General features: G+C 73.5%; 57 protein-coding genes and 1 pseudogene (1 of these 58 running past the window's edge). 30 read left to right on the forward strand and 28 right to left on the reverse strand.

Translation table 11 applies throughout. From position 1 onward, the window contains the following. Positions 1-1318 (forward strand): glycoside hydrolase family 6 protein (locus F8274_RS04725; protein ID WP_151461043.1); only part of this gene is annotated, 1318 nt, incomplete at its 5' end. Between the two features lie 99 nt (positions 1319-1417). Here F8274_RS04725 and F8274_RS04730 read toward each other — a convergent pair. The 5 genes from F8274_RS04730 to F8274_RS04750 all read right to left on the reverse strand — a co-directional run bounded on the left by F8274_RS04730 (position 1418) and on the right by F8274_RS04750 (position 5586). Next, positions 1418-1801 (reverse strand): hypothetical protein, encoded by a 384-nt coding sequence (locus tag F8274_RS04730; protein ID WP_151461044.1) that lies wholly within the window; start codon positions 1799-1801, stop codon positions 1418-1420. 97 nt (positions 1802-1898) lie between these two features. Continuing rightward, a complete protein-coding gene (locus F8274_RS04735) occupies positions 1899-2219 on the reverse strand; it encodes a hypothetical protein (RefSeq protein ID WP_151461045.1) in 321 nt (106 codons plus the stop codon). A 16-nt stretch (positions 2220-2235) separates the two neighbouring features. Then, positions 2236-3891 carry a sodium:solute symporter family protein gene (locus tag F8274_RS04740; RefSeq protein ID WP_151461046.1) on the reverse strand — a complete coding sequence of 552 codons (1656 nt, stop codon included), beginning with the start codon at positions 3889-3891 and terminating at the stop codon, positions 2236-2238. Positions 3892-4022: 131 nt separating this feature from the next. Then, positions 4023-4979, reverse strand: a complete 957-nt coding sequence (locus F8274_RS04745; protein ID WP_151461047.1) for a hypothetical protein — start codon at positions 4977-4979, stop codon at positions 4023-4025. 13 nt (positions 4980-4992) lie between these two features. Next, the gene (locus F8274_RS04750) at positions 4993-5586 is read right to left on the reverse strand and encodes a hypothetical protein (RefSeq protein WP_151461048.1); all 594 of its coding nucleotides are present in this window, start codon (positions 5584-5586) and stop codon (positions 4993-4995) included. A 460-nt stretch (positions 5587-6046) separates the two neighbouring features. Here F8274_RS04750 and F8274_RS04755 point away from each other — a divergent pair, with 460 nt between their 5' ends. The 7 genes from F8274_RS04755 (at position 6047) to F8274_RS04785 (ending at position 14623) form a co-directional block, all read left to right on the forward strand. Further along, positions 6047-8467: a nitrate- and nitrite sensing domain-containing protein gene (locus tag F8274_RS04755; protein WP_151461049.1), complete on the forward strand. Its 2421-nt coding sequence runs from the start codon at positions 6047-6049 to the stop codon at positions 8465-8467. Then, positions 8467-8883: a roadblock/LC7 domain-containing protein gene (locus F8274_RS04760; protein ID WP_151461050.1), complete on the forward strand. Its 417-nt coding sequence runs from the start codon at positions 8467-8469 to the stop codon at positions 8881-8883. The genes F8274_RS04755 and F8274_RS04760 overlap by 1 nt, the downstream gene beginning before the upstream one ends. Next, a complete protein-coding gene (locus tag F8274_RS04765) occupies positions 8873-9259 on the forward strand; it encodes a DUF742 domain-containing protein (RefSeq protein ID WP_151461051.1) in 387 nt (128 codons plus the stop codon). Before F8274_RS04760 ends, F8274_RS04765 begins: the two co-directional genes overlap by 11 nt. Further along, a complete protein-coding gene (locus F8274_RS04770; protein ID WP_107078959.1) occupies positions 9240-9842 on the forward strand; it encodes an ATP/GTP-binding protein in 603 nt (200 codons plus the stop codon). Before F8274_RS04765 ends, F8274_RS04770 begins: the two co-directional genes overlap by 20 nt. 116 nt (positions 9843-9958) lie before the next feature. Beyond that, the gene (locus F8274_RS04775) at positions 9959-10993 is read left to right on the forward strand and encodes a lactonase family protein (RefSeq protein ID WP_192579708.1); all 1035 of its coding nucleotides are present in this window, start codon (positions 9959-9961) and stop codon (positions 10991-10993) included. 177 nt (positions 10994-11170) lie between these two features. Next, complete coding sequence (locus F8274_RS04780) at positions 11171-12925, forward strand: substrate-binding domain-containing protein (protein ID WP_151461053.1); 1755 nt, start codon at positions 11171-11173, stop codon at positions 12923-12925. Positions 12926-13138: 213 nt separating this feature from the next. Continuing rightward, entirely contained in the window at positions 13139-14623 is a 1485-nt protein-coding gene (locus F8274_RS04785; RefSeq protein ID WP_151461054.1) for a sugar transferase, read from the forward strand. 22 nt (positions 14624-14645) lie between these two features. On the opposite strand, the gene F8274_RS04790 is transcribed toward F8274_RS04785, so the two are convergent. After that, positions 14646-15776 (reverse strand): PP2C family protein-serine/threonine phosphatase, encoded by a 1131-nt coding sequence (locus tag F8274_RS04790; RefSeq protein WP_151461055.1) that lies wholly within the window; start codon positions 15774-15776, stop codon positions 14646-14648. A gap of 95 nt (positions 15777-15871) precedes the next feature. Between F8274_RS04790 and F8274_RS04795 the strand changes: the two genes are divergently transcribed. Continuing rightward, positions 15872-16396, forward strand: a complete 525-nt coding sequence (locus tag F8274_RS04795) for a MarR family winged helix-turn-helix transcriptional regulator (protein ID WP_151461056.1) — start codon at positions 15872-15874, stop codon at positions 16394-16396. Here the strand turns inward: F8274_RS04795 and F8274_RS04800 are convergent. Continuing rightward, the gene (locus F8274_RS04800; protein ID WP_225853612.1) at positions 16361-18010 is read right to left on the reverse strand and encodes a PP2C family protein-serine/threonine phosphatase; all 1650 of its coding nucleotides are present in this window, start codon (positions 18008-18010) and stop codon (positions 16361-16363) included. The genes F8274_RS04795 and F8274_RS04800 overlap by 36 nt on opposite strands. 131 nt (positions 18011-18141) lie before the next feature. Next, positions 18142-19401 carry an ROK family protein gene (locus F8274_RS04805; RefSeq protein ID WP_151461057.1) on the reverse strand — a complete coding sequence of 420 codons (1260 nt, stop codon included), beginning with the start codon at positions 19399-19401 and terminating at the stop codon, positions 18142-18144. A 52-nt stretch (positions 19402-19453) separates the two neighbouring features. On the opposite strand from F8274_RS04805, the gene xylA reads away from it, so the two are divergent. The 3 genes from xylA (at position 19454) to F8274_RS04820 (ending at position 23644) form a co-directional block, all read left to right on the forward strand. Further along, the gene (gene xylA, locus F8274_RS04810) at positions 19454-20641 is read left to right on the forward strand and encodes a xylose isomerase (protein ID WP_151461058.1); all 1188 of its coding nucleotides are present in this window, start codon (positions 19454-19456) and stop codon (positions 20639-20641) included. An 11-nt stretch (positions 20642-20652) separates the two neighbouring features. Beyond that, the gene (gene xylB / locus F8274_RS04815; RefSeq protein WP_151461059.1) at positions 20653-22131 is read left to right on the forward strand and encodes a xylulokinase; all 1479 of its coding nucleotides are present in this window, start codon (positions 20653-20655) and stop codon (positions 22129-22131) included. A gap of 97 nt (positions 22132-22228) precedes the next feature. After that, positions 22229-23644 (forward strand): MFS transporter, encoded by a 1416-nt coding sequence (locus F8274_RS04820; RefSeq protein ID WP_151461060.1) that lies wholly within the window; start codon positions 22229-22231, stop codon positions 23642-23644. A gap of 85 nt (positions 23645-23729) precedes the next feature. Here F8274_RS04820 and F8274_RS04825 read toward each other — a convergent pair whose 3' ends face one another. From F8274_RS04825 to F8274_RS04845, 5 genes are all read right to left on the reverse strand, one after another. Then, a complete protein-coding gene (locus F8274_RS04825) occupies positions 23730-25373 on the reverse strand; it encodes a glycoside hydrolase family 13 protein (RefSeq protein ID WP_151461061.1) in 1644 nt (547 codons plus the stop codon). A gap of 36 nt (positions 25374-25409) precedes the next feature. Then, a complete protein-coding gene (locus F8274_RS04830; protein ID WP_151461062.1) occupies positions 25410-26480 on the reverse strand; it encodes a LacI family DNA-binding transcriptional regulator in 1071 nt (356 codons plus the stop codon). A gap of 63 nt (positions 26481-26543) precedes the next feature. Beyond that, the gene (locus F8274_RS04835; protein ID WP_151461063.1) at positions 26544-27503 is read right to left on the reverse strand and encodes a carbohydrate ABC transporter permease; all 960 of its coding nucleotides are present in this window, start codon (positions 27501-27503) and stop codon (positions 26544-26546) included. 1 nt (position 27504) lies between these two features. Continuing rightward, positions 27505-28551, reverse strand: a complete 1047-nt coding sequence (locus F8274_RS04840; protein WP_151461064.1) for a carbohydrate ABC transporter permease — start codon at positions 28549-28551, stop codon at positions 27505-27507. A 71-nt stretch (positions 28552-28622) separates the two neighbouring features. After that, positions 28623-29963, reverse strand: a complete 1341-nt coding sequence (locus tag F8274_RS04845) for an ABC transporter substrate-binding protein (protein WP_151461065.1) — start codon at positions 29961-29963, stop codon at positions 28623-28625. A 262-nt stretch (positions 29964-30225) separates the two neighbouring features. Here F8274_RS04845 and F8274_RS04850 point away from each other — a divergent pair, with 262 nt between their 5' ends. Next, positions 30226-30999: a M23 family metallopeptidase gene (locus tag F8274_RS04850; RefSeq protein WP_151461066.1), complete on the forward strand. Its 774-nt coding sequence runs from the start codon at positions 30226-30228 to the stop codon at positions 30997-30999. 36 nt (positions 31000-31035) lie between these two features. Here F8274_RS04850 and F8274_RS04855 read toward each other — a convergent pair whose 3' ends face one another. From F8274_RS04855 to F8274_RS04870, 5 genes and pseudogenes are all read right to left on the reverse strand, one after another. After that, on the reverse strand, positions 31036-31530 hold the full coding sequence (locus tag F8274_RS04855; protein ID WP_151461067.1) for a TspO/MBR family protein: 495 nt from the start codon (positions 31528-31530) through the stop codon (positions 31036-31038). A gap of 146 nt (positions 31531-31676) precedes the next feature. Next, positions 31677-31823 (reverse strand): GPGG-motif small membrane protein, encoded by a 147-nt coding sequence (locus tag F8274_RS31155; RefSeq protein WP_189197857.1) that lies wholly within the window; start codon positions 31821-31823, stop codon positions 31677-31679. Further along, positions 31814-32591: pseudogene (locus F8274_RS04860) on the reverse strand (metallophosphoesterase). Before F8274_RS04860 ends, F8274_RS31155 begins: the two are co-directional and overlap by 10 nt. 10 nt (positions 32592-32601) lie before the next feature. Continuing rightward, positions 32602-32811 (reverse strand): hypothetical protein, encoded by a 210-nt coding sequence (locus tag F8274_RS04865; protein WP_225853614.1) that lies wholly within the window; start codon positions 32809-32811, stop codon positions 32602-32604. A gap of 56 nt (positions 32812-32867) precedes the next feature. Beyond that, positions 32868-33449 carry a nucleotidyltransferase gene (locus F8274_RS04870; protein ID WP_091269725.1) on the reverse strand — a complete coding sequence of 194 codons (582 nt, stop codon included), beginning with the start codon at positions 33447-33449 and terminating at the stop codon, positions 32868-32870. 152 nt (positions 33450-33601) lie between these two features. Between F8274_RS04870 and F8274_RS04875 the strand changes: the two genes are divergently transcribed. Then, the gene (locus F8274_RS04875) at positions 33602-34333 is read left to right on the forward strand and encodes a dTMP kinase (protein WP_151461070.1); all 732 of its coding nucleotides are present in this window, start codon (positions 33602-33604) and stop codon (positions 34331-34333) included. Here the strand turns inward: F8274_RS04875 and F8274_RS04880 are convergent. Next, a complete protein-coding gene (locus tag F8274_RS04880; RefSeq protein WP_151461071.1) occupies positions 34318-35004 on the reverse strand; it encodes an SDR family NAD(P)-dependent oxidoreductase in 687 nt (228 codons plus the stop codon). The two genes, F8274_RS04875 and F8274_RS04880, sit on opposite strands and share 16 nt — an antisense overlap. Before the next feature lie 301 nt (positions 35005-35305). Between F8274_RS04880 and F8274_RS04885 the strand changes: the two genes are divergently transcribed. The 3 genes from F8274_RS04885 (at position 35306) to F8274_RS04900 (ending at position 38614) form a co-directional block, all read left to right on the forward strand. After that, positions 35306-36220: a MurR/RpiR family transcriptional regulator gene (locus F8274_RS04885; RefSeq protein ID WP_151461072.1), complete on the forward strand. Its 915-nt coding sequence runs from the start codon at positions 35306-35308 to the stop codon at positions 36218-36220. Continuing rightward, positions 36217-37164, forward strand: a complete 948-nt coding sequence (locus F8274_RS04890; RefSeq protein ID WP_151461073.1) for an N-acetylmuramic acid 6-phosphate etherase — start codon at positions 36217-36219, stop codon at positions 37162-37164. The genes F8274_RS04885 and F8274_RS04890 overlap by 4 nt, the downstream gene beginning before the upstream one ends. Positions 37165-37624: 460 nt before the next feature. Further along, positions 37625-38614: an RNA polymerase sigma factor RpoD/SigA gene (locus F8274_RS04900; RefSeq protein ID WP_192579712.1), complete on the forward strand. Its 990-nt coding sequence runs from the start codon at positions 37625-37627 to the stop codon at positions 38612-38614. 69 nt (positions 38615-38683) lie between these two features. Here the strand turns inward: F8274_RS04900 and F8274_RS04905 are convergent, their stop codons facing one another. Next, on the reverse strand, positions 38684-39652 hold the full coding sequence (locus tag F8274_RS04905; protein ID WP_151461076.1) for a C40 family peptidase: 969 nt from the start codon (positions 39650-39652) through the stop codon (positions 38684-38686). 494 nt (positions 39653-40146) lie between these two features. On the opposite strand from F8274_RS04905, the gene F8274_RS04910 reads away from it, so the two are divergent. Beyond that, entirely contained in the window at positions 40147-40662 is a 516-nt protein-coding gene (locus F8274_RS04910; RefSeq protein ID WP_151461077.1) for a DUF6232 family protein, read from the forward strand. Positions 40663-40671: 9 nt separating this feature from the next. Here F8274_RS04910 and F8274_RS04915 read toward each other — a convergent pair whose 3' ends face one another. Continuing rightward, positions 40672-41001: a DUF3817 domain-containing protein gene (locus tag F8274_RS04915; protein ID WP_151461078.1), complete on the reverse strand. Its 330-nt coding sequence runs from the start codon at positions 40999-41001 to the stop codon at positions 40672-40674. A 25-nt stretch (positions 41002-41026) separates the two neighbouring features. Next, positions 41027-41446, reverse strand: a complete 420-nt coding sequence (locus F8274_RS04920) for a hypothetical protein (RefSeq protein ID WP_151461079.1) — start codon at positions 41444-41446, stop codon at positions 41027-41029. A 122-nt stretch (positions 41447-41568) separates the two neighbouring features. On the opposite strand from F8274_RS04920, the gene F8274_RS04925 reads away from it, so the two are divergent. Genes F8274_RS04925 through F8274_RS04935 form a run of 3 tightly spaced genes read left to right on the forward strand, consistent with a single transcriptional unit; the run spans position 41569 to position 42762 of the window. Next, positions 41569-41868 (forward strand): DUF6158 family protein, encoded by a 300-nt coding sequence (locus F8274_RS04925; protein WP_151461080.1) that lies wholly within the window; start codon positions 41569-41571, stop codon positions 41866-41868. Further along, the gene (locus F8274_RS04930) at positions 41868-42191 is read left to right on the forward strand and encodes a hypothetical protein (protein WP_151461081.1); all 324 of its coding nucleotides are present in this window, start codon (positions 41868-41870) and stop codon (positions 42189-42191) included. Before F8274_RS04925 ends, F8274_RS04930 begins: the two co-directional genes overlap by 1 nt. 31 nt (positions 42192-42222) lie before the next feature. After that, a complete protein-coding gene (locus F8274_RS04935) occupies positions 42223-42762 on the forward strand; it encodes a DUF1360 domain-containing protein (RefSeq protein ID WP_151461082.1) in 540 nt (179 codons plus the stop codon). Between the two features lie 59 nt (positions 42763-42821). Here F8274_RS04935 and F8274_RS04940 read toward each other — a convergent pair whose 3' ends face one another. Genes F8274_RS04940 through F8274_RS04950 form a run of 3 tightly spaced genes read right to left on the reverse strand, consistent with a single transcriptional unit; the run spans position 42822 to position 44432 of the window. Continuing rightward, entirely contained in the window at positions 42822-43031 is a 210-nt protein-coding gene (locus tag F8274_RS04940; protein WP_151461083.1) for a hypothetical protein, read from the reverse strand. Positions 43032-43073: 42 nt separating this feature from the next. Further along, on the reverse strand, positions 43074-43307 hold the full coding sequence (locus tag F8274_RS04945; protein ID WP_370518195.1) for a hypothetical protein: 234 nt from the start codon (positions 43305-43307) through the stop codon (positions 43074-43076). Between the two features lie 39 nt (positions 43308-43346). Continuing rightward, positions 43347-44432 (reverse strand): 3-deoxy-7-phosphoheptulonate synthase, encoded by a 1086-nt coding sequence (locus F8274_RS04950; protein ID WP_151461085.1) that lies wholly within the window; start codon positions 44430-44432, stop codon positions 43347-43349. A gap of 265 nt (positions 44433-44697) precedes the next feature. Between F8274_RS04950 and F8274_RS04955 the strand changes: the two genes are divergently transcribed. Beyond that, positions 44698-44916: a hypothetical protein gene (locus F8274_RS04955; protein WP_151461086.1), complete on the forward strand. Its 219-nt coding sequence runs from the start codon at positions 44698-44700 to the stop codon at positions 44914-44916. Here F8274_RS04955 and F8274_RS04960 read toward each other — a convergent pair. Continuing rightward, positions 44888-45604, reverse strand: coding sequence for a phosphodiesterase (locus tag F8274_RS04960; protein ID WP_151461087.1), 717 nt, complete (start codon positions 45602-45604; stop codon positions 44888-44890). The two genes, F8274_RS04955 and F8274_RS04960, sit on opposite strands and share 29 nt — an antisense overlap. An 81-nt stretch (positions 45605-45685) precedes the next feature. On the opposite strand from F8274_RS04960, the gene F8274_RS04965 reads away from it, so the two are divergent. From F8274_RS04965 to F8274_RS04995, 7 genes are all read left to right on the forward strand, one after another. Continuing rightward, positions 45686-46978 (forward strand): pitrilysin family protein, encoded by a 1293-nt coding sequence (locus F8274_RS04965; protein WP_151461088.1) that lies wholly within the window; start codon positions 45686-45688, stop codon positions 46976-46978. Then, positions 46975-48321, forward strand: a complete 1347-nt coding sequence (locus F8274_RS04970) for a pitrilysin family protein (protein WP_151461089.1) — start codon at positions 46975-46977, stop codon at positions 48319-48321. Before F8274_RS04965 ends, F8274_RS04970 begins: the two co-directional genes overlap by 4 nt. Before the next feature lie 279 nt (positions 48322-48600). Then, positions 48601-49626, forward strand: coding sequence for an aspartate-semialdehyde dehydrogenase (locus F8274_RS04975; protein WP_151461090.1), 1026 nt, complete (start codon positions 48601-48603; stop codon positions 49624-49626). 3 nt (positions 49627-49629) lie between these two features. Further along, positions 49630-50070: a PPOX class F420-dependent oxidoreductase gene (locus F8274_RS04980; protein WP_151461091.1), complete on the forward strand. Its 441-nt coding sequence runs from the start codon at positions 49630-49632 to the stop codon at positions 50068-50070. 74 nt (positions 50071-50144) lie between these two features. Next, positions 50145-50561: a CBS domain-containing protein gene (locus tag F8274_RS04985; RefSeq protein ID WP_151461092.1), complete on the forward strand. Its 417-nt coding sequence runs from the start codon at positions 50145-50147 to the stop codon at positions 50559-50561. 165 nt (positions 50562-50726) lie between these two features. Next, positions 50727-51095, forward strand: coding sequence for an SCP2 sterol-binding domain-containing protein (locus F8274_RS04990; RefSeq protein WP_151461093.1), 369 nt, complete (start codon positions 50727-50729; stop codon positions 51093-51095). Then, on the forward strand, positions 51095-53158 hold the full coding sequence (locus F8274_RS04995) for a glycogen debranching N-terminal domain-containing protein (protein ID WP_151461094.1): 2064 nt from the start codon (positions 51095-51097) through the stop codon (positions 53156-53158). Before F8274_RS04990 ends, F8274_RS04995 begins: the two co-directional genes overlap by 1 nt. Positions 53159-53212: 54 nt before the next feature. Here F8274_RS04995 and F8274_RS05000 read toward each other — a convergent pair whose 3' ends face one another. Together F8274_RS05000 and F8274_RS05005 are read right to left on the reverse strand one after the other, a co-directional pair. Beyond that, positions 53213-53605, reverse strand: a complete 393-nt coding sequence (locus F8274_RS05000; protein ID WP_151461095.1) for a VOC family protein — start codon at positions 53603-53605, stop codon at positions 53213-53215. A gap of 19 nt (positions 53606-53624) precedes the next feature. Continuing rightward, entirely contained in the window at positions 53625-54272 is a 648-nt protein-coding gene (locus F8274_RS05005; protein WP_151461096.1) for an alpha/beta hydrolase, read from the reverse strand. Between the two features lie 111 nt (positions 54273-54383). Here F8274_RS05005 and F8274_RS05010 point away from each other — a divergent pair, with 111 nt between their 5' ends. Next, positions 54384-54986 carry the 5' portion of a 1-acyl-sn-glycerol-3-phosphate acyltransferase gene (locus F8274_RS05010; protein WP_151461097.1) on the forward strand. Its footprint extends 144 nt past the window's final position, so the window shows 603 of its 747 coding nt (coding positions 1-603); the start codon lies at positions 54384-54386; the stop codon falls past the right edge of the window.

Here is a 54986-nt window from a genome sequence, read left to right on the forward strand (position 1 = left end):
GCCGACGAGCCCCACCCCCACGCCGACCAGCCCGAGCCCGTCGCCGACCACGCCGGGCCAGAAGGTCGACAACCCGTACGCCGGGGTGAAGGGGTACGTGAACCCCGAGTGGAAGGCCAAGGCGGACGCCGAGGCGGGCGGCAGCCGGGTCTCGAACAACCCGACCGCGGTCTGGCTGGACCGGATCGCCGCCATCGAGGGCACCGACGGCAGCAGCTCGAACGGCTCGATGGGCGTCCGCGACCACCTGGACGCGGCTCTCACCCAGGGTGCCGGCTACATCCAGTTCGTCATCTACAACCTGCCCGGCCGCGACTGCGCCGCGCTGGCCTCCAACGGTGAGCTGGGCCCGGACGAGCTGCCCCGCTACAAGGCGGAGTACATCGACCCGATCGCGGCGATCCAGAGCGACCCGAAGTACAAGAACCTCCGGATCATCAACATCATCGAGATCGACTCGCTGCCCAACCTGGTGACCAACACCTCGGGCAACGCGGGCGGCACCGCGATGTGCGACACGGTCAAGGCCAACGGCGCCTACGTCAACGGGGTCGGCTACGCCCTGGCCAAGCTGGGCGCGCTCGGCAACGTCTACAACTACATCGACGCCGCCCACCACGGATGGATCGGCTGGGACAGCAACTTCGGCCCGACCGCCGACATGCTGAAGAGCGCGGCCGTCGCCTCCGGCAGCACCGTGCGCAACGTGCACGGCTTCATCGTCAACACGGCGAACTACTCGGCGCTCAAGGAGCCGTACGTCAAGATCACCGACACGGTGAACGGCACCAGCGTCCGGCAGGCCAAGTGGATCGACTGGAACCAGTACGTCGACGAGCTCTCCTTCGCCCAGGCCTTCCGGCAGAAGCTGGTCTCGGTCGGGTTCGAGAGCAACATCGGCATGCTGATCGACACCTCCCGCAACGGGTGGGGCGGCACCGCCCGGCCCACCGGCCCGGGCGCGACCACCAGCGTGGACACCTACGTCAACGGTGGCCGCGTCGACCGCCGGATCCACGCCGGCAACTGGTGCAACCAGGCCGGGGCCGGTCTCGGCGAGCGTCCCCGGGCGAACCCCGAGCCGGGCATCGACGCGTACGTCTGGGTCAAGCCGCCGGGTGAGTCGGACGGCTCCAGCACCCTCATCCCGAACGACGAGGGCAAGGGCTTCGACCGGATGTGCGACCCGACCTACACCGGCAACGCCCGCAACGGCAACAACCCGAGCGGGGCCCTGCCCAACGCGCCGATCTCCGGCGCCTGGTTCTCCGCCCAGTTCCAGGAGCTCATGAAGAACGCCTACCCGGCGCTCTCCTGATCCGGCGGCCGGCCCACCCGCGGCGGCGGGAGTGAGGCACCGCCCCGCGGGTTCCCCGGGCCCCTGGTCGACCCCACGTCGGCCAGGGGCCCCCGGGCGTCAGGGGACCGTTCTCTCGATCGCCGCCCGGCCCAGCTCCTCAAGGTCGCGGCGGGCCTGCTCCAGGTTCTCCGGTGTCGGGTCCTGACCCCGGGCCATCACGAGGTCCTCGGGATCCCACGGCTGCTCGGCGCCGGTCCGGATGTTGTCCCCGCCCGCGCCGGTGCCGGTGCCGGTCGCCCCGGTCCCGGCCGCGTACGGGTCGCCGAGGATGTCCGGCGAACCGGTGTCGGGCACCGCGCCGTCGGGCTCGGTGAAGACGGGATTGTCCGGGTCGGTGCCACCGGTGCGCAGCTGCGGCACCGTGCTGTCGTCGTCCACCGCGGCGGCCACCTCGGGGGTCTCCTCCAGCGGCCGCTCGCCACCGCGGTCACGATCCGTCATGCTGCTGCCCTCCTGTCCCGTTCCGTGATCCCCACGGCGTACCCCGTGGGGGACCGGCCATGCCGACGGCCCCGGGACGGGCGTCCCGGGGCCGCGGTCAGCGCTCGTCGGCGGCGCGTGGCTCCGGCGGCTCGGTGGGGCGCAGCCACTGCCAGAGCAGCATGAGCAGCCCGAAGGCGAGCATCACCAGACCGGCCCACAGGTTGATCCGGACGCCCTGCGCCTTGTCGATCTCGGCGGACGAGTCGAAGAGGCCCATCAGACCCACGATCAGCCCGTACGCGACGAACAGCCCGCCGATCACCCGGCGGATGTCGAACAGCCGCGCCGCCGCCGATCGGGCCTCCTCGGCCTCGGTCTCCTCGACCAGCGGGTCGTGGGCCTCGCCCCGGGGGTGGCGTTCGGGGTTGTCTGCCATGGCGTGCCTCCGTTTCTCAGAAGACCGGGATGTAGAAGAGGGCGGCGAGGACCACGGCGATCACGCCGAGCAGCACCGGGGACCGGTACCAGGCGGCGTCCCCGGCCAGCGAGTCGTCCTTCAGCGTGGCGTCGCTCAGGCCGTAGACCAGCCCGGTCAGCTCGTCGTTCCGCTTCGGCCGGGTCAGCGGGGTGAGGATCGCCGCCACGACGGCGACCGTCACGAAGGCGAGGCCCGCGCCCCAGAAGCTCTCCTCCAGGTCGGAGTTGAAGTGCACGACGTCGGCCAGGTGCAGCAGGTAGGTCCCGATCGCCACCACGGTGCCCGCCAGCAGCGACCAGAAGCCGGCGAGCGGGCTCATCCGCTTCCAGAACATGCCGATGATGAAGGTGCCGAAGAGCGGGGCGTTGAACACCGAGAACAGAGCCTGGATGTAGTTCATGATGTTGCTGAACCCGGCGGCGATGAACGCCGTGCCGATGCCGACCACCACCGCCACCACGGTCGCGATCCGGCCCACCCGCACGTAGTACTCGTCCGGGCGGTCCCGCTTGAAGTACGCCTGCCAGATGTCGTACGTGAACACCGTGTTGAACCCGCTGACGTTGGCGGCCATGCCGGCCATGAACGAGGCCACCAGGCCGGTGACCGCGATGCCGAGCACCCCGTTGGGCAGCAGGTCGCGCATGAGCAGCGGGATCGCGTTGTTGTAGACCAGGTCGCCCTCCTCGGCGCCGAGTCCCTTCACGGTGACCAGCGCGATCAGGCCGGGGATCACGGTGACCAGCGGGATGAGCAGCTTCGGGTACGCGCCGATGATCGGGGTCCGGCGGGCGGCGCTCATGTTCCGGGCGGACAGCGCGCGCTGCACCTCGGCGAAGTTGGTGGTCCAGTAGCCGAAGGAGAGCACGAAGCCGAGGCCGAAGACGATGCCCAGCCAGTGCGCGCCGAGCGGGTTGTCCGTGCTGCCGGTGTTCTGCCAGGCGTGCAGCCCGGCCTCGCCGAGCTTGGAGTCGCGCACCGCGTCCATCAGGCCGTTCACGCCGCCGACCTTCACGAGGCCGATGACGGTGATCGGCACGAGGCCGGCGATGATCACGAAGAACTGGAGCACCTCGTTGTAGATCGCGCCGGACAGGCCGCCGATGGTGATGTAGGCCAGCACGATCGCCGCTCCGACGACGATCGCCACCCAGAGCGGCCAGCCGAGCAGCGCCTGCATGATGAGCGCGAGCGCGTAGAGGTTCACGCCGGCGATGAGCACCTGGGCGACCGCGAAGCTGATCGCGTTCAGCAGGTGGGTCGGCCGGTTGAAGCGCAGCCGCAGGTATTCGGGGACGCTGCGGACCTTCGAGCCGTAGTAGAAGGGCATCATCACGATGCCGAGGAAGACCATCGCCGGCACGGCGCCGATCCAGTAGTAGTGGACGGTCATGGCGCCGTACTGGGCGCCGTTGGCCGCCATGCCGATGATCTCCAGAGCGCCGAGGTTCGCCGAGACGAAGGCGAGGCCGGTGACCCAGGCGGGCAGTGACCGCCCGGAGAGGAAGAAGTCGACACTGGTGCGGATGGCCCGACGCGCGGCGAAACCGATGCCGAGGACCGTGATGAAGTAGAGCGCCAGGATCAGGTAGTCCAGGGCGTTCATGTCCAACCGAAGACCGCTACCCATCCCGTGCTCCCTCCGTGGCGACGCTGCGCCCGCAGGTACCCAGTTTGCGAAATTTCATGCCCGGAGGGCGGTCTGGCACACAGGGCGAAGCCCCGGCCGTCCACCGGCCGGGGCTCCGAGGCGACGTGTCGTCAGCGGCCGAGGACCCGGTCCAGGAAGTCCCGGTAGCCGCGCACGGCCACCCTGAGCTGCTCGGTGTCGGTCGAGCCGAACTCCTGCCAGCTGCCCAGCTTGGTCTTCTGCTCCCGCAGCGCGGCGGAGAGCGCCTCGATGGCCTCCTCGACGAGCGACTGCGCCTCACCGACGGCGGCCCGCGGGTCGTCCACGAAGCGGAGCTGCACGTCCCGCCAGCGGTCCCGGAAGTCCTGGGCGGTCTCGGCGGCGAAGAGGGTTGCCGCGTCCGCCGGCACGGCGCCCGGTGTGGGCCGGGCCGCGCCGGCCAGGGCGGCGCCGGCCGCGCCCGCGCCGGCCGCGGTGGTGCTCGTGTCCGGATCGACCATCGCCGGCTCGGCGCTGCCGTACCCGGCACCGGCCGCCGGCGCGTCGTCGCGCGTCACGCCGGAGTCGGCGGCCTCCCAGCGGTCCGGGTCGTGCAGCCGGTCGCCCGCCGTCGGGTCGGCCCGCTCGTCGTCGAACGCGTCGGTCCGGCCCGGAGCGCCGTCGCCCGGCACGGCGGTGTCCTCGTTGCGCGGGTCCCGCTCGTCCTCGGGCCGGCCGCTGGCCATCGCCGAGGCGGCCACCGCGTCGCCCACGGAGGTCGCCCCGAAGGCGGTCGGCAGCGGCGCCGGGTCGTGGTACACCGGCCGGTCGTCGGCGTCGGCGGCCTCCGCGTCGCGAAGGTCCCCGGCGTCGTACGCCCGGGTCTCGTCGAGTTCCGCGTCCCGGCGGTCGGCGCCCTCGCCGGCGACCGCCGGGTCGTCGAAGGTGCCCCGGTCGTCGAGCGCGTCCTCGGGCACCTCGGCCCGGGCGGCCCGATCGGCCTCGGTCCCGTCCCCGGCGGTCCGGTCCCCGGGGGGCGGGACCGGCACCGGCGCGGACCGGACGGCCTCGGGGTGGTCCTGCGTGGCCTGCTGCTCTTCCTGACGCATGGCGGCGGCCTCCTCAGCGGCTCGTGGCGTCGTGCTCGTGGTCGGGGTGGCGCTGCGCCGGCGGCTGGTGCCCCACCGGGTCCTCACCGAGCAGGTCGGCGAAGAGGGCCCGGTAGTGCACGAGCGCCTGGCGGAGTTCCTCGGTGCCGGCCTCGCCGCGTTCGTTGCGCAGCCGGATGTCGTGGGCGTCCCGGTAGTGGGTCAGGGTGCGGGCGTGCTCGACGGAGAGGTGGGCGATCTGTTCGGTGAAGTCCCCGGTGGGGTACCCGCGCTCCGCGATCAGCCGGGTGACCAGTTCGTCGGCGTCACCGACGGTTTCGGCGGGGGAGTCGACGAAACGCACCTGGAGCTCCTCCCAGGCGGCGGCGTACCGGGCGCGGGACTCCGCGCTGAGCGGGGTCAGCTCCAGCTCGGCGTGGCGGCGTTCCCGCTCCCGCAGCTCCCGCTCGGCGGCGCCGCGGCTGTCCTGCTCGGCGACGGCCCGGTCGTACTCGGGGCCGAACCGCTGCCGGAGGGCCCGGCGGCGGCTGGCGACCACGGCGACCGCGGCCAGCGCCGCGAGCACCAGAACGACGATGACTATGACGACTACCTGCGTGGGCGACATGGCTCCTCCTTCGCCCGCTGGTATTCCCTCCGGTCCGTGATCGCCAATCCCGATCGGCGGTACTTTCCTGCGCGATCGTGCCCCCGCAGCCTCCCACGGGACGGCCGGGCACACACCCGTTTCGCGCGGCGAAGAGTGGACCCGTTCCAGAGACGGCACCCGGGTGAGGGACCGGGCGGGCCCGGCGTCCGCACGACCGATGAGCGACCTGGCCCAACGAGCCGGTCCTCCGTACGCCCCCTTTGGACGAACCTCCCGCCGGTCCCTTCCGGCGGTGCGTTCCCGTCCAACGGTGTCCACTGCGAACATTCCGGACCGTAGTGAGGGGCGAGACGGCCGGTAGTGCATCCGGCTGGGATTACGTATCCTGCCCAAGGCGCCCGGGCCGGGGCCCGGCGTCGCGGCCCTTCCGGCCGGTGCCGGCGCCACCCCTGCGACACCTTCCCCCGGGCGAGGTTGGATGAACACCCGAGACTGGCCGATCCGCGCCAAGCTGACCGCGCTGGTCATCGGTCCGGTGACCGGGCTGCTGGCACTGTGGATATTCGCCACCACGCTGACCTTCGGGCCGGCCCTCGACCTGCTCGCCGCGCGTACCCTCCTGTATGACCTGGGCCGGCCCGGTGAGAGCGTGGTCACCGAGCTGCAACGGGAACGCCGGCTCTCGGTCGTCCAGCTCGCCGGCGACACCGCCCTGCCGGCCCTGGCCGAGCAGCGCGCCCGCACCGACCGGTCGATCGCCGAGCTGCGTCGCCACGTCGACGGGGAGAAGCTCCGCGACGCCGCGGACGACCTGCTCGACGCCCGGCTCGACCAGCTGGTCTCCGCGCTCGACGCGCTGCCCGCCGGGCGGGGCTTCATCGACGGCCGGAAGGTGGACCAGGCCGGCGCCGTCGGGCTCTACAGCGGGATGATCGGCTCCGCCTTCCAGACCTTCGCGGCCATGGCCACGCTCCCCGACGCCCAGCTCAACCGGCAGGCGCTGGCGCTCACCGGGCTGGGCCGGTCGCGGGAGCTGCTCGGCCAGGCCGACGCCCTGCTGGCCGGCGCGGTCACCGCCGGCCGGTACGCCGAGGGTGAGCACGAGCAGCTGGTCCGCACCATCGAGAACCAGCGCTTCCTGGCCGAGAACGCGGTGGCCGACCTGCCGCCCGCCGAACGGACCGGCTACCAGCGGCTCACCGAGGGGGAGGCGTTCGTCCGGCTGCGCGCCCTCCAGGACACCCTGGTCCGCGCGCGCGACCTGCCCGCCGGGTTCGACATCCGGGCCTGGGAGACCAGCCACACCGCGGTCGCGCAGGGCCTGCGGGACTTCGAGCTGCGCGGCGCGGACACCCTCACCGAGCGGTCCGTGCCGATGGCGGTCCAGATCCTGGTCCGGCTCGCCGCCGCCGGGCTGCTCGGCCTGGTCGCCATCGTGGTCTGCGTGCTGGTGGCGCTGCGGGTCGGCCGGTCCCTGGACCGCCGGCTCACCGGGGTACGCACCGCCGCGCTGGAGATGGCCGAGCACCGCCTGCCCGACGTGGTGGCCCGGCTGCGCCGCGGCGAGGAGGTCGACGTCGCCCGCGAGGCGCCCGAGCTGGACCACGGCGGCGACGAGATCGGCCAGGTGGGGCGCGCCTTCAACGAGGTGCGCCGCACGGCCGTGCAGGCCGCCGTCGACGAGGTCACCCTGCGCCGCGGTCTCAACGAGGTCTTCCTGAACATCGCCCGGCGTAGTCAGGGTCTGGTGCACCGGCAGTTGGCGCTGCTGGACCGGCTGGAGCGGCGCACCGAGGACCCGGACGAGCTGGCCGGGCTGTTCCAGGTCGACCACCTGGCCACCCGGCTCCGGCGGCACGCCGAGGATCTGGTGATCCTGGCCGGCGCGGCCCCCGGCCGGGGCTGGCGCAACCCGGTCGCCGCGGTCGACGTGGTGCGCGGCGCGATCTCCGAGGTCGAGTCGTACGACCGGGTCGACGTGGGCGAGGTCCAGCCGGCCGGGGTGCTCGGCCGTGCCGTCGGCGACCTGATCCACCTGCTCGCCGAGCTGATCGAGAACGCCACCGTCTTCTCCCCACCCGGCACCCGGGTGGACATCAGCGGTCGCACGGTGCCCGGCGGCTACACCGTGGAGATCACCGACCGGGGGCTGGGCATGTCGCCGACGGCGCTGGCCGACGCCAACCGCAAGCTGTCCCACGCCCCGGAGTTCGACCCGACCGACAGCGCCCGGCTCGGCCACTTCGTGGTCGCCCGGCTGGCCGCCCGGCACGGCGTCCGGATCGAGCTGCGGCGGGCCGCACCCGGCGGGATCACGGCCGCCGTGTTCGTCCCGTCGGACCTGGTCACCGCCGAGCCGGCGATCGGCCCGACCGGCCCGGACGCCGACCGGCCCGGGCGGGACGACCGGCGGATGGCCAAGGTGACCCGGCTGGCCACGGTCCCCCGGACGCGGGCCGCCCGGCCCGGCCGGGACCGCCCCGAGTCGGCGGTCGTGCCGCTGCCCGCCGGCCGTCCCTCCGCCGTCGAGACGCCGGCGGACGGCGACGGCCTGCCGCGCCGGGTCCGCCGGCGCGGGCCGGCGGCCCGCCCCCGGCCGGTCGTCGCGGACAACCCGGCGCACCGTCCGCCCGAGGAGGCCCGGCGAGCCATGTCCGCGCTCCAGGCGGGCACCGCCCGCGGCCGCCGTGACGGCTCCCGCGCCGCCGACCCCAGCGCCGCGCGCCGCGGGCCCACCTCGACCGCGGCGGCCGGCGGGCCGGCCGCCGATCCCACCGCCGCCCCGGACCGGGCCGGCGCTCCGTCCACCGACGCGGCCCGCACCCGGGCCGCCGAGCCCTCCCCGCCCGAACCGGCGGCGGCTCCGGACCAACGAACCGCGACTGAGAGGGACGCCTAGTGGTGCACACGACGCGGCAGAACGCCGATCTCGACTGGTTGCTCGACGACCTGGTGGAGCGGGTGCCGGGCGCCCGCCAGGCGGTGGTGCTGTCGGCGGACGGCCTCCTGCTCGGCGCGTCCGCCGAGCTGGACCGCACCGACGCGGAACACCTCTGCGCCCTGGCCTCCGGTTTCTCCAGCCTCGCCAAGGGGGCCACCCGCCACGTGGGTGGCGGCGCGGTCCGGCAGACCGTGGTGGAGATGGAGTCGGCGTACCTGTTCGTCACGGCCGCCGGGCAGGGCGCCTGCCTGGCGGTGGTGAGCGACGCCGACGCCGACATCGGCCTGGTGGCGTACGAGATGGCCATGCTGGTCATCCGGGTCGGCGAGAACCTCAGTGCACCGGCCCGCACGGCGGCGACCGATGTGGGCTGAGTCGCCGGGCCCCCGGCACGAGTGGCTGGATGCCGCCGCCGGTCCCGTGGTCCGCCCGTACACCGTGACCGGCGGCCGGGTGCGTCCGCCGGTCGATGGCTTCGACCTGGTGGCGTTCGTGCTGACCACGCCCGGGGCCGACCCGGCCGGCGTGCCCGGCCTCCAGCCGGAGCACCGGCGCCTCGTCGAACTGACCCGCCGGCCGGTGGCCGTGGCCGACCTCGCCGCCGACCTGGATCTCGCCGTCGGCGTGGTCCGGGTGCTGCTCGGCGACCTCCTCGCCCGGGGGCTGGTCACGGTGCGCCGGCCGGCCGCCGCCCACCTGCCCGACGACAACATCCTCAAGGCGGTGGTCAGTGGACTCCGTGCGCTTTGACCGGGAGCCGGCCGCGCCGCGGGTGCCGCTGGCTCTGAAGATCCTCATCGCCGGTGGCTTCGGCGCGGGCAAGACCACGCTGGTGAGCGCGCTGAGCGAGGTCCGGCCGTTGCAGACCGAGGAGGTGCTGACCGGCGCCGGCATCGGCACCGACGACGTCTCCGGGGTGGAGCAGAAGTCGACCACCACGGTGGCCATGGATTTCGGCCGCATCACCATCAACGACGACCTCCAGGTCTACCTGTTCGGCACCCCGGGGCAGGACCGGTTCTGGTTCCTCTGGGACGAGCTGGCGTTCGGAGCGCTCGGCGCCGTGGTGCTCGCCGACACCCGGCGGCTGGCCGACTGCTTCCCCTCGATCGACTACTTCGAGCAGCGGGGCATCCCGTTCGTGGTGGGCGTGAACTGCTTCGACGGCTCCCGCCGGTTCAGCCTGGAGGCGGTCCGCGACGCCCTGGACCTGGACCCGGACGTGCCGCTGGTGCTCTGCGACGCCCGGGACCGGCAGTCCGGCAAGCTGGTGCTGATCTCGCTGGTCGAGCACGTCGCGCGGCAGCGCGGCGAGCCGGTGCCGGTGGGCTGACCCCGTTCCGCCCGCCGGCGGGCCGGAAATCCGGCGCCGGGAATGACGCCTAACCGGCCGGCTCACCGGGAAGCCTCTGGTTGGATCGACGGTGCGACGGCGGAAGGGTGGGAGCGGTGACCGGGCAGGACGCGATCGTCCACATCGGGGGCTACACGGCGGAGGCGGGCGGGCAGGCCGAGGGCATCGTGGCCGCCCGGCGCGACCCGGCGACGGGGGCGCTGACCCTCCTCGGCACGGTGGCGGTCACGCCGTCGCCGTCGTTCCTCGTCCGGCACCCGGCGTTGCCGGTGCTCTACGCGGTCAACGAGCTGGCCGAGGGGCAGGTCAGCGCCTTCCGGGCCGGTCCGGGGGGCGACCTCGACCCGCTGGGCGTACGGGCGACCGGCGGGGCGGAGCCCTGTCATCTCGCGGTGGCGCCGGACGGCCGGCACCTGTTCGCGGCGAACTACGGCGGCGGGAGCGTCGCGGTGTTCCCCCTCGACGCCGACGGGACGCCGGGGGAGCGCAGCGACCTGATCCGGCACGAGGGGCACGGCGCCGACCCGGAGCGGCAGGAGCAGGCGCACTGCCACATGGTCTCGCCCGACCCGGCCGGCGGTCCGCTGCTCGCCGTCGACCTGGGCACCGACTCGGTCTACCGGTACGACCTCGACGTCTCCTCGGGGCGGCTGGTCCCCCGCGCCCCCCGGCTGCGGACGCCGGCCGGCACCGGGCCCCGGCACCTGGCCCGGCACCCGGACGGGCGGCGTTGCTGGCTGGTCGGCGAGCTGGACGGGACCGTCACCGCGTACGACGTGACCCCGGACGGGCTGCACCAGCGGGCCCGGGTGGACGCCAGTGACCGGGCCGGGCACGTGCAGCCCTCCGAGGTCGCCCTCGGGCCGGACGGCCGCTTCCTCTACGTGGGCAACCGGGGGGTGGGCACGGTCGCGGTGTTCGCGCTGGCCGGGGAGGCGCCCGAGCTGGTGGCCGAGGTGGACACCGGTGGCGAGTGGCCGCGGCACTTCGCCCTGGCCGGTGAACACCTCTACGTGGCCGACGAGCGGGCCGGCATGATCAGGATCTTCCGGGTGGACCCGGGCACCGGGGTGCCGGAGCCGGTGGGCGAGCCGGTGCCGGTGCCGAGTCCCACCTGTGTCCGTCCGTGACGGGGTGGTCACCGGAACACCGTCCGCAGTGGACTTTGATCACCTGGAATGACTGACCACTCACTCAACGTAGCGATTTGGCGATCAACTGTTTCTCCTGCGTAACTTTCGTCCGAACGGTTGTGGCACTAACCCCACGAGATACGCAAGATGGTCACCGTGTCTGGCCGCCATCGCATGCGTTCGAACCTCCGTGGGGCAGGTGCCGTTGCCGCGGCGACCGCGCTCGTCGTCGTCGTAGCCGGCTCCTGGTTCGGCTATCAGCAGCTGGCGGGCCCGAACTGCTCGGGACGGATCGAGCTGTCCGTCGCGGCGGCCCCGGAGATCGCCCCCGCCGTCCGGGGGGCGGCCGAACAGTGGGTGTCCGACGGCGCGGCGGTCGGCGAGACCTGCATCGCCGTGAACGTCTCCTCCTCCGAGCCGGTCGACGTGGCCGCCGCGGTGGCGAGCAAGCACGGCGCCACCCTGGCCGGGGTCGGGCAGGCCAGCGGCACCGTGGCCACGCCGGACGTCTGGGTGCCGGACTCCTCCACCTGGCTGCTGCGGCTCAAGAGCGGCGGCGCCACCGCCTTCGCGCCGGGCAACGGGGCCTCGATCGCCCGCAGCCCGGTGGTGGTCGCGCTGCCGGAGCCGGTGGCCTCCCGGATCGGCTGGCCGGACAAGAAGCTGCACTGGACCGACCTGCTGGCCCAGGTCACCAGCAGCAAGCCGTTGCGCGCCGGGATCGTCGAGCCGACCCAGGACGCCGCCGGCCTGTCCGGGCTGCTCTCGCTGACCGCCGCCGCCAGCGCCACCGGCGCCGCCGGTTCACCGAAGGCGCAGGAGGCGATGGTCGGTGCCCTGCGGGCGCTGGCCACCAACCGCTCCTCGTTGCGGCAGGACCTCCTGGCCCGCTTCCCGCGCTCGTCCGATCCGACGGCCATCGCCAACGCGCTCGGCGCGGCGGCGCTGTCGGAAGAGGACGTGATCGCGTACAACAACACCAAGCCGCCGATCCCGCTGGCCGCGCTCTACCTGGAGCCGGCGCCGATGCCGCTGGACTACCCGTTCGCGGTGCTGCCCGGCATCGAGCCGACCAAGGCGTCGGCCGCCCGGGTGCTCTTCGAGGTGCTGCGGACGTCGGGCTTCAAGAACCGGCTGGCCGGGCAGGCGCTGCGGGCGCCGGACGGCAACTGGGGCGACGGGTTCAAGGCGCCCCAGGGCGCGCCGAGCCCGGCCAACGGCGGCGCGAGCGCCGTCCCGCCGTCCGGTCAGGGCGGCGCGGCCGACCTGGACCCGGTCGCCATCCAGAAGGCGACCACCACCTGGTCGGTGGCCACCCAGTCCGGCCGCATGCTCTGTGTCATCGACGTCTCCGGTTCGATGAAGAAGGCGGTGGCCACCGCCAACGGCGCCAGCCGGGAGCAGGTCACCGTCGCCGCCGCGAGCCAGGGCCTCGGGCTCTTCGACGACTCCTGGTCGATCGGCCTGTGGACCTTCTCCACAAACCTGAACGGTTCGCAGGACTACCGGGACCTGCTCGAGATCAAGCCGCTGTCGAGCAACCGGGGCCCGCTTCAGCAGCGCCTGGCCGGGATCCGACCCTCGGACGGCGACACCGGCCTCTACGACACCATGCTGGCGGCCTACAAGAAGGTCCAGCAGGACTGGGAGCCCGGCAAGGTCAACTCGATCGTGCTGTTCACCGACGGCAAGAACGACGACGACAACGGCATCTCCCAGAAGGCGCTGCTGGGCCAGCTCAAGCAGCTGCGGGACGAGGAGCAGCCGGTCCAGGTGATCATCATCGGCATCGGCAACGAGGTCAGCCTCGCCGAGCTGAAGTCGATCACCGACGTGACCGGTGGCGGCGCCTTCGTCACCACCGACCCGAGCAAGATCGGCGAGATCTTCCTGCAGGCGATCGCGCTGCGGCCGCCGGCGCCGCGCTGACCCGACACTCAGCGAACGCGTTCCGCCGTACCGGCGAAGTCCGGTACGGCGGAACGCTTCCCGGCTCCAGCGGCCGGGAGAAACTGACGGCAATGTGTCCGAAGCAATCGGTAACCATAATTGTCGAGGCATGATGACCGGGTGCTCCGAACCGCGGGATCCCCACCGGGACCGCGCGGCGCGGGGTCGTCCTGAGCGAAGTGGGGAGGGCCGGTGACCTCGGCGACGCTGTTGACTCCCGCCAGCACGTCGTCGAGACCCGGTGGCGACCGCCCCGGACCGACGACGCGCGCCGCGGAGCGGGCCTACATCCGGGTCCTGGCGGTGGTGGACACCGCCGTGCTGACCGTGGCGATCCTGATCGGCTACGTGGCCCGGTTCGGCGACGAGGAGCCGAGCGGCTCCGAGATCCCCTACGTCGTGGTCGCGCCCGCCCTGCTGCTGGTCTGGCTGGTCTCGCTCAAGGTGATGCGCTGCTACGACGACCAGGTGCTCGGCTACGGCGCCGACGAGTACCGGCGGGTCAGCGCGGCGAGCCTGCGGCTGGCCGGTGGCATCGCCATCGCCGGTTACATCGCCGACGTCGGTGTCTCCCGGGGCTTCCTGGCCGTCTCCTTCGCGGTTGGCACGCTCGGCCTGGAGGTGGCCCGGTTCGCCGCCCGAAAGCGGCTGCACCGCGCCCGTGACCGGGGCGCCGGCTGGTCCCGCAAGGTGCTGGTGGTCGGCGACACCGCGCACGTGCTGGAGCTGGTGCACACCCTGCGCCGCGAGCCGTACGCCGGCTACCAGGTGGTCGGCGCCTGCATCCCGGACGCGTTGCTCGCCCCGGTGCCGCAGCGCCTCGGCGACGTGCCGGTGGTGGGCTCGTTCCGGGGCATCCCCGAGGCGGCCACCGCGATCGGCGCGGACACCGTGGCGGTCACCGCCTCGGGTGAGCTGACGGCGACCCGGCTGCGCCGGCTGGGCTGGCAGCTGGAGGGCACCGGCGTCGACCTCGTGGTGGCCCCGGCGCTGACCGACGTCGCCGGTCCGCGCATCCACACCCGGCCCGTCGCCGGCCTGCCGCTGATCCACGTGGAGGCGCCCGAGTTCCGGGGTGCCCGCAAGCTGGTCAAGGGGCTGGTCGACCGCTCGATCTCGCTGGTCGCCCTGCTGCTGCTGGCGCCCCTGCTGGTGGTGATCACGCTCGCCATCAAGCTGGACAGCCGCGGCCCGGTGCTGTTCCGCCAGACCCGGGTGGGTCAGGGCGGCAAGGAGTTCGGCGTCTTCAAGTTCCGCACCATGGTCGTCAACGCCGATGCCCTGCTCGCCGAGCTGGCCGCGCGCAACGAGACCGACGGCCTGATGTTCAAGATGCGCGACGACCCCCGGGTGACCCGCGTCGGCAAGCTGCTGCGCAAGTGGTCCCTGGACGAGCTGCCCCAGCTGGCCAACGTGCTGCTCGGTCAGATGAGCCTGGTCGGTCCGCGCCCGCCGCTGCCCTCGGAGGTGGCCCGGTACGACGGCGACGTGGCCCGCCGGCTGCTGGTCAAGCCCGGCATGACCGGCCTCTGGCAGGTCAGCGGCCGGTCCGACCTGAGCTGGGAGGACGGCATCCGGCTCGACCTCTACTACGTGGAGAACTGGTCCCTCGCCGCCGACCTGACCATCCTCTGGAAGACCTTCGGGGCGGTGGTCAACAGCCGGGGCGCGTACTGACCGGCCGGGCGGCCGGGGCGGGTCAGGGCTGCGGGCCGAGCCAGTCCAGGCAGACCACCACCGCGTCGTCGACCAGGTCGCCGGCCACGAAGGCGCGCAGGTCCCCGATCAGCGACCGGACCGCGTCCAGCGGCTCCATCGGCCCGGTGCGCCGCAGGAAGCGGTCCAGCGCGGTCTCGCCGTAGCGGATCCGCTCCGAGGTGGCGTCGATCACCCCGTCGCTGACCACGAAGAGCCGGTCCCCGCGCCGCAGCTCGAAGCGCTGCTCCCGGTAGTCGGTGCCCTCGAACATGCCGAGCGGGAACTGCTTGTCCAGCACCTGCTCGGTCACCTCCCCGTCGCGCAGCAGCACCAGGCGGGGCGAGCCGGCGTCGACCACGTTCAGGGTCCCGGTGGCCAGGTCCAGCTCCAGCAGGAGCGCGGAGAGGTGCTGCTCGCCGCGGTGCAGCGCGTAGGTCGCCTGGTCGGCCAGGGCGGCCTGGTCGGCCAGCCCCAGCTGGGCGCGGCGGGCGTTGCGCAGCGCGTGGGTGGCCAGCGAGGTGAGCATCGAGGCGGCCACCCCCTCACCCGAGCCGTTGATCACCGACAGCCAGAGCCGGTGGCCGTCGTCGGACCAGTCGAAGCCGTCGCCGCGCACCGCGTACGCCGGCTCCAGCTGGCCGGCCAGGCTGAAGGAGGGCCGGATCCGGCTGCGACCGGGCAGCAGCTCCCACTGCATCTCGGCGGCCAGCGTGAGCCGGCGGCTGCGCCGGGCGGTCAGGTAGATGTCGGTGGTGGCCGCCACGGCGGCCAGCTCGTGCCCGAGCGCCGTGGCGACGGCGTCCAGCTCGGCCAGGGCGGCCGGGTCACCGGGCACCGGCGAGATCCGGAGCACGCCGCGCCGCTCGCCGCGCATCCCGACCGGGAACCAGCCGGTGCCTTCCGAGACGGTCGGCTCCTGGTGGTCGAAGCAGCGCCAGGCCGGGTGGCCGGGGGTGACGATCGACTCACCGCCGCCCAGCGGCAGCAGCGCGGCCAACCGGTAGTCGACCTGGTACAGCTCGGTCCGGGTGATCCCGTACGACTGTTCCAGCTCGGCGGCGAGCCGGTCGACGAGCTGGTCGGTCGGCGCCTCGGTGAGGCTCCGCCGCGCCCGATCCTCCGGTCCGCTCATCTTTGCTCCTTTGCACAGGTCGTCGGCCTGGTGGGGCGGGTAGTCTCGGGCCCACCATGGCCGAAGAACACGGTCCCCAGGGACCTGATGCGAGTATGGCCGCCGCCCTCGACGAGGCGGCGGGCACCCTGCTGGCTGTCTGGGAGGCAGCTCGGGAGCGGACCACGAGCCGGCTCTCCGGCGCCCAGTTACGCGCGGTCATGGTCGTCGAGCAGTACGACGGGATCAACCTCCGCCGGCTCGCCACGCTGACCGACATGCTGCTCTCCTCGGCCAGCCGGCTCTGCGACCGGCTGGTGGCGGCCGGCATGCTGGAGCGGGAGCCCGGCCGGTACGACCGGCGCGAGATCGCCCTGCACCTCACGCCGGCGGCCACCCGGCTCCTCGCCGAGCTGCGCGCCGACCGGCGCCACCGGCTGGACCGGATCCTGGTGGGCATGAGCCCGGAGGGGCGGGCGGCGCTGGAGCGCGGGATGCGCGAGTTCGACGAGGTGGCCCGGCGCGGGGAGGCGGCCACCGCCGAGGGCTGGCCGGTGCTCCAGCCGTCGGGGGAGCGCATCGGCGACCCGCAGGCCGAGCCGCAGTCACCCGGCGAGCCGCCGGTGGCCCGCACCGCCTGACCGGGCCGGGCCGGCCCCACCGGCCGCTACGACCAGCATGGCGATGTCGTCGTGGACCTGACCGTCGAGCCACTCGTCGACGAGCTGGAGCAGCCGGTCGACCAGCGCGGCGGGGGGCAGCCCGGCTCCGGACGCGAGCGCCCGCCGCAGCCGGGCGTCGCCGAACATCTCCAGCTGGCTGCGCCCGCCCCGGGCCTCGGTCACCCCGTCGGTGTACGCCACCAGCAGGTCGCCCGGGGCCAGGCGTACCTCCGCCTCGGCGAAGCGGGCCGCGGTCAGCGCCCCGACCGGCATCCCGCCCACCCGGACCGGTTCGACCCGGCCGTCGGTGCGGACCACCAGCGGGGCCGGGTGCCCGCCCCCGGCCACCCGGACCAGCAGCCCGCCGTCCGGCTCGCGGGTCAGGGCGCCCAGCAGGAGGGTCGTGAACTGGGGCCGGCGGGCCGCGTCGGGTGCGTCCAGCAGCGCGCGGTTGAGCAGGTCCATCAGCTCTCGCGGGCGCTGCTCGACCAGCCGCAGGGTCCGCAGCGACTGGCGTACCCGCCCGGTCAGCACGGCGGCGCCGACCCCCTTGCCGCAGACGTCGCCGAGGGCGAAGAGGCCGCCGCCGGGGGTGGGGAGGAGGTCGTAGAAGTCGCCCCCGATGCGCAGGGTGTCCCCGGCGGCGCGGTAGCCGCCGGCCAGCGTCATCCCGGGCAGCGACGGCAGGGCCGGGGGGAGGAGGCTGTTCTGGAGTACGCGGGCCAGGTGCGCCTGTTCGCCGTAGAGGTCCGCGGCGGCCAGCGCGGCGCCCGCCCGGGCGGCGAACTCCCGGGCCAGCTCCACCTCCCGCGGTCCGAAGCCGCTCCGCTCGGGACGGCGGGCCAGGATGAGCGCGCCGGCCGGGCCGCCGGCGCTGCGCATCGGGCTGATCAGCACGGCGCCGGGCCGGCCGAAGCCCGCGGGCAGCATCTCGTCCAGCTCGGCGTCGAGCCCGGGGCCGGGCTCGGTGACGTCCCCGCCGAGCGCCTCGACCAGCCCGGGCACCGCCTCGACCGCCGGCCAGCCGGCGACGCCGGTGACCGGGCCGGGCTCGTCGGCGGCGTACCGGACCCAGTGCGGCTGGTCCTCGGCGGGCGGGGACGGGCGGTGCACGACCACGGCGGCGTCGGCCAGGTAGGGAACCGGGAGGGTGACGGCGGCGCGCAGCGTCTGGTCCCGGTGCAGGGCGAGCCCGAGCCGGCTGCCCGCCTGGGCCAGGAACGCGGTGCGGGACCGCTCGGCCAGCAGCGCGTCGGCACGCGCCTGCTCTTCGGTGACGTCCCGCACGTACCAGGCGCAGGTGCCGCCGGCCAGGCCGCGCCGGACCCCGCGCAGCCGCCGGCCGTGGTGTTCGGTGTCGAAGGTCCCGCCGCCGCCGCGCACCGCGCCGGCCAGCGCGGGGACCGGGCAGCCGGCCAGGTCGACGCCGGGGGAGAGCTCGGGGAGGAGCTTCGCGGCCGTGGCGTTGACCAGGGTGACCATGCCCGCCCGGTCGGTGGTCACGACGGCCTCGGCGAGCCCGTCCAGCAGTTCGCGGGCGAGCCGGGAGTCGTCCGGCAGCGCGGCCCCGGCCGGCGGTCGGGCGGTCGTCACCGCCGGTGGCCGGGCGCTTCGGTCTGTCGAACCGTGCGCATGCTGTCGGTGCACTCCTCGGTCGCGAATCCGTTGCCCGAGGGCAAGCGTACCGAGCGGGGGCGTCGGAAGCCCATGGCGGAGCGCCCCGCTCAGCCGGATCGGGCCAGCCAGGCGACCGGCTGGTCCACCACCCGGCGGACCACCGAGGTGGCCCCACCGACCGCCGCCGAGCGCGCCCCGAGCGCCGCCGGGCGCACGGTCACCGGGGACCAGGCGGCGGTGAGCACCCGCCGGGAGATCTCGGTGACCACCGGCGGGCGCAGCCAGGGGGCGAGGGGGGCGTATCCGCCGCCGAGCACCACGGTGTCCAGGTCCAGCAGGTTCACCACGCCCGCCACGGCCACCCCGAGGGCGGTCCCGGCGTCCGCCAGGGCGGTCAGGGTTGCCGGGTCGCCCGCCCCGGCCAGGTCGGCCAGGCGGATGGCGGCGGTGTCCGCGGGCAGGTCCGCGCCGGCCAGACCGGCGGCGGCCAGGATGGTTTCCTGGCCCGCGTAGCGCTCCAGGCACCCCTGGCCGCCGCAGCGGCACGGCCGCCCCTGCGGCTGCACCGGGATGTGACCGATCTCGCCGCTCCAGCCGCGCGCGCCCCGGTAGAGCGTCCCGTCCAGCACGATCCCGGCACCGATGCCGATCTCGCCGGTGATGTGCAGGAAGCTGGTCGAGCCGGGTGGGCCGGCGTGCAACTCGCCGAGGGCGGCCAGGTTGGCCTCGTTGTCGACCACCAGCGGGGGGATGCCGTCGACCGGCTCGGCGAGCGGGCGCCCGGCCAGCAGGGCGGGCACGTCGACGTCACGCCAGCCGAGGTTGGGCGCGAGCCGGACCAGGCCGCCGCCGTCGACCAGGCCCGGCACGGCGAGCGCCGCGCCGGCCAGGGTCAGCCCGTCGCGTACGGCGGCGGCGCGGGCCTCGGCGGCCAGTGCGGCAAGTCTGTCCAGGGCGTCGGCGGGGGAGACCGGGCGCAGGTCGGCGCGGCGCACCAGGTGGTGCCGGACCGCCCCGGTCAGGTCGACCACGCAGGCGGCCAGGTAGTCGACGTTCACCTCCAGGCCGAGCCCGGCCGGGCCGTCGCCGGCCAGCACGAGCCCGCGGGCGGGCCGCCCGGCCCCGGTGCGCGGCGCGGGTTCCGCCTCGGCGACCAGCCGGCCGGCGATCAGGTCGTCCACGACGGCGGAGACGGTGGCCCGGGTCAGCCCGGTCCCGGCGGCGATCCCGGCCCGGGACGGCGGTCGGTCGGCGGTGGCGATCCGCCGGAGCACGACCGCGAGGTTGAGCTCGCGCAGGCTGCCCTGGCGGACCGCGCCGGCGGTGCTGGGGCTGGTCACCCCTTGACACTGCCACAGCGCCGCCATTTAATTCAACCACTGAACAAATTGTGGACGACACCACCACCCGGAGGTCCCCATGGCGCCCCGTCCCACCCCCGCGGACAAGTTCTCCTTCGGTCTCTGGACGGTGGGCTGGCCGGCCCGCGACCCGTTCGGTGATGCCACCCGGCCGGAGCTGGACGCCGTCGAGGCCGTCCACCGGCTGGCCGAGCTGGGCGCGTACGGGATCACCTTCCACGACGACGACCTCGTCCCCTTCGGGGCGGACGCCGCCACCCGCGACGCCCAGCTGGCCCGGTTCCGCAAGGCCCTCGACGAGACCGGCCTGGTGGTGCCCATGGTCACCACCAACCTCTTCACCCACCCGGTGTTCAAGGACGGCGGCTTCACCAGCAACGACCGCTCGGTCCGCCGCTACGCGCTGCGCAAGGTGCTGCGCAACGTCGACCTGGCCGCCGAGCTGGGCGCGCGCACCTTCGTCATGTGGGGCGGCCGGGAGGGCGCCGAGTACGACGTGGCCAAGGACATCCAGGCCGCGCTGGACCGCTACCGCGAGGCGGTCGACCTGCTCTGCCAGTACGTCGTCGACCAGGGCTACGACCTGCGCTTCGCCATCGAGCCCAAGCCGAACGAGCCGCGCGGCGACATCCTGCTGCCCACCGTCGGGCACGCGCTCGCGTTCATCTCCACCCTGGCCCGCCCGGACCTGGTCGGCCTCAACCCGGAGGTCGGCCACGAGCAGATGGCCGGGCTGAACTTCGCGCACGGCATCGCCCAGGCGCTCTGGCAGGGCAAGCTGTTCCACATCGACCTCAACGGCCAGCGCGGCATCAAGTACGACCAGGACCTGGTCTTCGGCCACGGCGACCTGCTCAACGCGTTCGCCCTGGTCGACCTGCTGGAGCACGGCGGCCCGAACGGCGGCCCGGCGTACGACGGGCCCCGGCACTTCGACTACAAGCCCTCCCGGACCGAGGACATGACCGGGGTGTGGGCCTCCGCGGCGGCGAACATGAGCACCTACCTGCTGCTCAAGGAGCGGGCCGCGGCGTTCCGGGCCGACCCCGAGGTGGCCGAGGCGCTGGCCGCCAGCAAGGTGACCGAACTGGGCGCCCCGACGCTGGGCCCGGGGGAGAGCTACACCGACCTGCTCGCCGACCGCGCCGCGTTCGAGGAGTTCGACCCGCAGGCGGCCGGGGCGCAGGGCTACGGCTTCGTCCGGCTCAACCAGCTCGCCGTCGAGCACGTGCTCGGCGCGCGCTGAGGCGGGTCGCCATGCCGCTCGTCGCCGGGGTCGACTCGTCGACCCAGTCCTGCAAGGTGGTGGTCCGGGACGCGGAGACCGGCGCGCTGGTCCGGCAGGGCCGCGCGCCGCACCCGGAGGGCACCGAGGTCGACCCGCACGCCTGGTGGGACGCCCTGCGGGCGGCCGTCGCCGAGGCCGGCGGGCTGGCCGACGTGGCCGCCGTCGCGGTCGGCGGCCAGCAGCACGGCATGGTCTGCCTGGACGACGCGGGGCAGGTGGTCCGCCCGGCGCTGCTCTGGAACGACACCCGCTCCGCCGACGCCGCCCGCGAGCTGATCGAGGAGGCCGGCGGCGGGGAGGCCGGCCGCCGGTTCTGGGCCGACGCGACCGGCGCCGTGCCGGTGGCCAGCTTCACGGCCACCAAGCTGCGCTGGCTGGCGCGGCACGAGCCGGCCAACGCCGACCGGGTGGCCGCCGTCTGCCTGCCGCACGACTGGCTCACCTGGCGGCTGGCCGGCGCACCCGGCCTGGCCGCGCTGCGCACCGACCGCGGCGACGCCAGCGGCACCGGCTACTGGTCGCCGCGTACCGGCGAATACCGCCTCGACCTGCTGGAACGCGCCTTCGGCCGGCGACTGCGGGTGCCGGCCGTGCTCGGCCCGGCCGAGGCGGCCGGCCACCTCGACCCGGCGGCGCTCGGCGCCGGGCCGAGCGCCGACGGCCCGGTCCTGCTGGGCCCCGGCACCGGCGACAACGCCGCCGCCGCGCTCGGCGTCGGAGCCGGCCCGGGCGACGTGGTCGTCTCGATCGGCACCTCCGGCACCGTCTTCGCGGTGGCCGACACTCCCGCCGCCGATCCGAGCGGCGCGGTGGCCGGCTTCGCCGACGCGACCGGCCGGTTCCTGCCGCTGGTCTGCACGCTCAACGCCGCCCGCGTGCTCGACGCCGCCGCGACGCTGCTCGGCGTCGACCTGGCCACCCTGAGCGAGCTGGCCCTGACCGCCCCGCCCGGCGCCGGCGGGCTGGTCATGGTGCCGTACCTGGAGGGGGAACGGACCCCGGACCGGCCCCACGCCACCGGCGCGCTGCACGGCCTCACCCTGGGCACCTCGACCCCGGCGCACCTGGCCCGGGCGGCCGTCGAGGGCATGCTCTGCGCGCTCGCCGACGGGCTCGACGCGCTGACCGCGCAGGGTGCCCGCGCCGACCGGATCATCCTGGTCGGCGGCGGGGCCCGCTCCGCCGCCGTGCGGCGGATCGCCCCGCAGGTCTTCGGCCGCCCCGTGGTCGTGCCCCCGCCGGGGGAGTACGTCGCCGACGGGGCCGCCCGACAGGCCGCCTGGATCGCCCTGGGTGGCGCGGCGCCGCCCACCTGGTCGGCCGGCGACACCGAGGAGTACGCGGCGGACGGCGACTCCGGCTCGCGGCACGGCGCGTCCGGGGTTCCCGCCGTCCGTGCGCGCTACGCGGAGGCCCGCGACCGCATCCTGGACCGGGCGCCTGGGTGAGCCGGCCGCCCGCCGACCCCGGCGGTCCGGATCGGCCGATGCCGTTGACCGGCGGGTCGTGTTCCCGCCGTGATCTTTGCCTGGTTTGCTGCCCGGCATGAGCAGCGGCACGAGGGTCTCCCGGCGGGGGAACGCGGCGCACCGGTTCTACAGCGTGGTGGTGTTCGTGGTGCTCGCCTCGCTGGACAACGTGGCCATCGGCCTGGTCCCGCCGCTGTACGGGCCGATCTCGGGCGCGCTCGGGGTGTCGCAGCGGCTGCTCGGCCTGGTCACCGCGGTCAGCTTCCTGGTCAGCGCGGTCGCCGCGGTGGCCTGGGCGTACGTCGGCGACCGGACCGACCGCAAGCCCCTGCTCATGGTCGGCACGCTGATCTGGGCCGCCGGCACCGGGGGCAGCGCCCTCGCCCAGGGCTACCCGACGTTCCTGGCCGCACAGCTCGTCGCGGCGATCGGGTTGGGCGCGGTCGGCTCGGTCGGCTTCTCCGTGGTCACCGACCTGATCTCGCCCCGCCGCCGGGGCCTCGTGATGAGCTTCTGGGGGCTATCCCAGGGCGTCGGCACGCTCGCCGGCACGCTGACCGGGGGCCTGCTGGGCGCCACCGACTGGCGGCGGCCGTTCCTGGTGCTGACCGTGGTCGGCCTGCTCGCCACCCTGGCGTACCTGTTCACGTACGACATCCGGCGCGGGCAGAGCGAGCCGGAGCTGGCCGCGGCGCTCGACGCCGGTGGCGAGTACGACTACCGGATCAGCCGCGCCGACCTGCCCCGGATCCTGGCCCGGCGGACCAACCGCTGGCTGGTCCTCCAGGGGCTGACCGCGCAGGCCGCGTTCGGCTCGCTGGTGTGGCTGCCCGTGCTGTTCAGCCAGCGGGCCGAGGCGCAGGGCTACTCGGCGGCCACCGCCGTGGTGGTGGGCAGCGTCTTCGCTACCCTGTTCCAGCTCGGCGGGGTGCTGTCCATCGTGGGCGGCCTGGCCGGCGACGCGCTGCAACGGCGTACGCCGAGCGGCCGGGCGCTGGTCGCGGCGGTGGGCATCCTCGCGGCCGTGCCGTTCTACCTGGTCCTGTTCTTCGTGCCGATCCGGATCGACGTGCCGGACGGCGGCAGCTCCGGCGCGGTGATCGCGGCGGTGCTGTCCAGCGTGTTCACCGAGCCCACGGTGGGGCTGAGCCTGCTCACCGCCGTGCTCGCCCTCGCGCTCACCTCGGCCAACTCGCCGAACTGGTTCGCGCTGATCGCGGACGTCAACCCGCCCGAGCACCGGGGCACGGTCTACAGCCTCGGCAACCTGGTCAACGGGGTCGGCCGGGCGGCCGGCAACGGGCTGGTCGGGGTTGCCTTCGGGGCGCTGCGGGCGGCCTTCCCGCCGCCGCTGAACTACGCCGTCGGGCTGGCCGCGTTCCAGCTCTTCTTCATCCCGACCGGGTTCATGTACTGGCTGGCCGCCCGGACCTCGCCGGGGGACATCGAGTCGGTCCACGACCTCCTGCACGCCCGCGCCGACCGCCTGTAAGGAAGGGCCCCTTCTTAACGCCTCGTGCATAGCAGGGGCCCCTTCTTGACACCGGGCGTTAAGAAGGGGCCCCTGCTTGCACCTGTCAGGCGCGGTACCAGACCGTGACGTCGGTGGGGACGGTCTCGTCCGCCAGCGGGGCGCTCGACGCCAGCACCTCGGCCCCGGCCGGCAGCGGCACGGACTCCGCACCGAAGTTGGTGAGCACGGTGAGCCCGCCGTTGGTGAAGGTCAGCACCTCGTCGCCGGAGGAGAGCCACCGCAGCGGCCCCCGCGCCAGCCCGTGCTCGTGGCGCAGCCGCAGGGCCGTCCGGTACAGCTCGTAGGTCGAACCGTCGACCCCGCGCTGCCGGTCGAGCGCGTACTCGGCCCAGCTCGCCGGCTGGGGGAGCCAGCTCGCGTCGGTCGGCCCGAAGCCGTACGACGGGGCGTCGGCCTCCCACGGGATCGGCACCCGGCAGCCGTCCCGGCCGCGCTGGGTGTGCCCGCTGCGCTCCCAGGTGGGGTCCTGCCGGGCCTCGTCGGGCAGCGTGGTGTGCTCCGGCAGCCCCAGCTCCTCGCCCTGGTAGAGGTAGGCGGAGCCGGGCAGGGCGAGCATCAGCAGGCTGGCCGCCCGGGCCCGGCGCAGGCCGAGCGCGGCGTCGGGCTGCGGGTCCCCGATGCCGATGCCGTTCGGGCGGCCGCCGCCGACGGCCAGCCCGAGCCGGGAGGCGTGCCGGACCACGTCGTGGTTCGACAGCACCCAGGTGGTCGGGGCGCCGACGCTGTCGGTGGCCTCCAGCGAGCGGGTGATCACCGCGTACTGGGCGGGTGCGGTCCAGGCGGCGAGCAGGTATTCGAAGTTGAACGCCTGGTGCATCTCGTCCGGCCGCACGTAACGGGCCAGCCGCTCGGCCGGCTCCACCCACGCCTCGGCGACCAGGATCCGCTCCCCGTCGTAGGAGTCGAGCAGCCGCCGCCACTCCCGGTAGATCTCGTGCACGCCGTCCTGGTCCCACATGGGCGGGCGCGGCTTGTCCACGTCCGCGCCGGAGAGGATCTCCTGCGGCTCCTGCCAGTCGGCCAGATCGGCCTGCTTGATGAGGCCGTGCGCCACGTCCACCCGGAACCCGTCGACGCCCCGGTTCAGCCAGAACCGGAGGACGTCCAGGAACTCGGCGCGCACCTCCGGGTTGCCCCAGTTGAGGTCGGGCTGGCCGGTGTCGAAGAGGTGCAGGTACCACTGGCCGTCCGGCAGCCGGGTCCAGGCCGGCCCGCCGAAGACGCTCTCCCAGTCGTTCGGCGGCTCGGCGCCCTGCGGGCCCCTGCCGTCGCGGAAGATGTACCGGTCCCGCTCTGGGCTGCCCGGCGCGGCCGCGACCGCGGCCCGGAACCAGCGGTGCTCCGACGAGGTGTGGTTGGGCACCAGGTCGACGATGACCCGCAGGCCGCGCGCCTTCGCCTCGGCGATCATCTTGTCGGCGTCGCCGAGGGTGCCGAAGAGCGGGTCGACGTCCCGGTAGTCGGCCACGTCGTAGCCGGCGTCGGCCTGGGGGGACGGGTAGAACGGCGACAGCCAGATCGCGTCGACGCCCAGCTCGCTGAGGTGGTCGAGGCGGGCCGTGATGCCGGGGAGGTCGCCGATGCCGTCGCCGTTCGCGTCGGCGAACGAGCGCGGGTAGATCTGGTAGATGACGGCCTCGGTCCACCAGCCGGTGGCCGGGGTCTCCTGCGTCGCGTCGGTGTTCAGCGCCTTCTCCCTGTCGTGCGTACGGGACGAATCTGTTCAGTTTGCCCGGGGCGGCGCGGTCGATTCGCGCACCACCAGGCGAGTGGGCAGGATCACCGAGGTCGGTGTCCGCGGGTCGGTTTCCGGGCCGCGCTGCGCCGGCACCAGCCCGGCGTACGGGTCGGCGACCCGCCCGCCCAGCGGGTCGAGCAGCAGCCGGGCGGCGAGCAGTCCCTGCTCGGCCGCGGGCTGGGCGATGGTGCTGAGCCCGAGCACGCCGGACAGGTCGTGGTCGTCGATGCCGATCACGCTGACGTCCTGCGGCACCCGCAGGCCCGCGTCGCGCAGGGCGGTCATCGCGCCCATGGCCATCTCGTCGCAGGCGGCGAAGATCGCGGTCGGCGGCTCGCCCCGGGCCAGCAGCTCGGCGGTCGCCCGGGTGCCGCCGTCGACGGTGAACTGCGACTCGACGTCCAGGCTCGGATCGGGCCGGAGCCCGGCCGCGCGCAGCGCCTCCTCGTAGCCGCGCCGCCGGTCCAGGTGGGTGGTGAAGGCCAGTTCGTCGTCCGGGTCGCCGGAGATGTGCGCGATCCGGGTGTGGCCGAGGTCGAGCAGGTGCCGGGTGGCGGTCCGCGCCGCGGCCACGTCGTCGATGCGGACGCAGGGCCAGCCGGGCACCCCGCTGCCGGAGCTGATCGTCACGCCGGGCAGGGCCAGCTTCGTCAGCGCGGCGAGGTCGGCCGGGCGCAGCGGGGTGGCGACCAGGATGATCGCGTCCACCCGCTTCTGCAGGCTGGCCGGGCGCAGCACGCGCTGCCGGATCTGCTCCCGCCCGCCGAGGTTGTAGAGCAGCAGGTCGTAGCCGTTCTGGTGGAGGTAGTCCTCGACCGCCTCGACCACCGTGCCGAAGAACCACCGGGTGATCCGGGGGACCACCACCGCGACCGTGCCGGTCTTCCCGCCGGCCAGCCGAGAGGCGCTCGGCGAGACCGCGTACTGGAGCTGTTCGGCGGCGGCGAGCACCCGGCGCCGCGTCGCGGCCGAGACCGTCGGCAGGCCGCGCAGCGCCCGGGACACGGTGGCCGTGGAGACCCCGGCCAGGCGGGCGACATCGTCAATCTTCGTCATCGGCTCCCCGCTCCCGACCCGCGCCCGCCGCCGCCGGGGGACCGGCGGCGGCGGAGCAGCGGATCAGCCCTTGACGCTGCCGGCGAGGAGGCCCCGCACGAAGAAGCGCTGGAGGGACAGGAACACGATCAGCGGTACGACGATCGACACGAACGCGCCGGCCGTCAGCCGCTGCCACTCGTTGCCCCGGGTGCCGGCCAGCTCGGCGAGCCGCACGGTCAGCGGGGCGGTCTCGTCGCCGCCGCCGGCGAAGATGAGCGCGACCAGCAGGTCGTTCCAGACCCAGAGGAACTGGAAGATGCCGATCGCGGCCAGCGCCGGGGTGATCAGCGGCAGGACGATGGTCCGGAAGATCTTCGGGTGGGTGGCCCCGTCGACCCGGGCCGACTCCATCAGTTCGCCCGGCAGCTGCGAGATGAAGTTGTGCAGCAGGTAGACGGCGAACGGGAGCGCGAAGCAGGTGTGCGCGAACCAGACCTGTGCGAACTTCTGCTCGTCGACCAGATCCCAGGCGGGAAGCACCTGGATCCCGGCGATCGTGACACCGGTGGAGAAGAACTTCAGCAGCGGCACGAGCGCCATCTGCAGCGGCACGATCTGCATCGCGAAGATCGCGATGTAGACCCAGTCCCGGCCCTTGAAGTTGATCCACGCCAGCGCGTACGCGGCCAGTGAGGCGAAGGCGATCGGGAAGAGCACCGAGGGGATGGTGATTGCCAGCGAGTTGATGAAGTAGCTGGCCAGCTGCCCCGACGAGCCGGTGCTGAACAGCACCTCCTGGTAGTTCTCCAGGGTGAACTGCGGGTCGCTGAAGAAGGTCCACCAGCCGGTGGTCTTGATCTGGTCCTCGGGCCGGAACGAGGAGATGAACAGGCCGAAGGTCGGGACCGTCCAGAGCAGCGCGAGCGCGATCGAGACCAGGGTGGCGGTGCGGCTGTTCAGCCGCTTGCGGACCCGGGCGGCCCGGCTGGGCTTCGCGGTGGCCTGGACGCCGGCTCCGACGGTGGGGGTGGCGGTGGTCATCTCAGCCCTCCCGCTGCTGACGCAGGTTGCGGATCTGGTAGATCACGATCGGGATGACCAGGACGAAGAGGAAGACCGCGAGGGCGGAGCCCTGCCCGGGCTCGCCGTAGCGGAACGCCTGGTTGTACATCTCGTTCGCGATGACGCTGGTGTCGTAGTTGCCGTTGGTGGCGGTCCGCACGATGTCGAAGACCTTGAGCGTGGCGATCGAGAGCGTCACCACCACGACGATCAACGCGGGCCGGATGCTCGGCATCGTGATCTGCCAGAACATCTGCCACGGGGAGACTCCGTCGAGGCGGGCCGCCTCCACGATGTCCGCGGGGATGGCCTTGATGGCGGCGGAGAGCACCACCATGGCGAAGCCGGCCTGGATCCAGATCATGATCACGATGAGCAGCAGGGTGTTCAGCGGCGACTCCAGGAGCCACTGCTTGGGCTCGCCGCCGAGGCTCACGACGATCTGGTTGAGCAGGCCGATCTGGTCGCCGTCGCCCCGGTAGGCGTAGACGAACTTCCAGATGATGGCGGCGCCGACGAACGAGATCGCCATCGGCAGGAAGATCAGGGACTTGGCCACCGCCTCGAACCGGGCCTTGTCAACGAGCACCGCGTAGATCAGGCCGAACGCGCTGGCCACCAGCGGCACGAGGAGCACCCAGACCAGGCTGTTGATCAGCACCCGGACGATGGAGTCCTCGGAGAACATCCAGGTGTAGTTGGCCAGGCCCACCCAGTGGCTGCTGTCCTTGTCCATGAACGACAGGAGGGTGGTCCGGATCGCCGGCACCACCAGTCCGATGACGAGAAAGAGCAGTGTCGGCAACAGGAAGAAGAGCGCGATCAGGCCCTCCCGCGGCTTGCGCCGGCGGGGCAGGGGCGCGCCGCTCGCGACGGCGGCGACCAGCCGCTCCTCCCGGCGGCGGGAGAACCAGGCCGGCACCACGTCGAGGAGCAGGAGCAGCCCGCCCACCACCGCGACGAAAGCGATCAGCCCGTACATCAGCATGAGGAACTTCGGCTGTTCCGCCGCGAAGTCGAACTCCATCGACCCTCCTTCAAGGGTTCGGTTGCGGGCGGTGGCCCGGCCCGCGTCGCGGACCGGGCCACCGCCTCAGATCACTTCCAGCTGCCCTCGATGCCGTTCAGCACCGTGGTGGTGTCCTTGCCGTTGATCCAGTCGACCATGCCCTTCCAGAAGGTGCCCGCGCCGACCGCGGCCGGCATCAGGTCCGAGCCGTCGAAGCGGAACTCGGTCTTCGGGTCCTGGAGGATCTGCACGGAGAGCTTGTCCACCGGGTTCGGGACGTTGTTGATGTCGAGCTTCTTGTTCGCCGACAGCCAGTCGCCGATCTTGGCGCGGCTGTTGACGTACTCGCCGGAGGCCAGGTAGGTCTGCACGGCCTGGACCTCGGGACGGTCGGCGAAGGCCGAGACGAACTCGCCCGCGCCCAGCACCGGCTTGCCCTTGGCCGGGTCGACGGCCGGGAAGTAGAACGCGAAGACGTCACCGTCCTCGGCCACCTTGGTGCCCTGCGGCCACTGGTTGGCGTAGAAGGACGCCTGGCGGTGCATGGCGCACTTACCGGTGGTGATCGGCGTGCCGGCCTCCTGGAAGGAGGTGGTGGCGATGCTCTTCACTCCGCCGAAGCCGCCGTTCATGTACTTCTCGTTCTTGAGGATGGTGCCGGCCTTGTCGACCGCGTCGGCGACCTTCGGGTCGTTGAACGGGATGCCGTGGGTGGTCCACTGGTCGTAGACCTCCACCCCCTGGGTGCGCAGCAGCACGTCCTCGATCCAGTCGGTGGCCGGCCAGCCGGTGGCGTCACCGGACTCGATGCCCGCGCACCACGGCTTGGTGCCGCTCGCCGCGATCTTGTCGCTGAGGGCGATCAGCTCGTCCCAGGTGGTCGGGACGCTCCAGCCCTTCTCCTTGAAGGTCTTCGGCGAGTACCACACGTAGGACTTCACGTTGGAGCCGAGCGGCACGCCGTAGAGCTTGCCGTTGACGGTGCTGTACTTCAGCCAGTCGGGGGAGAAGTTCTGCTCGGCCAGCCCCTTGGTGTCGGCGCCGACCTCCTTGATCTTGCCCGAGTCGACGAACCGCTTGAGCAGACCCGGCTGCGGGATGAAGGCCAGATCGGGGGCGTTGCCGCCGTCGACCCGGACGCCCAGCTGGGCCTCGAACTCGCCGGAGCCCTCGTGGTCGATGTCGATGCCCGTGCAGTCCTCGAACTGCTTCCAGGACTGGTCCAGGCGGTCGGCCTCGATGTCCCGGATCGACGAGTAGATCGTCACCTTCTTGCCGTCGTGGCCCTGGTACTTCTCGTATGCGGCGCACTCGGGCTTGCTCGCGTTGCCGCTCTTCTTGTCGTTGCCGGTGCCGCAGGCGGCGACGCCGAGCGCCAGCCCCAGAACGCCGGCGATCGCGAGAGCCTGGCGCGATCTGGCAAACGCCATGCCGATCTCCTTCCTTGCCGGCGCGTGGGGGAAATCGAACCCGCGCCGGTCCGATGGTCGTCCCCACATGTAAGCGCTTGCATCGCGTCCGGTCCACCCCCTGCCGGACACGGCCCGGTAACAATCCCGAAACCCGCTCACCGGCCGTGGGCGCGCTCCCACGCTCCGCCTAACGATCGCTTGGGAGACCCCTTCCCATCGATGGAACTTTCTGCCACGCTGTCCGAATCAGATCGAAAACTTTCAACATAGGAGGCAGTGGATGCGCAAACGCTGGTTCAGCCTCGCGGCGGTGGCGGCGGTCCTCGTGGCCCTGGTCCCGGCGGCGCCGGCCATGGCCGCGCCGACCTTCAAGGTTCCGTTCCCCTGCAACCAGTCCTGGTCCGGGCAGACCCGGTCCGACCACAGCCCGGCCTACGCCATCGACTTCAACCGCACCGACGACCTCGGCGACCCGGTGGTGGCCAGCGCGCCCGGCACCGTCGACCGGGTGACCGACCTCGGCGGCACCAGCTACGGCAAGTACGTGCGGATCGACCACGGCAACGGGTACACCACCTACTACGCCCACCTGAGCAGCTTCAACGTCTCGGTCGGGCAGACCGTCGGCTACGGCCGGGTCATCGGCTACGTGGGCAGCACCGGTGGCTCGACCGGCCCGCACCTGCACTACGAGCAGCGGTTGAACGGCAACGACATCCAGGCCCGGTTCAACGGGGCGCTCGCCCTCTACTGGGGCACGAAGACCTACACCAGCGACAACGGCTGCTCCGGCGCGAACACCGGGGCGGGCACGGTGAACACCGCGGGCGCCGCCCTGACGGTGCGCTCCGGCCCGGGCACCGGCTACAGCGCGGTCGGCTCGGTGGCCGACGGCGCCGGCGTCACCATCTACTGCCAGACCAGCGGCACCACGGTCACCGGCACCTACGGGACGAGTTCGATCTGGGACCGGATCGGCTCCGGCCGGTTCATCTCCGACGCGTACGTCTACACCGGCTACGACGGCTACATCCCCGGCGTGCCGCGCTGCTGACCCGAGGTGGGCGCGGGGCCGACCGCCCCGCGCCCCTCACTCGTTGAGCCGCCAGATGGCGAGGTTGAGCGCGCCGGCGAAGGTCACCCAGGCCCCGTACGGGAGCAGGAGCAGCGCCGCGGGCCGGGACACCCGCCCGGACAGCCGCACGGTGACCCCGATGGCCAGCCACATGAGCACGATGTCGGCGAACGCCAGCCCGTAGCGGCCGGCGCCGAAGAAGAGCGGGGTCCAGAGCGCGTTCAACACCAGCTGGGTGACCCAGGCGCCGAGCGCCGGCCCCCAGCCGGCCCGCTGCCAGACCAGCCAGCCGGCCACCGCGATGAGCCCGTAGAGGACGGTCCAGACCGGGCCGAAGAGCCAGGGCGGCGGCGCCCACGCCGGCTGCGCGAGATCGGCGTACTCCTGCTGCGTGTCGCGCACGCCGAGCGCGCCGACGGCCGCCGCGACGGTCACCGCGGCGCCGAAGCCCAGCAGCGCCCACCACCTGCGGCCGCGCCCGACCCGCCGGATGGTTCCCGAAATGGTCATCCCACCGGGTGCCCGGCCGCGCCGTGGGCAAACCGGCCCGCACAACGCGACGCCGGGGTCGCCGGATCCGGAGCCCCGGTCTGGGAGGACTGGGCTGTCGGATCCGACGACCCCGGCGGGTCACAGGGTGGTGGGAGGTCGAACGGCTAATTGTTGAAGATGCTGACGCCACCCGGGCCGACCAGCAGGCCGACGATGATGAGGACGATGCCCCACAGGATCTGCCGGCGGAACAGCGCGAGGATGCCGGCGACCACCAGTACGACTGCGAGAATCCAGAGAATCAGCTCCATGTCGGCCGGATACCCGTTCGTCGGATCCGGGAAACCTGCTTCTCAGTCCAGGTGATCACCGAGGTGGAAGATGCTGTACGCCTGCTTGATGACCGGGTGCGCGACGTTGCGGACGCGTACGCCGCCCGGGGTCGTGCCCCGCTCGCTGCCGTGGTGGGCGTGCCCGTGCAGGGCCAGCGCGGTGGGCGCCGAGTCGATGGCCTGCCCGAGCTGGTAGCAGCCGAGGAACGGGTAGATCTCCAGGGGCTCGCCGGCGAGGGTGTCCGGCACGGGGGAGTAGTGGGTGAGCGCGACCAGCACGTCGCAGTCGAGCCCGCGCAGCGCCGCGCCGAGGGAGTCCGCGCTGTCCTTGGTCGTCTGGACGAACGCCTTCATCTCCGGCTCGCCGAAGTCGCTGGCGCACCGCCCGGCGAACCCGCCGCCGAAGCCCTTCGCCCCGGCCACGCCGAGCCGGCCGCCGGCGCACTCCAGCACGACGCCGGTCCCCTCCAGGACCGTTATGCCGGCGTCCTCCAGCACCTTCACCACCTGCGGCACCTCGTCGCACTGGTGGTCGTGGTTCCCGAGGACCGTGATGACCGGCACGCCGAGGTCGCCGAACTCCTGCGCCACGCAGCGCGCCTCGGACTCGGTGCCGTGCCGGGTCAGGTCCCCGGCGAGCAGCAGCACGTCGGCGCAGTCGGGCAGCTCCTCCAGGGCCGGCCGGAACCGGCCGACCACGTCCTCGTCCAGGTGCACGTCGCCGACGGCGGCGATGCGGATCACCATCGAACCTCCCTCACGGCAGCTCCTCGACCTGGGTGGGCGCCTGCGTGCGGATCACGCCGATGTCGCTGGTGACCGGCAGGTCGGGGAAGCGCTCGGCCACCCGCCGCAGGATCTCCTCCCGCCGGTGCGGGCTCTCCACCTCGCCGTAGAGCACCAGGCCGCGCTCGCGGCGCACCACGGTGATGCCCTGCTCGGCGACGTCCGGGTCCTCGGCCAGCATGCTCTGGATCTCCGCCTCGACGTACTCGTCGGGCGGCGCGTCGCCGTGGTGTCCGGTCACGGGGTTTCCCTTCCTCCGGACGCGCCGCCGGGCAGCACGTCGAGCCGGTCGAGCAGCACCAGGAACGCCTCGGCGTACGGCGAGTGCTGCGTCTCCTTCCGTACCCGTTCCCAGTCGATCTGTTCCCGCAGCGAGCGGGCGAGCGGCAGGGCCCGGGCGAAGTCGCAGTAGTGCTGGGAGAAGCTCAGCAGCTTGTGCACCATGAGCTGGCTGGCCGAGAGCACCGGCATGTGGATGGCGTCGACCGGCCGCACGATGGTGTCGGCGAAGGTCTCCTCGGTCACCGGAGTCTCGATCGGCCGGTGGATGAGGTCCACCATCCGGCCCTCGTCGTAGACCTTGACCAGCCAGTCCTCGGGCGGGCGCTCGGCGGTGAAGCCGGCCTCGACCAGGGCCTCCAGGGCCCGGTCCACGTCCTGCTGCCGGATCAGGAAGTCCACGTCGTGGTCGCTGGAGTGGCCGCCGTGCGCGTACACGGCGAAGCTCCCCCCGAGCGCAAAGGGGATCTCGGACTGCTTGAGCACGGCGGCGACCTTCTTCAGCGTGTGCACCAGGGTCTCGTCCCCGCGCTCGGCCATTCTGGGTCTCCCGTCGTCGTGGGTGGCGGTGGGAATGAAGTTGCGTACCCGGCGAACGGGTCGGCCACACCTGTTGAGGACGCGCCCCGACGTGGCGGTGACAATGCGGACAAACCGCCGAAGGTGAGCACGGGTCGGATAGCCTCGACAGGGTGGCCAGGTCACTGTGGGTGCGGCGCGGCGGGGCCCGACTGCGCGCCGTCGCCCTGATCGGCATCGACGGCTCGGGCAAGACCACCCAGGCCCACCGGCTCGCCGAGGCGCTCACGGCGGCGGGCCATCCCGCCACCTATCACCGCAACGCCGGCGGCCGCCGCTGGCTGGGCCGGCTCGCCCAGCGGGTCGGCCGGCCCGACGCGCAGCGGCTCGTCGGGCGCAACGGGCTGCTCGCCCTGGAGTCCGTGCTCCGCTGGCTGGCCATCGCGCTCGCCCTGCTGACCTGCCTGGTGACCGGCCGCACGGCGGTGATGGACCGCTGGTCCGCCTGCCAGTACGCCAGCATCCGGGCGCACGGCGGGCAACGCTGGGAGCGGCTGGCCCGGGCCGGCTACCGGGTCTTCCCGCCGCCCCGGGTCACCTTCCTGCTCACCCTGGACCCGGCCGAGGCGTACCGGCGGATCGAGCGGCGCGGCACCGACCACGAGAGCATGCGGTGGCTCAGCGCCGCGGCCACGGCGTACCGGACCCTGCCGGAGTACGGCAGCTTCGTGGTGGTGGACGGCAGCGGCACCCCGGAGGAGGTGTCCCGCCGGATCCGCGCGCACCTGACCGAGTGGCTCCCGGGCGACCCGCCGCCCCCGGCCGGCCCGGGCCAGGACGGCACCGACCCGCCCTCGGGCGGGGCGGGGCGCGGCGCACCGGTGCCGGCTCAGGCCCGCCCGTAGACCGGGATGCTCGCCCCGCTGGTCGGCGTCGACTCCTCGGAGGCCAGGAAGCGGATCACCGCGGCGATCTCGGCCGGCGGGACCCAGCGGCCGTGGTCGGCGTCCGGCTGGGCGGCCCGGTTGGCCGGGGTGTCGATCACGCTGGGCAGCACGGTGTTGCAGCGCACCCCGCGCTGCCGGTACTCCACCGCCACGGCGTTGGCGAACGCCTGCACGGCCGCCTTGGCGGTGGCGTAGCCGGCCGCGCCGGGGAAGGGTGCCACCGCGGCCCGGGCCGACACGCAGACCACGGCGCCGCCGCCGGCCGCCACCAGGTGTGGCAGCGCGGCCTGGGTGACCAGGTACGTGGGTCGCAGGTTGACCCGGAGCATCCGGTCGAACTCCTCGATCGGCGTCTCGTGCACGAGTCCGCCGCTGGCGTACCCGCCGACCAGGTTGACCACCGCCCGCAGCGGCGCGGTCGGCTCGGCGGCGGCGACGGCCACCGCCCGCGCGACCCCGTCGGGGTCCAGCAGGTCGGCCGTGACGTGGACGGGCCCGGCCGCCGGCGTGTTCCCGCTGCCCTCCCGTCCGGGGACGACCACCCGCCAGCCGGCCGCGAGGAAGGCGGCGGTGACCGCGCCGCCCAGCCCGCCCGTGCCGCCGGTCACCAGCACCGTGCGCTCCGCCATGCGCCCACGCTAGCCGCCCGGCCGGCGGGGCGGTGACCGGGGCGGGCATCCGGCCCGGTCGATGCCGGCTGACCTGCGCGCCCGTCCGACCGGTGACCTCCGCGAGGCCGTCCGGCCGACCCGGCGAGCGCGACGGCCGAGCCGACGGTCGGCCGGATCGGCGGAGTCGACCGGAGCGGGGGAGGCGGCCGGGCTGCGGGAATGGGACCCTTGGCACGGGAAGCGGGCGCGGAACGGGGTACTTTTCCGGATACGCGCCGTCATGGTTGACGGTCACGCCTCATGAAAGTAAGTTTCATCCGTGGCGAAGAGTCCGAAGATTTCTGCGAGTCACGAGCCCGGTGGACTGATCGTCCACATCAGCGGCCTGCTGCCCTCGCTGTCCCCGGCCGAGCAGCGGGTGGCCCGGCTGGTCGTCTCCGATCCGGCCGACGCCGCCCGGCGCACCATCACGGACCTCGCCACCGCCGCCGAGACATCGGAGGCCACCGTCATCCGGTTCTGCCGGTCGGTCGGCATGGACGGCTACCCCCAGCTGCGCATCCGGCTCGCCGCCGAGGCCGCCCGCCGGATCGAGCCACCGGACGCCCGCGTGGTCGGCGGCGACATCCCGCCCGGCGCCGACCTGGCCCAGATCATCGCCACCATCGCGTTCAACGACGCGCGGGCCGTCGAGGAAACCGCCGAGCAGCTCGACCCCGCCGTCTGCGAGCAGGTGGTCGAGGCGATCGTCGCGGCCGGCCGGATCGACGTCTACGGCGCCGGCGCCAGCGGCTTCGTCGCCTCGGACTTCCAGCAGAAGCTGCACCGCATCGGCCGCACCGCCTTCTACTTCCCGGACGTGCACACCGCGCTCACCTCGGCCGCCCTGCTCGGCCGGGGCGACGTCGCGGTCGGCATCTCGCACACCGGCACCACCTCGGACGTCATCGAGGTGCTCGAACAGGCCCGCGCCCGGGGCGCCACCACGGTCGCGCTGACCAACTTCCCCCGCTCGCCGATCACCGAGGTCGCCGACCACGTGCTGACCACCGCGGCCCGCGAGACCACCTACCGCTCCGGCGCGATGGCCAGCCGGCTGGCGCAGCTGACCGTCGTCGACTGCCTCTTCGTCGGGGTGGCCGCGCGGAACCGCGCCAAGGCCAGGAAGGCCCTCGAGGCAACCGCCGAAGCCGTCCAGTCCCACCGGGTGGGCGCCGGCCGGAGGCGGGCATGACGGCGGGCCGGGTGGAGCGGGACGAGGTGGCCGCCGTGCGGCCCGTGGTCCGGGTGGGCGCCCCCACCGAGCGGCGCAACCCGCACAGCCTCGACCTCGACCTCATGTCGACCCGGGACGTGCTCACCGTCATCAACGAGGCGGACCGGCGGGTGCCCGCCGCGGTGGCCGCCGTCCTCGACGAGATCGCCGAGACCGTCGACCTGGCCGTCGCCGCGCTGCGCGGTGGCAACCGGGTGCACTACTTCGGCGCCGGCACCTCCGGTCGCCTCGGCGTGCTCGACGCCGCCGAGCTGGCACCCACCTTCAACTCGCCGCGGCACTGGTTCTGCGCCCATCTGGCCGGCGGTCCCGACGCCATGTGGCGGGCCGTCGAGGACGCCGAGGACGACGAGCGCGGCGGCGCCGCCGAGGCCGCCGAGTGCGTACGCCCCGGCGACCTGGTGGTCGGACTGGCCGCCAGCGGACGCACCCCGTACGTCCTCGGGGCGCTCGCCGCATCCCGGGCGCAGGGGGCCGCGACGGTGCTGCTCTGCGCCAATCCGGAGGCCGACGCCGCCGGGTCGGTCGACGTCTTCATCGGGGTGGACACCGGACCGGAGGTGGTCACCGGGTCGACCCGGATGAAGGCGGGCACCGCGCAGAAGCTGGTGCTGAACACCTTCTCCACGGCGGTGATGGTGCGCCTCGGCCGGGTCTACTCCAACCTGATGATCGACATGGTGGCCACCAATGCGAAGCTGCGTGGCCGGATGATCTCGATCCTCATGGAGGCCACCGGCTGCGCCGAGGAGGTCTGCCGCGTCGCCCTCAACGAGGCGGACGGCGACCTCAAGACCGCCCTCGTCTCGCTGGTCTCCGGCGCCGAGGTCTCCGCGGCCCGGGCCGCCCTGGCCCGCTCCGCCGACCAGGTGCGTGGCGCGCTCGCCCTGCTCGCCTCCTGACGCCTCCGCCGGCCGGGTCCCCTCCCGGCCGCCCCCGCACCACGGGTGCGACGCGCGTCACGTGGCGGGAGGGGACGCATCTCCCGCTGCGGATTGTTCAACCAGCCGTGGGGTAATCCTCACCGGTGGCTGAACCGACCGGCCCGCGAGCGCGTATCTCGCAGTGACCAGGATCGCAATCACGCGGTGACGCGGGTCGCTGTGTTCATGGAATTCGCAATGGTGCGATTTCCTGAGCGGACGACGATTCCGCTGCTCCGACGCCCTCCGACCGGGGCGTACGCGAGGCACCCGAGCAGGGGTCCTGACAGCAAACATGGACCGGGCTCTCAGCTACTACTCAGGCATTCGTGACAGTTTCGACTCACGACATGGAATCCCCGACGCGTCTCATCTGTTGTGTAGGTGTCAGCACCTACGGGCACAGCGGAGGTTACGGGGAGGGCTGATGAACGTGGGGATGGCAAGGAACCGGGCAACCGGCGCGAGCGAGGGGACCGTGGCAATCGTGGACAAGAACATCGGCATGCGTACCGACGAGGTCGCCGAGGAGCGGGACCTGGTCGGCGTCTACCTGCACGAGATCTCCCGGACGCCGCTGCTGGACGCCGCCAAGGAGGTCGATCTCTCCAAGGCGATCGAGGCGGGCCTCTACGCCGAGCACCTGCTCGGCGAGGACCGCGTCCCCGCCGGCGTCGACCGGGACGACCTGGAGCGGCTGGTCGCCGAGGGTGAGCGCGCGAAGGACCTGTTCATCCGCGCCAACCTGCGGCTGGTCGTCTCGATCGCCCGCCGCTACGTGCGGTCGGGCATGCCCATGCTGGACCTCATCCAGGAGGGCAACACCGGCCTGGTGCGCGCGGTCGAGAAGTTCGACTACGAGCGGGGCTACAAGTTCTCCACCTACGCGACGTGGTGGATCCGCCAGGCCATCAGCCGGGCGATCGCCCAGCAGGAGCGCACGGTGCGACTGCCCGTGCACCTGGTCGAGGACGTCAACCGGATGCGCAACGTGGCCCGGCAGCTCACCCGTGAGCTGGGCAGCGACCCGGAGCCGGAGCAGATCGCCGCGGCGCTCGGCGTCACCGTCGAGCGGGTGAACGAGCTGCGCCGCTGGTCGCAGGACACCGTCTCGCTGGACACCCCGGTGGGCGACGACGGCGACACCAACCTCGGCGACCTGGTCGCCGACAGCGACGCCCCGTCGCCGGAGGAGATCGTCCTCACCGGCCTGGAGCGGCAGCGGATCGAGGGTCTGCTCAACCACCTCGACGACCGTTCGGCCGGCATCATGCGGGCCCGCTACGGCCTGGAGGACGGGCGCGAGCACTCGCTGACCGAGGTCGCCTCGCGGTTCTCGCTCTCCCGGGAGCGGATCCGCCAGCTGGAGATCCAGGCCCTCGGCCGGCTCCGTGAGCTGGCCCGCGCGGAGGGGCTGCAGGCGGCCTGAGCTGGTAGTAATGGAATCGACGAACGGCCGGCGTCCGATAGGGGGACGCCGGCCGTTCGCCGTTCCGCGTCAGCGCACCCGGCCGTAGCCGGCGATGGACATGATGTCCATGTCGCGCTTGTTGACGTTGCGCCCCGCGCTGGGCGCATCGATGATCTGACCACCGCCCACGTACAGGGCCACGTGCCCGAGCCCGGAGTAGAACACCAGGTCGCCGGGTTGCAGCGAGCCGCGGCTGATCCGCGAGGTGGCGTTCCACTGCATCGCCGCGTTGTGCGGCAGGGACTTGCCGGCCGCCCGCCAGGACGCCAGGGTCAGCCCCGAGCAGTCGTAGCTGCCGGGGCCCTCGTCGCCGTAGCCGTACGGCTTGCCGATCGCGCCGTAGGCGTAGCGCACGGCCACGCCGGCGGAACCGGAGATGGCCGGGGCGTTGCCGGCGGAGCTGGATCGCGTGGGCGCCTCGGTGGCCCGGCCGTACGCCTTGCGGCGCAGCTCGTAGAGGCGGGCCAGGTCCCCCTCGATCTTCTTCCTGCCGGCGACCAACTGCTTGGCCTGCGCCGCCTCCCGGGCCAGCGTGGCGTCGAGCCGGGTCTTCTGGTCGATCAGCTGACGCTGGCTCTCGGTGAAGCCGGTGATGGTCTGCTGCCGCTGGCGGGTCAACTGGTCCAGGGTGCCCAGCCGGTCCGGCAGCGTGGCGGCGCCGCCCGGGTCCAGCAGGGCCTGCATGGTGCGCATGCCTCCGGTCTTGTAGGCCGTGGCGGCGATGGCGCCGACATCGGCGCGACTCCGCTCGGCCTGCTCCTGCAACGGGCCGATCCTGGCCTGCAACCTGGCCGCGGTGGCCTTGTTGGCCTTGATCTCCTCGTTGAGCTTGTTGTACGACTCGACGATTCGCTCCAGCTCAGTCGAGGACTTCTCGATCTGCTTCGTCAGCTCGGCGGGGGTGGGCTCGGCGCGAGCCACCGTCGCCGGGGCGAGCAGCGTGGCCGAGAGGCCCGCCACCGCCAACGAGCGCAGCAGGATCCGTAAGGACGACAAGAGCGGAAAGCTCCTCTCCGACTCCTCGCCGGTGCGGCGTTCCGCCCCGGCGACACCGGCCCGGGGCCATCCGGGTGGATGGCGGTCGACCGGACCGGCCTGCCCAACCTAACCCGTGACCGGAGTGACGGGGAGTTGAAGCAGGGGCGAAAGTTGGCAAAGTGTCAGGAAGTGCCACCGAGGCTGGTGACCCTTGGTGACCGTTTCGCGTGCGGGCCGTTGTGGGGCCGGAGTCGGGTGGGCGGATCGCACCAGTGGCCCGATTCGTCGTTCTGAACGGATGTCGCCAGGCACTGCGCCGCCAAATGACGACAAAGGTGGAAATCGCTCCTGTTTCCCGGCGCTCGCCGGGTCCGGCGGCAGGCGCGTGGCCAGGGAGAACGCCCGGTCCGGTGGCGCGGCCGCAACACAATGAAGCGCGGAGTTCGGGAATCCCGCCGCGCGGCAACGCCGGCGGCGCGGAGGCCCCAACCGCGAACCCCCGGGAGGCCGCCGTGCAGACCGATGGCTCCACCACCCGCCCGCCCCGGTCGCCGGGCGCGGCCTCATCCACCCTGCTCTACGCCCGGCCGGGCATCGTGGTGACCGGCGAGCGCTTCACCGTGGGCCGCAACAGCTGGCCGGTCGCCGAGATCACCCAGCTCTGGACGGCCCGCGGGCCGCACGACCGCCTCGCACTCCGGGCGGTCGCCGTCTCCGCGGCCCTGATCGGCGGGGTCGGTGTGCTGCTCGGCTTCACCGGCGGGCTGCAACGGCTCACCGCGGCGGCGTACCTCACGCTGGGCGCGGTCGGGCTGCTGCCGCTGCTGCTCGTGCTGATCGGGGACCGCTGGCGCCCCCCGTCGTACGAGCTGTGGGGCCGGCTCCGCGGCACCGAGGTGCTGCTGTTCAGCAGCGACAACGAGCGGCAGTTCGGCCAGGTCACCCGGGCCCTGCAACGGGCCCGGGAGGGAGCACGCCACGGCGGCTGGGCCCCGCCGGCGGCCGAGGCGTGGCGGCCGAACCGCTGAGCGGCCGGGTCAGCCGGCCACCGGCTCCGGGGTCCGGGTCGCCCGCTCGGCGGCCATCCAGTGGCTCACCCGGCGCTCGGCGTAGAACGAGACGAACGGCACGGTGCCCGCGAGCATCACGAGCAGCATCCGCTTGAGCGGCCAGTCGGCCCGGCGCGACAGGTCGAACGTGAGCGCCAGGTAGACCATGTAGAGCCAGCCGTGCGCGGTGCCGACCACGGCCACCACTGTCGGGTTGTCGAAGCCGTACTTCAGCGGCATGCCGATCAGGACCAGCACCACCAGCGCCACGCCCACGATCCAGGCGATCACGCGGTACCGGGTAAGGGCTCCGCCCACCGTCGTCCGTCCTTCCGCACCGGCCTCAGCCGGGATAGTCGCCGGGCCTCGCGCCCGGGTTGGCGTTCAACCATGCAAGGTAGCGGTTGTACGCGGCCAGTTCGCCGTCGTCGGCCCCGCCGGTGGGTGCGACCGGCACCCGGCTGACCCGCACCGGCCGGCGTACCGCCGGGGTGGCGGCGGCCGGCTCCGCGTCGGCGGCCGCCGACGGCGCCGGGATGCTCCGCTCCTCGCGCTCCGCCCGCAGCGTGTGCCGCAGCTCACGCCACCAGACGAACACCACGAAGGCGGCGAAGACCGGCCACTCGATCGCGTAACCGAAGCTCAGCGTGTTGCCACCGGCGGCCCGGGTGACCTGCCACCAGCCCAGCCCGAGAAAGCCCACCACCAGCACGACCATGGCCACGTGGCGGGCGATCCACGCCGGTGTCCAGAGCCGCTTCATGCCATCGAGGGTACCGGGCCCACCGGCCGTCTCCGACGCGGTGTCGTAGGTGGGTCGGGTTTGGTGACACCCCGGCTGGGCATCCGTCTAGACGCCAGCCCGAACGAGACGAGGGGGCGACGATGACCGAATCAGTACGCCGTGACGCGAGCCCGGAGCAGCGGGTGACCGAGTGGGACGGCGACCACGCCCGCACCCACGAGGTCGACGGTGAGCTGCTCGGGGTGGACCCCGCCGAACTCGCCGACGAGGACCTGATCCGGGAGATGCAGAGCCTGCACCGGACCCGCCTGGACACCCTCCGGCACGCCACCGACTCGGCGCTCGCCAACCACCTGCGCCGCACCGCCGAGCTGGAGACCGAGTACCTGGCCCGGAACCCGGGCCGGGAGGTCGACCCGAGCCGGCTCCGGGACGCCTGATGAGCAACCACGCCGAGCGCGGCATGTCCGCGCCGCCCGAGGTGGTGTTCAGCACCGCCACCGACCCGGACCGGTCGTCGGCCTGGCTGCCGGAGGAGCTGCGCCGCTCCGGCACGCACCAGGTGGAGGTGGTCGACGCCGAGGACATGCGGGCCCGCTGGAGTTCCGAGTCCGCCGGGTGGTCGGCGGACATCGACGTGGAGCCGGCCGACGCCGGGGGCGCCCGGGTCCGGCTCGACCTGACCGGCACCGACCACGGCATGGCCGACGAGATCCTGTCCAACCTCGCCCGCGAGGTGTCCGACAACCTGAACGCCGGCTGAGCCGGCCGCCACGACGAGAAGGGGAGGCCGGGTGACCGGGAGTGGCCTGAAGCAGAAGGTGGCGCGGCTGCGCCAGGCGTACGCGCCGCACGAGTACCGGCCGCTGGGCGGCTACCTGGCGGCCATGGGCACCTACGGTGCCGTCACCGCGTCGCTGGTCGGCCTGGTCCGGGCGACCGGCCGCCCGGTGCCGGAGCGGCCCGCGCCCGCGGACGTGGTGCTCCTCTCGATCGCGACCCACAAGCTGAGCCGGCTGCTCTCCAAGGACGCGATCACCAGCCCGCTGCGCGCGCCGTTCACCCGGTACGACCACCCGATCGGCAGCGGCGAGGTGATGGAACAGGTACGCGACCAGGGCAGCCCCACCCGGCACGCCCTCGGCGAGCTGCTGAGCTGCCCGTTCTGCCTGGCGGTCTGGGTCGCCACGGGGCTCACCGGCGGGCTGGTGCTGGCGCCCCGGCTGACCCGGCTCGTCGCCACCGCGCTGACCGCGGTGGCCGCCTCCGACTTCCTCCAGATGGGGTACGCGATGGCCCAGCAGGCGGCCGAGGGTGGGCACCGGGACGAGTGACCGACGACGCGAAGGGGGCCGGCGCACCGCGCCGGCCCCCTTCGCACGTTCCGGTCCGCTCAGGTGGGCGTGGTGCCGTGGTCCTCGCCGGCCCACCCCCGCGACGCCTCCGGCTCCCGCTCGTCGCGGTCCTCGCCGGTGATGACGTCGTCGGAGACCGCGGTCTGGTCGTGCTCGCCGGCGAAGTCGGACTCCGACAGCGTGTCGATGCCCTCCGGTGGCTGGCCGAGCGCCGGGGGGTGCTCGTGTTCCTCGTTACGGTCGCTCATCGCGCTGTCCTCTCCGTCCTCTGGCCGCGTCCGCCGGAAGGCTCAGGCCACCGTCCCGCCGAGCAGGTCGGCCGCCTCGTCGACCGCGTACTCGCCCTGTGGCAGGGCGGCGATCCGGGTGAGCAGCTCGGCGGGGAGTTCGGCGGCCACCGCCCGGCGGTAGATGTCCGCCTGACTGATCCGCTCCTGGCCGTGGAAGATGTCGTCGAGCAGTTCGTCGAGCTGTCGGGTGTCCGGCTGCTCGGTCACGGGCGCGTCGTCGGTCACGCCGACCAGCTACCCGGGGCCGAATCGGTCAAACGTCCCACCGGCCGCTCAGGCGGGGGTGGGGAGGGTGGCCCGCCGGGCGCGGACCGCCTGGGCGAGGTGGTCGAGGACCTCCGCCGTGGTGTCCCAGCCCAGGCAGGCGTCGGTGACCGACTTCCCGTACTCCAGCTCGCGGGTGGGGTCGAGGTCCTGGCGGCCGGGCTGGAGGAAGCTCTCCAGCATGATGCCGACGATGCCGCGCTGGCCGGCGGCGAGCTGGGCGGCCACGTCGGCGGCGACCACCGGCTGGTTGCGGTGGTCCTTGCCGCTGTTGGCGTGGCTCGCGTCGACCACCACCCGCTCGGGCAGCCCGGCCGCGCGCAGCAGGTCCAGCGCCCCCGCCACCGACTCCGCGTCGTAGTTGGGCCGGCCACCGCCGCCCCGCAGCACGAGGTGCCCGTCGGCGTTGCCCCGGGTGTGCATGATCGCCGGGGTGCCGGAGACGTCGATGCCGGGGAAGACGTGCGGCACGCCGGCCGCCCGGATCGCGTCCACCGCGGTGGCGATGCTGCCGTCGGGGCGGTTCTTCATGCCGATCGGCATGGACAGACCGGAGGCGAGCTGCCGGTGCACCTGGCTCTCCACGGTCCGGGCGCCGATCGCGCCCCAGGCCACCGTGTCGGCGATGTACTGCGGGGTGATCGGGTCGAGGAACTCGCAGCCCACCGGCAGGCCCAGCCGCAGCACGTCGAGCAGGAGCGCCCGGGCGGTGCGCAGGCCGGTGTTCACGTCGCCCGACCCGTCCAGGCCCGGGTCGTTGATGAGGCCCTTCCAGCCCACGGTCGAGCGCGGCTTCTCGAAGTAGACCCGCATCACCACGAGCAGGTCGTCGGCGAGCCGGTCGGCGACCTGGCGCAGCCGGCCCGCGTACTCCAGGGCGGCGGCGGGGTCGTGCACCGAGCAGGGGCCGACCACGACCAGCAGCCGGTCGTCGGCGCGGTCCAGCACCTGGCCGACGGCACGCCGGCCGGCCACCACGGCCTCGGCGAGGGAGCCCTCGAGGGGCAGGTGGTGGTGCAGCAGGGCCGGGGTGGTCAGCGGCACGACGCGGTCGATCCGCTGGTCGATGACCCGATGGGCGTCCGGGGTCGTCACGGTGGGGTTCCTTCCGCCGACCGTGCCCGGGGCCGGCGCCCGGGATCGAGCCGGCTGCTCGAAAAGCGAATGGGCAGGGAATCATCCCTGCCCGGCCGGCTCGAAGAGGAAGTGACGTCAGCTCATGGTCGAGTCACCGGCTCCTCCAGCCGGCTGCCTAAACCATCGATACGACCGCGTCACGCCCGTCAGCGTACCCGACGTCAGGGACGGGTCCCACCCGCTCGTCGGGTACGCCACGCCCCGCCGGGGGTATGGGGACCGCATGAGTTCCCACCAGAGCGACCAGGACCGGATCGAGTCCCGCGCCCACCTGCTGCCCGAGGAGGCGGCGGTCGGCAGCGAGGATCCGGAGGCGCAGGCCGACGCGATCCTCGCCGAATCGGACATCCGGGAGGAGGACCGGAACGCCGCACCGGACACGGTGCTGGAGCACCGGACCTCCGACGAGACCGTCACCCCCGCCGCCGAGCCGCCCGACTGACCGGGACCCCCCGACCCCGCTGGGAACCCCGGTAGGTGGTCTCCCGCAACCACGCGAGCGGACCGGCCAGGCGCAGGCCCGGCGGCACGTTGCCGATCGGATCGAAGGCCAGCGCGGCGTCCTGCCGGGCGTCGCGCCGGCCGCCGAGGCGCACCTCGCCGAACGGCCGCCACGGCCCGACCGCCGAAGCCACCGCCAGCACCAGCCGGGGCCCGTCGTCGCCGGCCCCCGCCGGAAGTTCGGCCAGGCCCCGGCCCAGCTCCGGCGAGTCGGGGTCGGCCAGCACGGCCAGGTACAACCGCCGCCGGCCCGCCCGGTAGGACATGATCGAGGTGTACGTCCCGGTGAAGCCGCGCCGGGGCAGCGGCAGGTGGCGCAGCACCGGTGCGGCGGCGCTGGAGCTGGCCAGCAGGTCCACCGGCGGCTCCGGGTCGCGGTGCAGCCGGATTCCCACGCCCAGCACGTCCGGCCAGCTCCCCGGGGTGGGCACGCCCTTCGACAGGCGCACCGTCGCCGGCCACCGGCCCGGCAGGTCGAGCAGCGGCACGCCGGTCGGCGGGCCCGGCGTACCCCAGATCAGGACCTCGGCGGAGAAGGTGCGGCCGGCGGGATGCAGCAGCCGGGCGCCCCGGAGCCGGGCGAGCAGGAGGGCGGCGCGTTCGACCGCGGACGATGCGGGGGTGGACATGCCGGGCGAGTACCCCGGCGCGCGGCGACGATGCTCCCCGCACGTCACCTTTCCACCCGCGAGATCGGATAGCGTCGTGCCATGCCCGACAGCGGTTACCCCTGGCCGATCGAGACGACCCGACTGGACAACGGCCTGCGCGTGGTGGTGAGCGAGGACCGCACCGCTCCCGCCGTCGCCGTGAACATCTGGTACGACGTGGGTTCCCGCCACGAACCGGCCGGCCAGACCGGCTTCGCCCACCTCTTCGAGCACCTGATGTTCGAGGGCTCGGTCAACGTGGCGAAGACCGAGCACATGAGGTTCATCCAGGGTTCCGGCGGCTCGCTCAACGCCACCACCAACCCGGACCGGACCAACTACTTCGAGACGGTCCCGGCCGAGCACCTGGAGCTGGCGCTCTGGCTGGAAGCCGACCGGATGGGCGGGCTGGTCCCGGCGCTGACCCAGGAGACGTTGGACAACCAGCGGGACGTGGTGAAGAACGAGCGCCGGCAGCGCTACGAGAACGTGCCGTACGGCGACGCCTGGCTGCGGCTGCTGCCGCTGCTCTATCCGCCCGGGCACCCCTACCACCACGCCACCATCGGCTCGATGGCCGACCTGAACGCCGCCGACCTGGCCACCTTCCAGGCGTTCCACCGCACCTGGTACGCGCCGAACAACGCGGTGCTGACCGTGGTCGGCGACACCACCGCCGCCGAGGTGTTCGCGCTGGCCGACAAGTACTTCGGCGGGCTGCCGTCGCGCGAGGACATCCCGGCGGCCCCGGACGGGCGCGCCGTCCCGGCCACCGGCCGGCCCGCGGTGGAGACGGTCACCGCCGACGTGCCCGCTCCCCGGGTCTACGTCGCGCACCGCACCCACGCCTTCGGCACCCCCGGGTACGACGTGACCACCGTGCTCGCCACCGTGCTGGGCAGCGGCCGGGGCAGCCGGCTCTACCAGCGGCTCGCCGACGGCGAGCGGATCGCCCAGCCGGACCTCGTCGGGGCGTACGGGGTGGACCTGGCGCACGCGCCGGCGCCGCTCATCGCCACCGCCACGGCCCGACCCGGGGTGTCCGGCGACCGGCTGTGCGAGGGGCTGGCCGAGGTGGTCGACGAGCTGGCCACCGTGCCGGTGACCGCCGCCGAGCTGGACCGGGCCAAGGCGCTGCTGAGCACCATGTGGTGGCGGCAGATGTCCACGGTGGACGGCCGTGCCGACACCCTCGGCCGGTACGCCACCCAGTTCGGCGACCCGGCCCGGGCCGGCGAGCGGCTGCCCGCCTGGCTCGCCGTCACCGCCGAGCAGGTCGCCGAGCAGGCCACCGAGCTGCTCGGCGCGGCCGACCGGGCGACCCTCACCTACCTGCCCGAGGAGACCTCATGACGCTGATCGCCACCCGTCCCGGGCCGGGCGCCGCCCGCCCGTACCGGTTCCCGCAGGTCGTCCGCCGGTCCGCCGCCGGCGGGCAGGTCGTCGCCGCGCACCTGCCCGGGCAGAACCTCGCCGTCGCGCTGCTGCTGCTCGACGGCGGCGCCGGCCGGGAGCCGGTCGGCAAGGAGGGGCTCGGCGGGGTGCTGGCCAAGGCGCTGGAGGAGGGGACCGCGCAGCGGGACGCCACCGCGTACGCCCTGGCCATCGAGGCGCTCGGCACCGAGCTGGTGACCGGCCTGGACTGGGACTCGTTCCAGGTCAGCGTGCAGGTGCCGGTGGACCGGCTGAGCGCCGCCGTGGAGTTGCTCGCCGAGGCGGTGCGCACGCCGAAGCTCGACCCGGCCGACGTGCGGCGGGTCCGCGACGACGAGGCGACCGCCCTGCGGATGGACTGGGCGAACCCGGGCCCGCGGGCCGACGCCGTGCTGCGCGCCGACCTGTTCGGCGCGGACAACCGCTGGGGCCGCCCCATGTACGGCGACCCGGAGAGCGTGGCCGGCCTGGACGTGGACGACGTCACCGTCTTCCACTCCGAGTGGTTCATCCGCCCGGGCACGCTGATCGTCGCCGGTGACCTGGACCGGATCGACCTCGACGCGCTCGCCGCGACGGTGTTCACCGGGGCCGGCGGCGCGGCGGCGGACCGGGGCGGCCCGATCGAGGCGCCGGTGTCCGACCGGCGGCGGATCATCCTGGTCGACCGTCCCGGCTCGGTGCAGTCCACGCTCCGCCTCGGGCACCCGTCGCCGCACCGCGCCCACCCGGACCACGTGCCGATGACGCTGGCCGGCACGGTGCTCGGTGGGGCCTTCACCTCCCGGCTCAACCACCTGATCCGCGAGGTGCGTGGCTACACGTACGGGATCCGGGGCGACTTCGCCTCGTCCCGCCGGTTCGGCCGGTTCGCCATCAGCTCCGGGGTGCAGACGGCGGTGACCGCGCCGGCCCTGGTCGAGGCGGTGGGCGAGGTGTCGCGTACCCAGTTGACCGGGGTGACCGAGGACGAGCTGGCGGTGGCGCGCTCCTGGCGGGCCGGCCAGCTCTCCGTCGAGCTGCAGAGCCCCCGGGCCATCGCCTCGGCGCTGACCACGCTGGTGGTGCACGACCTGCCGGACGACTACCACGCCCAGCTGCGCGAGGCGCTGCTCGCCGCGACCGTCGAGGAGGTGTCCGCGGCGGCCGCCGCCCACCTGCACCCGGAGTCGCTCACCCTGGTCGTCGAGGGCGACTCGGCGGTGATCCGGGACGAGCTGGTGGCCGCCGGCCTCGGCGACGTGGTCGACCACCGGTCCTGACCGGCTCGGCGCGTGGCGGTGTTCGACCCGGACGCCGCCGCGCCGGGGCCCGGGATGTGATTCCCGTCGCGTCCCCCGGTCGCCGCGCGCGCGGCCCGGGGACGCGGATGCTGCGGCCCGAGCCCCGGAAGACGGGCGATTCTCCACCAACGGCCCGTCGCCGGCCGGTGTCGTTGCAGGTCGACGCCTCGATCGGCGAAGGGCCCGGTCGGCGGCCGGCGGCCCGCGCGCGGGGAAAGGCTTCCCGCCGGCCCCGCCCGGCTGGGTAGCCTCGCGGGCATGAGGATCGGCATTGTGGGGGCCACCGGCCAGGTCGGTGGCGTGATGCGGCAGGTGCTGGCGGAGCGCGACTTCCCGGCGGAGCAGCTGCGGTTGTTCGCCTCGGCCCGGTCGGCCGGGCGCACGCTGCCCTGGCGCGACGGCGAGGTCACCGTCGAGGACGCGGCCACCGCGGACTACCGCGGGCTGGACATCGTGCTGTTCTCGGCGGGCAAGGGCACCGCCCGGGAGCTCGCACCCCGGGTCGCCGGGGCCGGCGCGGTCGTCATCGACAACTCCTCGGCGTACCGGATGGACCCCGAGGTGCCGCTCGTGGTCGCCGAGGTCAACCCGCACGCCGTCGCCGACCGGCCCAAGGGCATCGTGGCCAACCCGAACTGCACCACCATGGCCGCCATGCCGGTGCTGCGCCCGCTGCACCAGGAAGCCGAGCTGGTCAGCCTGGTGGTCGCCACCTACCAGGCGGTGTCCGGTGCCGGCCTGGCCGGCGTGGCCGAGCTGGACGAGCAGGTCCGCAAGGTCGCCGAGCACGCCGCCGGGCTCGCCTTCGACGGGTCGGCCGTGGAGTTCCCCGCGCCGCGCTCGTTCGCCCGCCCGATCGCCTTCAACGTCCTCCCGCTGGCCGGCTCGATCGTCGACGACGGCTCCAACGAGACCGACGAGGAGCAGAAGCTGCGCAACGAGAGCCGGAAGATCCTGGAGATCCCCGGTCTCAAGGTCTCCGGCACCTGCGTCCGGGTGCCGGTCTTCACCGGCCACTCCCTCCAGATCAACGCGCGCTTCGCCCGCCCGATCACCCCGGCCCGGGCCCGTGAGCTGCTCGACGGCGCGCCGGGTGTGGCGCTGCACGAGGTGCCGACCCCGCTGGAGGCGGCCGGCCAGGACCCCACCTACGTCGGGCGGATCCGGGCCGACGAGACCGTCGAGCACGGCCTCGCCCTGTTCTGCGCCAACGACAACCTGCGCAAGGGCGCGGCGCTCAACGCCGTGCAGCTCGCCGAACTCGTCGCCGCGGAAGGGCGCTGAAAAGTGGCGGACGAGCGAACCGGGCCGGCCCTGGCCGACCTCGTGGCGAGCCGCCGGCTCGGCGTGCTCGCCACCCTGAAGCGCGACGGCCGGCCCCAACTGTCCACCGTGGTCCACTCCTACGACCGGGACGCGGGGCTGATCCGGATCTCGGTGACCGACGGCCGGGCGAAGACCGCGAACCTGCGCCGCGACCCCCGGGCCAGCTTCCACGTCAGCAGCGAGGACGGCTGGGCGTACGCGGTGGTGGAGGCCCGGGCCGAGCTGACCCCGGTGGCGGAACGGCCGGACGACCCGACCGTGGAGGAACTGGTCGGGCTCTACCGGGCGGTGCAGGGCGAACACCCGGACTGGGACGACTTCCGGCGGGCCATGGTGGCCGAGCGCAGGCTGGTGCTCCGGCTGCACGTCGAGCGGCTCTACGGGAGGCCGCCGCGCGCCTGACCGGTGCCGGCCCCCCGGTTACCTTGTCCGCGCCGCCGGGTAGACCGCGGTGCCGACACCGAGAGGGGAGCACCATGACAACGGTCGGAGAGTTCATGACGACCCGGTTGGTGACGATGGACGGCAGCGACACCCTCACCGCCGCGGCGCAGGAGATGCGCGACAGCGCCATCGGCGACGTGGTGGTGACCGACAACGACAACGTGGTCGGCATCGTCACGGACCGGGACATCACGGTGCGAGGCGTGGCCGAGAGCCTGAATCCCGACACGACGAAGCTCGACCAGATCACCAGCAAGGACGTGGTGACGGTCAGCCAGTACGACGACGCGGTGGCCGCCGCCGACCTCATGCGCACCTACGGCGTCCGCCGGCTGCCGGTGACCGAGGACGGCCGCCTGATCGGCCTGGTGTCGATCGGTGACCTGGCCGTCGAGCGGGAGCCCCAGTCGGTGCTCGCGGACGTCAGCGCCGACGACCCGAACAACTGACTCGTCCGCCGCGGTAACGCCGGCCCCCGGTTCGGGGGCCGGCGTTTCGCACGTCCGGGCCAACTGGCGGGTGCCTCACCCGAACCGGGCGAGGTTGACCCCGTACCCCGGCGGGGACCCGTTCTCGAACGTCGGAGGCCGCGGATCGCGGGAGGAGTACGCCCGATGGACACGACCACGAGATTTTTCGAGGACCTGGACCGGCGAGGGTTCGAACCGCTGCTGGTCAAGACCTCCGGAACCCTCCGGTTCGACCTGCACGAGGGACCGCAGACCACGCACTGGCTGCTGGAGATCGACCGGGGCAACCTCCGGGTCCGCCAGGAGGACCAGGAGGCCGACACCGTGATCGGCACCGAGCCGCGCCTCTTCGGTGAGCTGGTCAGCGGCGAGGAGAACACCATCGCGGCTCTGCTGCGGGGGGACATGACCGTCTCCGGCGACCTGCGCCTGGTGTTGCAGGTCGAGCGGATCTTTCCCGGTCCGCCGGAGTCACGGGGGCCACACCACGCGTTCCAGAGGAGGGCTGCCTGATGGCCGCGAGCAACACCATCCGGATCCTGGACGGCAACACGTTCGTGGTCTCCGAGGACACCGGTGACATCGAGGCCACGCCCAGCGAGCCGACCGGCCTCTTCTCGCTCGACATGAGGTTCCTGTCGAAATGGGTGCTGACCGTCAACGGTGAACGCCTGAACGCCCTCTCCTACGACGACCTCCAGTACTACGAGGCCCGGTTCTTCCTGGTGCCGGGGATGGCCACGCACTACATCGACGCCAAGCTGTCGATCATCCGGGAGCGGGCGGTGGGCGGCAGCTTCCGGGAGTCGCTGACCATCCTCAACCACGACGAGAAGGCCGTGGACCTGGAGATCCGGATGGACGCCGGCGCCGACTTCGCCGACCTGTTCCAGGTCAAGGACGAGGTCCTGAACAAGAAGGGCGAGACGTACGCCGAGGCCGAGGCGGACAAGCTCCGGCTCGGCTACCGGCGCGGCAACTTCCGGCGCGAGACGGTCATCTCCGCCTCCCGCCCGGCCCGCTACGACCGCAACGGCTTCGCCTGGACCCTCCACCTCGAACCGAACGAGCAGTGGGAGACCTCCATCGACGTGCAGACCCACGCCGTCGGGCCGGGCGGCCGGGACCTGCGGATGGGGCTGCGGGCGCACGGCACCGAGCGGCTGGCCCTCCAGCACGACCTCGAGCAGTGGATCGCCAAGGCGCCGAAGGTGAACAGCGAGCACGGCCGGGTGGCCTCGACGTACCGGCGCAGCCTCATCGACCTGGCCGCGCTGCGGTTCTCGCCGCTCTCGCTCGGCGGGCAGACCCTGCCGGCCGCCGGCCTGCCCTGGTTCATGACCATGTTCGGCCGGGACAGCATCCTCACCTGCCTGCAGGTGCTGCCGTTCGCGCCGGAGATGTCGAAGACCACACTGCGCATCCTGGCGGCGTTGCAGGGCACCCGGTTCGACGACTTCCGCGACGAGGACCCGGGGCGGATCCTGCACGAGATGCGCTACGGCGAGACCGCCGCCTTCGAGGAGCAGCCGCACTCGCCGTACTACGGCTCGGTGGACGCGACGCCGCTGTTCATCGTGCTGCTCGACGAGTACGAGAAGTGGAGCGGCGACGTCGCGCTGGTCAAGGAGCTGGAACGGGAGTGCCGGGCCGCGCTGAAGTGGATCGACGACTACGCCGACCTGGTCGGCAACGGCTACATCTGGTACGAGCGGCGCAACAGCGACACCGGCCTGGAGAACCAGTGCTGGAAGGACTCGTGGGACTCCCTCTCGTACTCCGACGGCACGCTGCCGCCGTTCCCCCGGGCCACCTGCGAGGTGCAGGGGTACGCGTACGACGCGAAGACGCGGGCCGCGCGCATGGCCCGGGAGTTCTGGGACGACCCGGCGTACGCCGACCAGCTGGAACGCGAGGCCGCGGAGCTGAAGGAGCGGTTCAACCGGGACTGGTGGGTCGCCGACGGCGGCTTCTACGCCCTGGGGCTGGACCCGAACGGCCGGCAGTGCGACGTGCTCAGCTCCAACATCGGCCACCTGCTGTGGAGCGGCATCGTGCGGGAGGACCGGGCCGCGCAGATCGCCGCGCACCTGGTCGGCCCGCGGCTCTTCTCCGGCTGGGGGGTGCGCACGCTGGCCGAGGGCGAGGTGCGCTACAACCCGATCGGCTACCACAACGGCACGATCTGGCCGTTCGACAACTCGTTCGTCGCCTGGGGCCTACGCCGGTACGGCTTCGCCGAGGAGGCCGCGACCATCGCCAGCGGCATCCTGGACGCGGCGCGGTACTTCGACGGGCGGCTGCCGGAGGCGTTCGGCGGCTACCCGCGGGAGCTCACGAAGTTCCCGGTGGAGTATCCGACGGCGTGCAGCCCGCAGGCCTGGTCGACCGGCGCGCCGCTGCTGCTGATCCGGACCATGCTGGGGCTGGAGCCGCACGAGGGGCACCTCGCGGTGGACCCGCAGCTGCCGGTCGGCATGGGGCGGATCGAGGTGCTGGACATCCCGGGCCGGTGGGGCCGGGTGGACGCCTTCGCCCGGGGCCGGCTGGATCTGGAGCACCAGGCCGGCTCCTGACCCGCAGGAACCTGCGCGCCGCCGGCCGCCCGGCCGGCGGCGCGCCGTCGGGGCTCAGTGCCCGGGCAGCAGCGAGTCGCCGTGCGCCTCGCTGCGGGGGAGCAGGCAGAACTCGTTGCCCTCGGGATCGGCCAGCACGGTCCACCGGGGCAGCTCGCGGACGACCGTCGCGCCCGCCTCCAGCACGGCGGCCCGCTCCTCCGCGTCGCCGACCAGGTCCAGGTGGATCCGCCCGGCGCCCGGCAGGTCGTCGACGGGGCTGATCCACACGTCGGGCCGGCGGCCGGCGGGGTCGCGCAGCAGCACCGACTCGTCCGGCTCCAGCGACCGGTCGGCGAGCTTCGCCCGGTCCTCCTCGACCACGGGCAGCCCGGTCACCGTGCTCCAGAACGGGGCGAGCAGGTAGGGGTCGCGGCAGTGGATGACGATCGCGGTGAGGTCGGGCATGCCCTGCACCGTAGTCGGCTCAGGCCGGCGGGAGGACGTTGTCCAGGAACGTGGCGGTCACCGCCCGGATGTCCGGACGGGCCAGGTCCAGCGCGTGCCCGCCGTGGGTGAGCCAGAGGTGCGTAGGGTGGCCGGCGGCGAGCAGCCGGCCGGCCAGCCCGACCGACTGGGCGGCCGGCACCGCGGCGTCGTCGCGGCCCTGCACCAGCAGCACCGGCACGCCGGAACCCAGGTGGCTGGCCACGGTGGCGTCGACGGTCGCCGGGTCGCCCTCGGCGGGTGGGTGGCCGAGCAGGTCCGCCCACGGGTCGTCGTGCCGGCGCAGCCGCCGCCACTCCGCGTCCAGCGGGTCGACCGGCGCCCAGTAGGCGAGGACGCCCCGGACGTCGCCCGGCCGGTCCACCCCGCGCAGGCCCAGGTGCAGGGCCAGCATGGCCCCGGCCGAGTCGCCCCCGACCAGCAGCGGCAGCCCGCCCGCCGTGGCGCGGGCGGCCCGCGCGGCGGCGCGGACGTCGTCGAGCTGGGCCGGCCAGCGGGCCTCGGCCGAGAAGCGGTAGGTCGCAGGTACCACCCGCAGCCCGAGCGGGGCGAGCGCGGCCCCGTCCTCGTCGGAGCGGGCCCGCCACCCGCCGCCGTGGATCCAGAGCACTACGGCGCGATCGGTCATCCGGCCATGCTGGCCGCTGTGCCCCGGTCACCACGACCCGCTCTGCCAACGGCAGAGCGGGGCGACTTTCGCCCCTACGGTCGCGTAACCTACCCGGGGTAAAGTTGGCGGATGTCGGAACTCGTGTACCCGCCCGTGATCCTCGCCGCCAAGACGATGTTCCGCGCTCTCGACCTGCGCCTGCGCGTCGAGGGCAGCCACCACGTGCCGCGCACCGGCGGGGCGGTGCTGGCCTCGAACCACGTCAGCTACCTCGACTTCATCTTCTGCGGGTACGGCGCCCGGGACTCCGGCCGGCTGGTCCGGTTCATGGCCAAGGACTCCGTCTTCCGGCACAAGGTCTCCGGCCCGCTGATGCGCGGCATGAAGCACATCCCGGTCAACCGGGCCGCGGGCGCCGGCTCGTACGCCTCGGCGGTGAGCGCGCTGCGCCGCGGCGAGGTCGTCGGCGTGTTCCCCGAGGCGACGATCAGCCGCTCCTTCATGGTCAAGGACCTCAAGAACGGCGCGGCCCGGATGGCGCAGGAAGCCGCCGTGCCGCTGCTGCCGGTCGCGCTCTGGGGCACCCAGCGGCTGTGGACCAAGGGCAGGCCGCGCACCCTCACCCGCCGGCACACGCCGATCACCATCCTCGTGGGCGAGCCGATCGACCCGGCCGCCCACCCGGACGGCAACGCCCTGACCGCCGAGCTGCGCACCCGGCTCACCGCGCTG

The organism is Micromonospora sp. AMSO31t, from assembly GCF_008868175.1.
Classification (GTDB): domain Bacteria; phylum Actinomycetota; class Actinomycetes; order Mycobacteriales; family Micromonosporaceae; genus Micromonospora.

Excerpts from the sequence above, each read along its gene's own strand:
- F8274_RS04730 (WP_151461044.1), bottom strand. The coding sequence starts at position 1,801 with ATGACGGATCGTGACCGCGGTGGCGAGCGGCCGCTGGAGGAGACCCCC.
- F8274_RS04735 (WP_151461045.1), bottom strand. The coding sequence starts at position 2,219 with ATGGCAGACAACCCCGAACGCCACCCCCGGGGCGAGGCCCACGACCCG.
- F8274_RS04740 (WP_151461046.1), bottom strand. The coding sequence starts at position 3,891 with ATGGGTAGCGGTCTTCGGTTGGACATGAACGCCCTGGACTACCTGATC.
- F8274_RS04745 (WP_151461047.1), bottom strand. The coding sequence starts at position 4,979 with ATGCGTCAGGAAGAGCAGCAGGCCACGCAGGACCACCCCGAGGCCGTC.
- F8274_RS04750 (WP_151461048.1), bottom strand. The coding sequence starts at position 5,586 with ATGTCGCCCACGCAGGTAGTCGTCATAGTCATCGTCGTTCTGGTGCTC.
- F8274_RS04755 (WP_151461049.1), top strand. The coding sequence starts at position 6,047 with ATGAACACCCGAGACTGGCCGATCCGCGCCAAGCTGACCGCGCTGGTC.
- F8274_RS04765 (WP_151461051.1), top strand. The coding sequence starts at position 8,873 with ATGTGGGCTGAGTCGCCGGGCCCCCGGCACGAGTGGCTGGATGCCGCC.
- F8274_RS04780 (WP_151461053.1), top strand. The coding sequence starts at position 11,171 with ATGCGTTCGAACCTCCGTGGGGCAGGTGCCGTTGCCGCGGCGACCGCG.
- F8274_RS04790 (WP_151461055.1), bottom strand. The coding sequence starts at position 15,776 with ATGAGCGGACCGGAGGATCGGGCGCGGCGGAGCCTCACCGAGGCGCCG.
- F8274_RS04795 (WP_151461056.1), top strand. The coding sequence starts at position 15,872 with ATGGCCGCCGCCCTCGACGAGGCGGCGGGCACCCTGCTGGCTGTCTGG.
- F8274_RS04805 (WP_151461057.1), bottom strand. The coding sequence starts at position 19,401 with ATGGCGGCGCTGTGGCAGTGTCAAGGGGTGACCAGCCCCAGCACCGCC.
- xylA (WP_151461058.1), top strand. The coding sequence starts at position 19,454 with ATGGCGCCCCGTCCCACCCCCGCGGACAAGTTCTCCTTCGGTCTCTGG.
- xylB (WP_151461059.1), top strand. The coding sequence starts at position 20,653 with ATGCCGCTCGTCGCCGGGGTCGACTCGTCGACCCAGTCCTGCAAGGTG.
- F8274_RS04820 (WP_151461060.1), top strand. The coding sequence starts at position 22,229 with ATGAGCAGCGGCACGAGGGTCTCCCGGCGGGGGAACGCGGCGCACCGG.
- F8274_RS04830 (WP_151461062.1), bottom strand. The coding sequence starts at position 26,480 with ATGACGAAGATTGACGATGTCGCCCGCCTGGCCGGGGTCTCCACGGCC.
- F8274_RS04835 (WP_151461063.1), bottom strand. The coding sequence starts at position 27,503 with ATGACCACCGCCACCCCCACCGTCGGAGCCGGCGTCCAGGCCACCGCG.
- F8274_RS04840 (WP_151461064.1), bottom strand. The coding sequence starts at position 28,551 with ATGGAGTTCGACTTCGCGGCGGAACAGCCGAAGTTCCTCATGCTGATG.
- F8274_RS04845 (WP_151461065.1), bottom strand. The coding sequence starts at position 29,963 with ATGGCGTTTGCCAGATCGCGCCAGGCTCTCGCGATCGCCGGCGTTCTG.
- F8274_RS04850 (WP_151461066.1), top strand. The coding sequence starts at position 30,226 with ATGCGCAAACGCTGGTTCAGCCTCGCGGCGGTGGCGGCGGTCCTCGTG.
- F8274_RS04855 (WP_151461067.1), bottom strand. The coding sequence starts at position 31,530 with ATGACCATTTCGGGAACCATCCGGCGGGTCGGGCGCGGCCGCAGGTGG.
- F8274_RS31155 (WP_189197857.1), bottom strand. The coding sequence starts at position 31,823 with ATGGAGCTGATTCTCTGGATTCTCGCAGTCGTACTGGTGGTCGCCGGC.
- F8274_RS04865 (WP_225853614.1), bottom strand. The coding sequence starts at position 32,811 with ATGCTGGCCGAGGACCCGGACGTCGCCGAGCAGGGCATCACCGTGGTG.
- F8274_RS04870 (WP_091269725.1), bottom strand. The coding sequence starts at position 33,449 with ATGGCCGAGCGCGGGGACGAGACCCTGGTGCACACGCTGAAGAAGGTC.
- F8274_RS04880 (WP_151461071.1), bottom strand. The coding sequence starts at position 35,004 with ATGGCGGAGCGCACGGTGCTGGTGACCGGCGGCACGGGCGGGCTGGGC.
- F8274_RS04890 (WP_151461073.1), top strand. The coding sequence starts at position 36,217 with ATGACGGCGGGCCGGGTGGAGCGGGACGAGGTGGCCGCCGTGCGGCCC.
- F8274_RS04900 (WP_192579712.1), top strand. The coding sequence starts at position 37,625 with ATGGCAAGGAACCGGGCAACCGGCGCGAGCGAGGGGACCGTGGCAATC.
- F8274_RS04920 (WP_151461079.1), bottom strand. The coding sequence starts at position 41,446 with ATGAAGCGGCTCTGGACACCGGCGTGGATCGCCCGCCACGTGGCCATG.
- F8274_RS04925 (WP_151461080.1), top strand. The coding sequence starts at position 41,569 with ATGACCGAATCAGTACGCCGTGACGCGAGCCCGGAGCAGCGGGTGACC.
- F8274_RS04930 (WP_151461081.1), top strand. The coding sequence starts at position 41,868 with ATGAGCAACCACGCCGAGCGCGGCATGTCCGCGCCGCCCGAGGTGGTG.
- F8274_RS04940 (WP_151461083.1), bottom strand. The coding sequence starts at position 43,031 with ATGAGCGACCGTAACGAGGAACACGAGCACCCCCCGGCGCTCGGCCAG.
- F8274_RS04955 (WP_151461086.1), top strand. The coding sequence starts at position 44,698 with ATGAGTTCCCACCAGAGCGACCAGGACCGGATCGAGTCCCGCGCCCAC.
- F8274_RS04960 (WP_151461087.1), bottom strand. The coding sequence starts at position 45,604 with ATGTCCACCCCCGCATCGTCCGCGGTCGAACGCGCCGCCCTCCTGCTC.
- F8274_RS04965 (WP_151461088.1), top strand. The coding sequence starts at position 45,686 with ATGCCCGACAGCGGTTACCCCTGGCCGATCGAGACGACCCGACTGGAC.
- F8274_RS04970 (WP_151461089.1), top strand. The coding sequence starts at position 46,975 with ATGACGCTGATCGCCACCCGTCCCGGGCCGGGCGCCGCCCGCCCGTAC.
- F8274_RS04975 (WP_151461090.1), top strand. The coding sequence starts at position 48,601 with ATGAGGATCGGCATTGTGGGGGCCACCGGCCAGGTCGGTGGCGTGATG.
- F8274_RS04985 (WP_151461092.1), top strand. The coding sequence starts at position 50,145 with ATGACAACGGTCGGAGAGTTCATGACGACCCGGTTGGTGACGATGGAC.
- F8274_RS04990 (WP_151461093.1), top strand. The coding sequence starts at position 50,727 with ATGGACACGACCACGAGATTTTTCGAGGACCTGGACCGGCGAGGGTTC.
- F8274_RS04995 (WP_151461094.1), top strand. The coding sequence starts at position 51,095 with ATGGCCGCGAGCAACACCATCCGGATCCTGGACGGCAACACGTTCGTG.
- F8274_RS05000 (WP_151461095.1), bottom strand. The coding sequence starts at position 53,605 with ATGCCCGACCTCACCGCGATCGTCATCCACTGCCGCGACCCCTACCTG.
- F8274_RS05005 (WP_151461096.1), bottom strand. The coding sequence starts at position 54,272 with ATGACCGATCGCGCCGTAGTGCTCTGGATCCACGGCGGCGGGTGGCGG.